Below are 55,901 nucleotides of genomic sequence, written 5' to 3'. Positions count from 1 at the left end.
TGAAGGCCGCCGGCACCATCAACACATCCACTCCCGCTGCGGCGAGATGGCGGTAGAGCTCCGGAAAGCGCACGTCGTAACAGATCGAGAGGCCAACCCGCCCCAGCCCTGGCACATCCACCACCGGCGGAAGTTGGTTGCCATGCTGCACGGTGGCCGATTCTCGGTAGGTGTTGCCGTCCGGCAGGTCGACGTCGAACAGGTGGATCTTGTCGTATTGGGCCAGCAGCTGGCCTTCGGTGCTGACGAGCTCAGCCCGATTGAAGGTTTGGCCGGGACCAGCCGGCACCGGAAAGCCGCCCCCGAGCAAGGTCACCTGATAGCGGCGCGCCATGGTGACCAGAAAGCGACTGCAGCGTTCGGCCAGGGAAGTCGCCAGCTCGAGGCGACGCTCGTCATCCCCCATGAAGGCGAAATTCTCCGGCAGACCCACCAGTTCGGCACCGCGGCGGGCCGCCAATTCGATCTGCTCTTCGGCAGCGGCGAAATTCGCATCCGGATCCGGGGTGCTGGTGAGCTGCACAGCTGCCGCCAGAAAACTGCTCACCGACTGCCCAAAACGCACGGGCGAACTGTAAGGGAACTGCCAAGGTGCGTCAGGGACCCTCAGCTGGCCTTGAGCACCCCGTGCTCCGCCTGGAAGGGCACCATCTTCAGGGTGTCAATGGCGGCGCAGCAGGCGAAATCGGCGTCATGGTTGCCCAGGCCGATCAGGCGTTGGCCGTGGCTGGCGGAGCGCAGAGCGGTTTCTGGATCGTGGCGCCACTGCTGCCACAGGGCCAGGGCCGCCAACATTTCATCGTTACCGCAGCTCACGCCGATGTGGGGAGCCACGGCCATCTCCATGGCTGCCGAAGCCACGGCACCAGCCGCCAGGCTGTCTTCCAGGGAGTAATCACCCTCCCAGCCACTGCCGACAATCCACACCCGTTTGCAGTCATGCTCCAGCAGACGCCGGGCGACCGCCGTGCGATTCGGCAGGCAGGCCGTGAGCAGCAATGGCACCGGCTTGACCACTGCCAGGGAGCGGGTGCCGTTGGTGGTGCTCATGAAGATCCGCTTGCCCCCCACCAGCTCGGGCGTCACCGCGAGGGGCGAGTTACCCAGGTCGTAGCCCTGCACCCGTTGGCCGCCCCGCTCGCCGGCCCGCAGCCGCTTTTCGGCCGGCCAGGCAGCAGCGGCCGCCTCCAGCTCATCCAGGCTGGCAAAGGCCTCAACCGCCTCGGCGCCGTTCTGCAGCGACCAGGCGATGGTGGTGGTGGCCCGCAGCACATCGATCACCACGGCTGCATCAGGCAAACCGGCTGCATCGGGCCCGCCTGCAGCCGCAACATTCAGGGCCGGAACGCACTCGGAGGTGTGGAAGTAGGAAACCAGCACGGGCGCTGCGACAGCTCAGGAGCGCCACAGTAATCAGGGGCATCCGTCACAGTGGTTTGACTGGAATGACCTGATGTCTGCCCCCATGGCCGCGCCCTTGTTCAGCCAGCGCAGCCGCCGGGACCTGCGCGGTTTCTTGGAGCTGCTGGAGAGCCGTGGCGCCCTGCGCCGCATTACTGCCCCGGTGGATCCCGACCTGGAATTGGCGGCGATCGCCGATCGGGTACTGGCGGCCGGCGGGCCGGGATTGCTGTTCGAAAACGTCATCGGCTCGTCGATGCCGGTGGCAGTGAACCTGCTCGGCACCCAGGAACGGGTGCTGTGGAGCCTGGGCATGGAGCGACCCGAGGAGCTCGAGGCCCTGGGCGAGCGCCTGGCCCTGCTGCAACAGCCTCGCCCTCCCAAGGGCGCCCGCGAGGCGGTGCGGTTTGGCTCGGTGCTGCTGGATGTGCTCAAGGCCCGACCCGATCTCGATCTCACCCCCCCCTGCCGCCAGCAGGTGTTCAAGGGGGAAGCGGTGAACCTCGATGCCCTGCCGCTGCTGCGCCCCTGGCCGGGCGATGGCGGCCGGATCATCACCCTGGGGCTGGTGATCACCAAGGACCCCGAAACCGGCACGCCCAACGTGGGCGTGTACCGGCAGCAGCAGCAGAGCATCAACTCACTCACAGTGCACTGGCTGAGCGTGCGCGGCGGCGCCCGCCACCTGCGCAAGGCGGCGGCCATGGGCAAGAAGCTGGAGATCGCCATCGCCATTGGCGTGCACCCGCTGCTGGTGATGGCGGCGGCTACGCCGATTCCGGTGCAGCTGAGCGAGTGGCTGTTTGCCGGCCTCTACGCGGGTGAAGGCGTGCGGCTGGCCAAGTGCAAAACGGTCAACCTGGAGGTGCCCAGCCACAGCGAGGTGGTGCTCGAAGGCACGATCACGCCGGGCGAGGAGCTGGCCGATGGGCCCTTTGGCGACCACATGGGCTTCTACGGCGGCGTTGAGGATTCACCCCTGGTGCGCATCCAGTGCGTCACCCAACGGCGCGACCCGATTTACTTCACCACCTTCAGCGGCCGGCCCCCCAAGGAAGACGCGATGCTCGCCATTGCGCTGAATCGCATCTACACGCCGATCCTGCGCCAGCAGATCCCGGAGATCGTCGATTTCTTCCTGCCGATGGAGGGCCTGAGCTACAAGCTGGCCGTGATCGCCATCGACAAGGCCTACCCCGGCCAGGCCAAGCGAGCGGCGATGGCCTTCTGGAGCGCCCTGCCCCAGTTCACCTACACCAAATTTGTGGTGGTGGTCGACAAGAGCATCAACATCCGCGACCCACGCCAAGTGATCTGGGCGATCAGCGCCCAGGTGGATCCCCAGCGGGATCTGTTCGTGCTCGAGGACACCCCCTTCGACACGCTCGACTTCGCCAGCGAGCGGCTGGGCCTGGGCGGCCGGCTGGCGATCGATGCCACCACCAAGATCGGCCCGGAGAAGCGCCACCCCTGGGGTGAGCCTCTGGGCCGACCAGCCGAGCTGGAGGCGCGCATCGATGCCCGCTGGGCCGAGCTGGGCCTGGCGGATGTGGGCACCACGGAGCCCGATCCGGCGCTGTTTGGCTACACCCTGGAGCACGTGCTGGAGCGGCTCGCGGCGCGGGTCTGATGCTGTCGCGTCAGGCCAGCCATGCCCTCAAGGCCCTGCTGGAGCTGGCAGCCCACCCCTTGCAGTGGCAGTCGACCCACGCCTTGGCCCAGACCCAGCAGCTGCCGGAGCCGATGCTGGAGCAACTGCTGCTGCGCTTGCGGCGCCATGGACTCCTTGTGGCGCGCCGGGGCCGTCAGGGTGGCTACCAACTGGCACGGCCAGCGCGGGAGATCAGCTTGGCTGCGGTGCTGGCCGGGCTGGGAGAAGGGGCTGCGCTGCAATGGGGCGACATTGGCACGGGCCCGATTGTTGGCCAGGAGGTCTCGCCAGCCGATCAGGTCACCGAGGCCCTGCAGCGGCGACTGGAGCGGGCCCGGCTCAAGGCGCTGGAAGACCTGAGCCTCGAAGACCTGCTCTTCGATCTGCGCAGCGCCGAAGCCAGCGCCAACAGCGAAGCGGGGCTACTGCTGGGGTAGACCATCGAGCCCGAACGCTGAACTGCTGAAGGACGTTCCCCAGTGGACCCATGGGCAACGACTGCAGCAACGAACGCGAAGACCCCCCTTAAGCGTCCTCAACGCAGTCATCCGCCACCAACTGATCCAGGCCCACAAACTTGTAGCCCCGGCGCTGCAGCTCCGGCACCACAGCCGCCAGCGTGCCGAGGGTGGCAGCGATGGTGTCAGGCCGGTCGTGCAACACCAGAACGGCGCCGGGATGGGCATTGCGGCCTACAAACCAACGCTGAAAGGCCAGCGGCGGATGGAACGTGTCCCAGGGGAACACCGACCCGAGCACGGTGCGATAGCCATAGGCCTCCACACGGCGCAGCATCGGAGGATGCACGCAGCCGCCACCAGGGCGAAGCCAGTGCAGCGGCAACGGCTGGGGCGCAGCGGCCCGCTGCAGGGATTGCTCCGTGCTGAGCAGCTCTTCGATGAACGCTGGCCCGTCCAGGCAGGCGGAGATCCGATCGCGCTGCAGGTGGTTGCCGATGCTGTGGCCCTCCGCCAGGGCCCGCGCCACAAACTGCGGCGCCCCACGCTCCAGGTGCTCGCCGATCACAAAGAAGGTGGCCTGCACCTGCAGGCGCCTGAGCAGGTCCAGCAGCTGCAGGCTGGTGGGATCGCCCGGCTGCTCCGCCCAGCTCGGGCCGTCGTCGATGGTGATCGCCAGCTGCCGGCGCCGACCGCCGGCGCAGAACAGCACCTGGGGCAGCAGCGGCTGCAGCACCAGGCGGATCAGCCAGGAGGGCCACAGCACCAGTAGGAGCAGGCAGGCCACCAGGGCCAGCGGCGCCAAGATCAACACAACGGAGCAGCTCATCGACGCTAGTCAGACCAGGGCCCTGCCTCCCCCCGCTCGCACCCGTAACGCTCAACCCCGCCCCGGCGCTGCCTGAACTCGGGGTGCTCCGGGTCCACCGCGCTCCACCACCAGCGGCCATCGGTGTAACTGGGCGCGCCGGCATTGTTGGTGCGCGGCAGCTGCAGGCTCACACCGCGCCAGCGGAGCACGACAAAGGCACCCGGTGGCGTGCCCACGCTGATGTTGGCGATCCCAGGCGCATCCACGGCCCCCGCAAACACCTCTGCCTGCAGCGGATCCCCCTCACAGAGGTAGGCATCGCGCTGCAGAGGCTGCTGCTGGGAGTCAGGAGCCGCGGCCCAGGCGGGCACAGCCAGCAACAGGGTGAGCAGCAGAGACAGGAGCCAGGCCATCGGCGGGGGAAAGCACACTCCATAGGATCGCCGCACCAGCGCCCTGCTTGCCCGTGGCTGAGACCACTACCGCCTCCAGCCCCCTGCAGCTCCGCGGCGGCGGCAGCCTGCGCGGCTCGGTGCAGGTGCCGGGCGATAAATCCATCTCCCATCGGGCGCTCCTCTTCGGCGCCATCGCCGAGGGCACAACCCGCATCGAGGGCTTACTGCCCGCCGAAGACCCACTCAGCACCGCCGCCTGCCTGCGGGCCATGGGGGTAACGGTGTCGGAGATCCGTGCCGGCGAGCCGGTGACTGTGCAAGGCGTAGGCCTCGATGGGCTCCAGGAACCCGCGAACGTGCTCGACTGCGGCAACTCCGGCACCACGATGCGGCTGATGCTCGGCCTGCTGGCGGGCCGGGCGGGGCGCCACTTCGTGCTCACCGGCGACGGATCCCTGCGGGGCCGGCCGATGCGGCGGGTGGGGGCGCCCCTGGCCGCGATGGGCGCCGTGATTCACGGCCGCAAGGACGGCAACTTCGCCCCGCTGGCGGTGCTGGGCCAGCCGCTGCAGGGCACCACGATCGAGACGCCGGTGGCCTCGGCCCAGGTGAAGAGCGCCATCCTGCTGGCCGCCCTCACCGCAGAGGGGCCCACCACCGTGATTGAGCCGGCCCAGAGCCGCGACCACAGCGAGCGGATGCTGCGGGCCTTCGGGGCCGACCTGACGGTGGGCGGCGCGGGGAACACCGTGGTGACCCTGACGCCAGGCCAGACCCTGCGCGGCCAGAGCGTGGTGGTGCCCGGTGACATCAGCTCCGCCGCCTTCTGGCTGGTAGCCGGTGCGATTACCCCCGGCGCCGCGCTCACGGTGGAGAACGTGGGCCTCAATCCCAGCCGTACCGGCATCCTCGAGGTGCTTGAGCAGATGGGCGCCAACATCACGGTGATCAATGCCCGCGATGTGGCCGGCGAGCCGGTGGGGGATCTGCAGGTGAGCCATGGCCCCCTGCGGGCCTTTGAGATCGGCGGCGACCTGATTCCGCGATTGGTGGATGAAATCCCCGTGCTGGCCGTAGCGGCCTGCTGCGCTGAAGGCACCAGCCGCATCCGCGATGCCGAGGAGCTGCGGGTGAAGGAAACCGACCGGCTGGCGGTGATGGCCCGCCAACTGGGGGCGATGGGGGCCCGGATTGAGGAATTCGAAGACGGTATGACGATCACGGGCATCACCGAGCTCCGCGGCGCCACGGTCGACAGCGAAACCGACCACCGGGTGGCGATGAGCCTGGCGGTGGCCGCGGGCATTGCCGCCGGCGCTAGCCAGCTGCACCGCCCTGAGGCGGCGGCCGTGTCCTACCCAGGCTTCTGGGACGATCTGGCCCGCCTGCGCCAGCCTGCCCCCTGAAGCAGCCCGCGTAGATTCCGGCCCAGCCGTTTGCACCTGTCCATGCTTGCCGTTGCCGTGTTGGCTGCCGGGAAGGGCACGCGCATGAAGAGCGCCCTGCCCAAGGTGCTGCAGCCCCTGGCCGGCGCCACCTTGGTGGAGCGGGTGCTGGCCAGCTGTGAGCACCTCCAGCCCGACCGCCGCCTGCTGATCGTGGGCCACCAGGCTGAACGGGTGAAACAGGAACTGGAGGGGCACAGCGGCCTGGAATTTGTGCTGCAACAGCCCCAGAACGGCACGGGCCACGCCGTGCAGCAGCTGCTGGAGCCATTGCGGGATTTCCGCGGCGATCTGCTGGTGCTCAATGGCGACGTGCCCCTGCTGCGCCCCGAAACTCTCGCCGCCCTGCTGGAGCAGCACCGCAGCAGCGGCGCCGCCGTCACCCTGCTCACCGCCCGGCTGGCCGATCCCAGCGGCTATGGCCGCGTGTTTGCCAGCCCCGATGGACAGGTGAGCGCCATCGTGGAGCACCGCGACTGCAACGACGAGCAACGCCGCAACGCCCTCACCAATGCGGGCATCTACTGCTTCAACTGGCAGCAGCTGTCGGCGGTGCTGCCGCAGCTCACCACCGACAACGACCAGGGCGAGCTCTATCTCACCGACACAGTGGCCATGCTCAACCCGGCCATGCACCGGGAGGTGGACGACGCCGATGAGATCACCGGCATCAACGACCGGCTCCAGCTCAGCCAGTGTGAGGCCCTGCTGCAGGATCGCCTGCGGCGCCACTGGATGGCTGAAGGTGTGTCCTTCGTCGACCCCGCCAGCTGCACCCTCAGTGAGGGCACCCGGTTCGGCCGCGATGTGGTGGTCGAACCCCAGTGCCATTTCCGCGGCACCAGCTCGATCGGCGATGGCTGCCGCATCGGCCCCGGTTGCCTGATTGAAGACAGCCAACTGGGCGCCAACGTCTCCGTGCTCCACTCCGTCCTGCGGCAGGCCGAGGTAGCCGATGGCTGCGCCATCGGGCCCTTTGCCCAACTCCGCCCGGGCACCCAACTCGGCCAGCAGTGCCACATCGGCAACTTCGTGGAGGTGAAAAACAGCAGCCTGGCCAGCGGCGTGAAAGTGAACCACCTCAGCTACATCGGCGACGCCGACCTGGGCGCGGGGGTGAACGTGGGAGCCGGCACGATTACGGCCAACTACGACGGAATGCGCAAGCACCGCACGGTGGTTGGGGCCGGCAGCAAGACCGGTGCCAACTCGGTGCTGGTGGCGCCCCTGCGGCTAGGCAGCAACGTGACGGTGGGGGCCGGATCCACCATCACCAAGGATGTCCCCGATGGGGCGCTGGCCCTGGGCCGGGCCCGCCAGCTGGTCAAGGAAAACTGGACAGGTCCCCGCCCATGAGCCTGAACAACGCAGATCGCCCGGAGAACTCCGACCTACCGGAAAACTCCGACCAATCAAAGTTTCTGTACGAGCCGGTGGAGCGCTTTGGCGCCAGCATGACCAGCCCCAAACCTTGGAACACCAAGGCTCTGGCCGGAGTGGAGCTGCTCAACGGACGCGTGGCGATGCTGGGCTTTGCCGCCGCCATCGCCGGCGAACTGCTCACGGGCAAGGGCATGGTGGGCCAGCTGACGGCGCTGCTGCGCTGGTATCTCAGCTGAGCCAGGTCCGATCGCTCAACAAAGGAAAGGCCCCGAGTGAACCACCACCCAGGGCCTCTGCCCGAAGGCACAACATCGTGAAATGCTGCTCCACCGCCATCATGACGGATCAGCCAGGTGCTGGCGCTGCTGCTGGAGCAGGGCGATCAACCGCTCCAGTGCCACGCCGCGACTCGCCTTGAGCAGCAGCACGTCTCCGGGAGCCAGCCAGCCCTTGAGCTGAGCCGCCGCAGCTTCTGGCGTGGCGACCCGCTCCAGCCGGGTCAGACCACTTGCAGCTTCCAGCATCACAGCCCCTTCCTCACCCCCATCCACGATCACCAGGCCATCCAGGCCCAGCTGGCGGGCCCGTTCGGCCACCTGCCGGTGTAGGTGCAGGCTCTGCTCGCCCAGCTCGAGCATCGTGCCGAGCACCGCAAAACGGCGACCGGGTTGCCGGGCCAGAAGATCCAACGAGGCCAGCACCGCCTCCGGTGAGGCGTTGTAGGTCTCATCGAGCACCAGCACCCCACCCAGCTCCAGACGCCGGCTGCGACCTCCGGGCAGATCCACCTGCAAGGGCTGCCAGCGGTCGGGTTCGAGCCCCAGCTCCCGCGCCACCGCGAGAGCCAACATGAGGTTTCGGGCGTGGTGGATCCCCTCCAGAGGCACCTCCACCACAACCCCTGCCACCACGAGCGTCTCCCCGCTGGCATCCAGACGGCCCAGCCAATCGGCCTGGGCCTCATGACCTTCGCCCTCAAGGGCGATCCGCACCACCCGGCCCTGCCACACCCGCGCCAGGGCCGAATCCAGCAGGGGATCCCCTGCCGGGATCACCACCACTCCATCGGGCCGCAGCCCGGCGGTGATCTCACACTTGGCGGTAGCGATCGCCTCGCGGCTGCCGAGCCGGCCGATGTGGGCCGTGCCGATGTTGGTGATCACCGCCACGTCGGGGCGCGCACTGCAGCTGAGGCGCTCGATCTCGCCCAGACCCCGCATGCCCATCTCCACCACCACAGCCGCGTCGTTGGAGCTGGCCTGGAGCAGCGTCAGGGGGACACCGATGTCGTTGTTGTTGTTGCCCCTAGAGGCGCTCACCGCCCCCAGGGGAGCCAGGGCGGCCCGGATCAACTCCCGCGTGGTGGTTTTGCCGGCCGAACCGGTTACCGCCACCACCGGCGCCTGCAGCTGCTGGCGCCACAGGCCCGCGAGCTGCTGGTAGGCCAGCAGGGTGTCTGGCACCAGCCAGAGGGGAACGCCCGCCTTGGTGGCCTCCCCAATCAGCGCCTCCTGGCTAGCGAGATCGAGATGGCCGTTCTGGGCCAGCAGAGCAGCGGCACCCAGCTCCTGGGCAGCGGGAACAAACGTGTGGCCGTCAAAGCGCTCGCCCACCAGTGGCACAAACAGTTGGCCGGGGGCGAGGTGACGGCTGTCGGTGCAGATCGCCTGGGGAGCCAGGGTGATTGCGGCTTGCGCGGCCGATAAGGAGCCAGTCGTGGGGATCCCCCAGAGCTCCTGCAGCTGGGCCAGGCGCAAGGTCATCGGTGCGGGGCGAGACGACGCCCAGGATCATGCCTGAGGCTCTGGGGACAGCTCCAGCAGCACCATGCCGCTACCCACCCGGGCCGCCTGGCCCAGCACCGTGCCGCTGCCATCCAGCAACCGCAACCGTTCATAGCCCAGCTCCCGGCTGCGCTGCAGCCAGTGGTCGGCCAGCTGTTGACGGCGCTCCGGAAGCAGAGCCTGATAGGCGGCGGCCATCTCCAGATCGAGGCGGCTCGCCTGCGGGTGCGGACGGGCCGAGGCGATGCAGGCCTGCGGGTCGTCTTCGGCGAGCAGGGCCAACAGGGGATCGAGCTCCAGCAGCGGTTCGGGCGGCGACTGGGGCGGGGATGGGGACTGCGATGGGGGCTGGAGCACATTCGCCGCACGCTGCTGGCCAGGCTGTTGAACAGCTTGTGAAGCAGACTTGGAAACAGGTTGTGACAGGGCTGATGGGACCTGTTGTTGACCTTGTTCTTGAACAGGTTGTTGAACAGGTTGTTGAACGCCTGACGCAGCGTGGTGCTGACCGGGCGCAAAACGCAGGATCAGCGCCAACACAAGGGCCAGGCCCAGGGCCACTAGCAGCGGCCAGAACAGGGGGGCCAAGGAGACGGGCCAGAACCCCGGCACCGAGAGATCCCCCTCCCGATTGCGACGCCAGAGCTCGCGCAGCTTCAAGCCCGAACTAGCCACCACGGCACCCAGATCGCCCGCCAGGCGCCCCCATGGCTCCTCGTAAGGAGCTGGATAGGGCGCAGAGTCCGTCGCAGGGCTTGCGGCGTCTAGGGGCGCGTCACGGGGGGCGTCACGGGGGGGCGTCACCGGAGAGGATTCAACGGCGCTTCAGCAGCGACGCCAGGCCGCGGCGGCTGGGGTCGGCATCCTGACCCTGGGAGAAGCGCTCCACATCGGACGCCTCGGGCGTTGGTTCCTTGACCCCAGAGACATCGCGGTACATGGCGTCATAGGCCAGGGCCGAGCGGGCCCAACTGAAATCCACGGCCATGGCCCTGCGCTGCAGGTCCTGCCAGCTGGCCTGGTTGCGGTAGGCCTCCCAGGAGCGCACGATCGCGGTGTAGAAGTCGATCGGCTCGTAACGGTCGAAGCCGTAGCCGGTGCCGCTACCAGCCAGCGGATCGTTGGGGGGCACGGTGTCGACCAGACCGCCCACCATGCGCACCACCGGGATCGAGCCATAACGCATGGCCAACATCTGGCTGATGCCGCAGGGCTCAAAGCGGCTCGGCATCAGGAAGGCGTCGCTGCCGGCGTAAATCAGCCGGGAGAGGGCATCGTCGTAGGTAAGGAACACGGCGAAGCGACCGGGATGGCGCGACGCCATCTGCCACAGCCCACTTTCATAGGTGCGATCGCCCGTGCCCAGCACCACGATCTGGCTGTCGGTGTAGGCCAGCACCCGATCGGCCACCTGCAGCAGCAAATCAACGCCCTTCTGATCCACCAGTCGGCTCACCATCCCCAGCAGGTAGGAACGGGGATTCACCGCCAGCCCGAAACGCTCCTGCAGGGCCTGTTTGTTGACAGGCCGGGGGGCCAGATCGGTGGCCGAGAACCGAGCCGGCAGGGTGGCATCAACGGCCGGATTCCAGTCTTCAGTGTCGATGCCGTTGACGATGCCGCGCAGCTTGCCGCTGATGAAATTCAGCAGACCATCGAGATGCTCGCCGTACTGGGGCGTTCGAATCTCCATGGCATAGGTGGGCGACACCGCATTGACGCGATCGGCGTAGAGCAGCGCCGCCGCCATCGTGTGGTCCCCCTGCATGTACCAGGGACACCAGGTGATGCGATCGAGTTTCCAGCGCCACGGCCCCTGGTATTTCAGGTTGTGGATGGTGAACACGGTGCTGATCTCCGGATCCTGATGCATCCAGACCGGCAACATGCCGGTGTGCCAGTCATGGCAATGCAGCACCTGGGGCTTCCAGTGATGCCAGCAAAATTCGGCAGTAGCACTGGCAAAGAATGTGAAGCGCCAGTCCTCGTCTTCTCCGCCGTAGATGCGCTCCGGATCAAACACCGGATGGCCCACCAGATACAGGGTGAGGCCATTGGTGGGGTGGCGCGCCTCAAAAACAGCGAAGTCGTTGCCCATCGTGTGGCCGCGCCAGATCGGCTCGGGCGACACCTGCAGCTTCGACCACAGCTTTCCGTATCCCGGCAGGATGATGCGCACGTCGTGGCCCAGGGCAGCAAGGGCCGGCGGCAACGATCCAACGACGTCTCCCATGCCGCCAACCTTGATCATCGGCGCGCATTCGGCCGCCGCAAACAAGATCCGCATACCTGGTGCACCGAGGTGGGCGCAACTCTACGGGCGCCGCTAAGGCAGCACCATCACGGGGGTGCCGAGTTGCACCAGCTCGAACAACTCGCGCACATGTTCATCCAGCAGGCGCACGCAGCCGTGGGACACGGCCCGGCCGACGCTGTCGCGCTGGGGGGTGCCATGGAAGCCTGCACTGACGCAGCCCTTCACCACCAGGTGCTCCGTGCCGTTGAAACCAACGCGGCCGTTGCAATCGCGATGGAAGCCGATCCAGCGGCTGCCCAAAGGATTGGCAGGGCCCGGCGGGATGCGGCGACCGGTGGCGGGGTGCTCCCAGGTGGGATCCACCGCCAGTTCAATCACCGAAAACTGGCCAACGGGAGTCTCCCAGCCGGGGCGGCCAACCCCCACCGGAAAGCGGCGCCGTTCCTGCCCCCCCTCAAAAACCGTCAAGCGGCGCTGACGTCGATCCAGCACGAGATAGCGATCAGCAGCGGCAGGCGGGGAGCTGATCACGGCAGCCGGGGAGCTGATCGCGGCAGCCGGAGGGTCGGGGGCAGCCCGGCCAGGCATGCCAGCCGTCACCATCAGGAGCCCAAACCCAAGGGCCTTGCCTAGCAACCGCATCGCCACCACCCCATCGCCACCACCCCATCGCCGCCACCCCATCGCCAACGTCTATCCCTCGCCCTGACGAGCCCCTGGTCCTCAAGGTAACCAGGGAGCGTCAGAAAAATCGGGAGAGCGCCTCTCCATGAAGGCATTGCGGCCCTCCTGGCCCTCTGCCGTTCGGTAGAAGAGGTGGGTGGCCTGGCCGGCCAGCTCCTGAATACCGGCCAAGCCATCGGTTTCGGCATTGAAGGCGGCCTTGAGACAGCGAATCGCCGTGGGGCTGTGCTGGAGCACTTCCAACGCCCAGCGCACCCCCTCCGCCTCCAGCTCCGCCAGGGGCACAACCGCATTCACCAGGCCCATCTCCAGGGCCTGCTGGGCGCCGTACTGGCGGCAGAGGAACCAGATCTCACGGGCCTTGCGCTGGCCCACCACCCGGGCCAGATACCCCGCGCCAAAGCCCCCGTCGAAGCTGCCCACGCGGGGCCCGGTCTGGCCAAACACGGCGTTCTCGGCAGCCAGGCTCAGGTCGCAGAGCAGATGCAGCACCTGCCCGCCGCCGATGGCGTAACCAGCCACCAGGGCGATCACCACCTTGGGCAGGCTGCGGATCAGCCGCTGCAGATCGAGCACGTTGAGCCGGGGCAGACCCGACTCATCGACGTAACCCCCCTCGCCGCGCACGCTCTGGTCGCCGCCGGCACAGAACGCCCAACCGCCGTCGGGGGCGGGGCCAGCCCCGGTGAACAGCACCACACCGACGCGGGGATTGTCGCGAACCCGCGAAAAGGCATCGCATAGCTCCTGCACGGTGCGCGGCCGGAAGGCGTTGCGCTTGTGGGGCCGGTTGATCGTGATGCGGGCGATGCCCTCCTCACAGAGGTCAAACAGGATGTCCTCGTAGGAGCCTGCGGGTTGCCAGGCCACCGGTGCCGAGGGGATGGAGGAGGCCGTCACGGCTGCAGCTCGGGAACGGCGGCCATTCTGCGCAGCTCCTGCCGCCGGCCCGCATCGACGCGCCGATCACTAACCCACTCCAACAGCGCCAACGGCTGCTGCAGGGCCCAGGCCAGCTGGAGCTCCCAGTCAGAAGCGGCCTGGACCCTGCGCCCCGGCACCCCATGGACCGCCGCCAACTCCAAGGGATCCAACGGCTGGGGCATGGCGAACAGCCGCTCAAAATCGAGGGCCTGGGCTGGCGTGGTGCGGATCGGCAGCTGCTCGAAGATGCCGCCGCCATCGTTGTTGATCAGGATCACGGTGAGGCGGCCGTGAAGCTGCTGGCGCCACAGCCAGCCATGGCTGTCGTGCAGCAGGGCCAGATCCCCAGTGAGCAGCACCGCCTGGCCCAAGGCTTCCGCCACCCCGCAGGCGATCGACAAGGTGCCGTCGATGCCAGAGGCGCCCCGGAAGCCGTAAACCGGCCTGGCTGGGGCCGCCGGGTCGCCAAAACTTTCCCAGTCGCGCACCGGACTGCTGTTGGCGATCACGAGCGGCAGACCCGCCGGCAGCAGAGTCCCCAGTGCACGCGCCAGCGCCGGCTCCCCCGGGCTGCCGGGGGGCAGGACCGTGCTCAACATCACCTGCAGGGCGTCCTCCCGCTGCCGCCAGGCCGCCGCCAGCTGCAGGGCCACGGAGCTGGGCTGCCCCCGCCAGGTGGCGTGGGGCCAGCCGGCGACCCAGGCCGCTAAGCCCGCTGCGCTCTGATGGCAGCCCGTGCCCAGGGGATCGAGTCCGCGCGGATCGCTCTCACTCACCAGCCAGTGCTGCGCGTCCAGGCCGGCGAGCCAGCGCTGCAAGCGGCGGCTCGCTGGCAGAGGCCCCAGGCGCAACACCTGAGGAGCCTGGAGGCTGACATCCGAGCCATCCAGCAGCAGGTCGTAACCGGCCACCAGATCGAGCTCCGCCAGGCCGCGCAGACCGCTCAGACCATCGGCCAGCACCGGCCAACCCGTGCGCCGTTGCCAGCGGCGCAGCGCCTCCACATGGGCATCCCAATGCTGGGGCAGGCCGCGCCAGGGCCCAGCCACCACCACACCGGGACGATCCGGATCGGGGCGCGGCATCCCCCCAGCTGGGCGTGGGGGAGCTGGCGCCGGCGCTCGCGACTCGGGCCCAATGCACTCGGGCCATTCCAAGCCATCAGCTGCCTCCAGCAAGGCGAGTCCATCGGCGTGGAGGGGCTCCTCGAAGGGAAGATTGAGGTGCACGGGCCCAGGCGGCTGGCCCGTCGCCGCCGTCGCCAGCAGGGCAGCTTCCGCCAACTGGATGATCGCGCCATCGGCCATGGCGGCAAGGCCAGAGCCATCCCCCTGCCCTAGCCAGCGCACACTCGCCGCCAGGAAGCACTCCTGATTGACGGTCTGGTTAGCGCCGCAGCCCTTGAGGCGATCGGGCCGATCCGCCGTGATCAGCAGCAGCGGAATGGTGCCGTAGTCGGCTTCCACCGCCGCCGGCAGCAGGTTGGCGACGGCCGTGCCCGAGGTGGTGATCACCGCAGCCGCCCGGCCCGAGGCCCGGCCAAGGCCCAGAGCAAAAAAGGCTGCGGAGCGCTCATCCACAGCGGTGTGGAGGATCAGCCCGCGGCCCTCCAGCACCCCTGCCGCCATGGCCAGGGCGCCGGAGCGGCTGCCGGGGCAAAGCACGGCATGGCTGAGCCCCCGCGCCATCAGGGTCCTGAGCAGCAGTAGCGCCACCTCCAGATTGCGACGGGCCAACTCCAAGCCGGGGCCATACAGGATGGGGCAACCATCCTCCCTTGCGCCCTTGGCCCCAACGCCCCCCAGCAATTCCAGCAGCACCAACGGCCTGTTGCAGGCCCTGCGCCGTCAGGTTTTGCCTGTGCTGGCCTGGGTGGTGCTGGCTCTGGTGCTGCGCTGGGCGGTGCTGGAACCCCGCTGGATCCCCTCCGGCTCGATGCTGCCGACGCTGCAACTGCAGGACCGGGTGTTGGTGGAGAAGCTGCGGGCCCGCCTGCATCGCCCCGTGCCCATTGGCTCCGTGGTGGTCTTCCACCCGCCGCCGGCCCTGCTCGAGGCGGGCTACGACCCCAATGCCGCCCTGATCAAGCGGGTGGTGGCCGAAGCCGGCGACCGGGTGGAGGTGCGCGAGGGGGTGCTCTGGCGCAACGGTGCTCCAGCCCCGATGGATTGGTCGGCCGAACCGATGAACTACCACCTGGAGCCCTTGACGGTGCCGCCGGATCACCTGCTGGTGCTGGGCGACAACCGCAACGCCAGCCTGGATTCCCACCTGTGGGGCCCCCTGCCCCGAGCGGCGGTGATCGGCACGGCGGTGCTGCGCTACTGGCCGCTCAACCGATTCGGCTGGTTACGGTTCTCCCTCCTGGGCCACCCCCCTGGTGCAGCGGGAGAGCTGGGGTAGGGTGCAATTCGGACGCAGCGCACACCGGCGATGTTCAACCCGGAGTTCCTGACCACCGACAACGAAGCGATCAGCGGCAACTCGCTGATCCAGTACCTCCAGGAGCAATCTCCGGATGTGCTGCAACGGGTGGCGCGCTCGGCCAGCGGCGACATTCAGGACATCATTCGCCACAACGTGCAAGGCCTGCTGGGCATGCTTCCCGGCGAGCAGTTTGAAGTGAAGATCCAAACCAACCGCGACAACCTGGCTGGCCTGCTGGCCTCCGCCATGATGACCGGTTACTTCCTGCGCCAGATGGAGCAGCGCATGGAGCTTGACACCAGCTTGCTGGGCTGTGGCGATCTGGATTCGGAGCTGGACGCCGATCCTGGTGAACTCAGGCTCTGAGCCGCTCCTCGTCTGATTGCGAACGATCTGATTCCGAACGATCCGACTCCGTCGGGCTTGGCTCCATCACTTCGGGTTGCAGCGGTTGGTTGGGCACCAGCCCAAGCTGCAACAACGCGCGATCGATACCAGCGAGATAGGCCCAGCTGCCGTTGTCCGGGGCCCAGGGACGCCCCTCGAGCGCATCGGCCAGGGCCATGAGCCGTTCAGGACTGCAGGGGACAGGCGCGTCGTAGTGAGCCGGCACCAGCCAGCGCAGCTCCGGATGAGCCGCCAACGCCCGGATCCAGCCCAGTAGAGCCGCCTGGCAGCGCGGGAACACCAACCGCTCCAGCACCGGCGCCACCAGTAGGGCCGAGCCCTCGCCCGGCACCAACCGCCGGAATTCCTGCTGCCAGTGTTGCTGCCAGCGGAAGGGGTAAAGCCCGAAATAGGCGCGGCTCTCCCGCACGCCCGGGGCCAGCAGCCCGGAGAGCAGCTCCCGCCAGCCGGGCACCTGCAACGGCTCTGGGCGCAGGTAGGAGGCAAACAGCACCAGGCGCTGCCAACCGCGACGGCGTTGCTCAGGGGTATCGAGCAGGGGGTCGTCACCCCGCTCCCGGGCGTGGAAGAGCAGGGGGCTGGGATCGGCGGCAAACAGCTCGGGCGGCTCGGCGCTGATCGCCACCAGGGCATCGGTAACCAGCAGGCTGCCGCTGGCGCAATGCAGGCAAGCCGCTTCCATGAAGGTGCCCAGGCCCAGATCCAGCGGACCCAGGGGGATCCAGCGCAGTTCATCGGTGTGGGGCAGCCCCTGCTCAAACAGCACCCGAGTGCGCTGGGCTGGAAAGCCCAGCCAGCTCAGGGGCAGCTGCACGGGAAAGCTCCATTGCCGCGGGGTCACCCACACCTGCGCCGCCGGGAAGGCCCGCGCCAGGGCTGGCAGGGGCAACTTGTGCTCCAGGCCCGAGCTGGTGGGCAGCACGATCGTGAGCACCGGCCCATAGCGAGCTTCCAGCTCGGCCAGGGCCCCGCGCACCTCACCGGTGGGCGGCAGCGGGGCGTAGAGCATCAGCCCGGCGCGCAACCGCACCACCGTCATGCGGATCGGCACCGCCACGTAGAACACCCCCTGCAGCTGCTCCAGACTCCAGACCTGTTCGGGAATCAGCTCACGCACCACGGTGCGGCGGAGGCCGTAGGGGTAGAGCGGCAGCAGGGGCCACCAGGGCCAGCGCTGCTGGGCGGTGCGATCGGCAGGAAGGGCGTTCACCTCAGGCCAGCAACACCAGAGAGATGCTCATCACCACCATCCCCGCCGTCACTCCCGCAATCATCAGGTGATGGTGGGCACCAGTGCGCTGGGCGGCCGGCAGCAGCTCATCGAGGCAGATGTAGACCATCAGCCCGGCCACACTGGCGAACACCAGACCCATCACGGTGTTGCCGAGGTAGGGGCGCAAAAACAGGTACCCCACCACGGCGCCAATCGGCTCCGCCAGGCCCGACGCAAACGACACCCAGAAGGCCTTGCGACGGCTGCCGGTGGCGAAATACACGGGCGCGGAGATCGCCAGCCCCTCCGGAATGTTGTGGATGGCGATGGCAATGGCGATGCCAATCCCCAGGCGTGGGCTGGAGAGGGCCCCCACAAAGGTGGCCAGACCCTCTGGAAAGTTGTGAATGGCAATCGCCAGCGCCGAAAACAAACCCGTGCGCAAAAGGGTTTGCGACTTCACGCCGGACTGATCCCCATCCGTGAGAGCCAGATTGTGGGAGGGCAGGGCGTTGTCGATCAGGGCAATCAGCAACATGCCGGCGAAAAAAGCCAGCACGGTGGCGGCGTAACCCGCGGCCGGCCCCAGTCCCAGCGCCAACGACTCCCGGGCCTTGGGAAAGATCTCCACGAAGGAGACGTAGATCATCACACCGGCAGAGAAGCTCAGCGACAGGGTGAGCACCCTGGGGCTGAACCGCCGCGACACCAGCCCCAGCAGGCTGCCGAGCCCCGTGCACAATCCTGCCGCCAGGGTGAGCGAGAAGGCAAACACCACCCGCTGATCCATCTCGAGCAAGGGCGTCATACCCCAGGGGCGGGCAGACCCGCGGCCGACTGGCTGCGCAACCACTGGCGTGCCTGCTCAAGGAACGCTGCCCAATCGAGCTTTTCCGCCTCCGCAGCTCGGGACACCAGCAGGGGCGCCTGGCGTTGGATGGCGGCCAGATCCGGTTCCGGCACGCCAACGGAAAGGGCGAGCATGTCGGCCATGGCACGGGCCACCACCCGGGTGAGGTAGGCGGCACTGAGGGCCTGCATCGCCCCACCCACCAACCAGGTGGCGCCGTGCCACTTGACCACCCCGGCCAGGGCCTGGCTGCTCCACTCGACCACCCCGAGGGCTAGAGAGGCCTTGGCCAGTTCGGTGGCAGCCGCCTGCAACTGCTCCAGGGTCCAGGGGCAGTTCCAGATGCGGGCCATGTCCCGCAGCATCAACCCGTTGGCCACCGCCAGCACCAACAGATCGAGGCTCGGCAGGGGGGCCGCCACCACACCGGCAGCCACCAGCCACTGGGTGCGGCGCTGCAGCGGCAGAAAATGCTGGCGGCGCAGCCGCTCCAGATCGCTCTGCCAGCGGCCATGGAGCTGCTGCAACCTGCGCAGCTGGCGGTCCCGACGCAGGGCCGGGGCGGTGCTGGCCAGCTGCCGCGCCAAGGGAGCGAGGCTCGCCGCCAGGCTCTGGGGTTGTCCATCCCAGAACAACAGGCGCTGGGCCAATTCAGGCCCCAGCTGAGATTCCAGCTCGGCGGCCAGCGGCTCCTGGGTCTGGTTGCTGCGATCCACCAACAACCAGGCCGGCTGGCCGCTAGGCAGGGCTTCCAGCCAGCGCAGATCGGCGGCGGAGAGGGGCGTGCGCAGGTGATGGATCAAGCCATCACAGGCCTCAAACAGCGGCGGCCACGACCAGGCCGCACTCCAGGCGGGCAGCGGATGGGCCCAATGCAGCAGCAAGGTTTCGGGCCCGCGCAGGGCCTCCACCAGCGCAGGCTGAAGCTCCGCCCCCGGGGGCTGGGTGCCCACCAGGGCCAACATCAGGCCCGGCCGTGCCAACTCTTCCCGCAACGCGGCCAGCTGGGTTGCCCGCAGCTGGTGCGCCTCAGCCCCCTCTTCCTCCAGCTGGGCAAACTGAAGCTGCAGCTGCTCCAGCCGTTCCAGCCAGCCTGGAACATCGGTGGCAGGGGGTCCAATCGGGCGGGGGCGTCGCAGCCACCAAGCCCCCAGAGCCAGCCCCGCCAGGGTGAATCCAGGCGAAAGGGGCAGATGGCTGAGCCGCAGCAGGACATCGGTAGCCACCCAGCCACCCAGCCCCAGGCCAATCGCCGGGAGCCAGGGCCTCAAGGGAGCGGGAACGGCCTGGCGGGCCGCAGTCAGGCCAGCAAGCTCGGGGAGGATCACCGGCGGGGGCAACGGCGCTGGACGAATTGGAATTGGTGCATCTCTAGCTCAGCTTGGAACGCGGCGCCTCCGCCAAAAGTCACTAAGTTGAGTGCGTGTCTTGGCGGCTCCAGGGTTGAGCGACAACCGCGACAGGATGCAACGGCAGCCGGCGGCCCAGCAGGACCACCGCCAGCAGGTACAACGCGTGCTGCTGGTGGCCTTGGTGGTCAACGTCAGCATGACGCTGTTGAAAGTTGTGCTCGGCCTGTTCACAGGATCGCTGGCGATTCTTGCTGATGCGATGCACAGCGCCACCGACGGTTTCTCCAGCCTGCTTGGTCTGCTGACCAACAGCCTGTCGGATCCCGAACCCGACCGCGACCATCCTTACGGCCACCACAAGTACGAGGCCATCGGAGCGCTGGCGATTGCGGCCTTCATCCTGTTCACCGCTTTTGAAATTCTCCAAACCGCCGTCGAGCGCCTGCGGGGTGGGTTTCAGCCCCTGCGGCTGGAGGGCCAGGAGCTGGTGGTGTTGCTGCTGGTGCTGGGTTTCAACATCCTGTTGGCCAGCTATGAGCGCGAGGAAGGCCGGCGGCTTGGCAGCGCCCTGCTGACAGCCGATGCGACCCACACCAGCAGTGACATCTGGACCACTGTTGTGGTGCTGGTGGGTCTGAGTGGGGCGGTCTGGCTGAAGCTCAACTGGCTGGATGTCGCCCTGGCCATCCCCCTCTGCCTGCTGCTGGTGCGGGTGTGCTGGAGGGTGCTGCGCGCCAACCTGCCCCAGTTGGTGGACCAGATCGCCATCGCCCCTGAAGCCATCCACCAGGTGGCCATGAACGTGCCCGGGGTGCTCAACTGCCATGACATCGCCAGCCGGGGTGTCTTGGGCCAGCAGGTGTTCATCGACATGCACATGGTGGTGGATGCGACGGACCTGGCCACGGCCCACCGGATCACAGAGCTGGTGGAGGAGCACCTGCAGGACCAGTTCGGCAGGGTGCGCTGCACCATTCACCTTGAACCGCGTGAATACGCCAGTGCGGCGATCACCTTCAAGGGGACCCATGGCTGAGCTGCTCGAGGCGCTGACCTTGCGGCAGCGGGTGCTGGTGGAAACCTGGAGCGCTGAGCTCCAGGCTGCCCAGGGCTGGTGCGGATCCTTGCCGGTTGCCCTGCTCGAGCGCTGCTGGCTGCGGCTGCAACGGGTGCCTGTGGAACAGCTGGCCACGGTGCTGCCACCGGATGCCAGCGGCGAAGCCCCCGAGCTGGTGCGCTACCGCGCCTGGATCGCCGCCGGCCAACCGGCCTGGTCTGCCCAGGTGCGCTGCTGGCAGGAATTCGGCCAGCCGGCCTGCCAGGACGCCCTGCGCCGCTTTTGGAACCACCAGGACCGGGGCAACCACGGTTGGACTCTGCAGAGCTATCTGCAATTCCTGGAGACCTACCGGCGTCAGTGCGAGCCCGGTGTGACGCGGGCCCTGCCGTTGATCGTGCTCGCCCGCGGCGGTCAACGGGAGGCCCACAGCTTGCACTGGCTAGCCCCCCTGGGCCAGCCGATGCGGCACACTTGCGCCTGACTGCAAAGGCTGCGGCCATGGCCGACGACACCACCTCTTCCCAACCCCGCGACGACCGGGGGGGACGTCCCAGTGGGGGCCGCCCGCCCGGAAACCGGGAACCCGGCGGATTCCGCATCCGGCTGAGCGACAACGAAATGCGCGCTGCCAGGGCGATCCAAGACAGCTTTGGCCTGCGCTCCACGGTGGCGGCCCTTGGCCTGGCGATCCGCACCGTGGCCCAACTGCTTGAAGACGGCCAACTCGATGAGCTCGTGGCCCAACAACGGGCCCAGGCAGGCAACCGTGGCGATGGGCCTCGTGGCGAAGGCGCCCGTGGTGATCGTCCCCGCGGCGACCGCCGACCCGGATCGGGTGAAGTGCGTGGCGACCGTCAGGATCGCGCCCCCCGGATCGATCCCTTTGCCCGGCCCAGCAAACCGCCGGCCCCGGCGCCCGAGGTGGTTGAAGCTGTCGCCGAAACCGACGCCGAAGCCGTGGTTGATGCGGCCGTCGAAGCTGCCGAGGACGCACCCGTCAGCGCATCTGGCGACACCAGCACCGAGAGCTGAGACCCATGCCACGGCCGAGGGTTCTGTCCGGGGTCCAGCCCACCGGGGCCTTGCACCTCGGCAACTGGCTGGGGGCCATCCGCAACTGGGTGGACCTGCAGGACAGCCACGACACCTACTTCTGCGTGGTCGACCTGCACGCGATCACGGTGCCCCACGACCCGGCACGGCTGGCGGAGGACACCCTCACGACCGCAGCCCTGTATTTGGCCTGTGGCATTGACCCCCAGCGCGCCACGGTGTTCGTGCAGAGCCACGTCGCCGCCCATTGCGAGCTGGCCTGGCTGCTGAACTGCGTCACCCCGCTCAACTGGCTGGAGCGGATGATCCAGTTCAAGGAGAAGGCAATCAAACAGGGCGATCAGGTGTCGGTGGGGCTGCTGGATTACCCGGTGCTCATGGCCGCCGACATCCTGCTGTACGACGCCGATCTGGTGCCGGTGGGCGAAGACCAGAAGCAGCACCTGGAGCTGGCCCGCGACATCGCCCAACAGCGCATCAACGCCCGTTTTGCTCCGCGGGACCCCAGTGGCGAGCCGATCCCGGTGCTCAAAGTGCCCGAACCCCTGATCCTGCGCGAGGGGGCCAGGGTGATGAGCCTCACCGATGGCAGCGCCAAGATGAGCAAGAGCGATCCCAACGAGGGATCACGGATCAGCCTGCTCGATCCTCCCGAGCTGATCACCAAGAAGATCAAACGGGCCAAAACCGACCCCACCATGGGTTTGGAGTTTGGCAATCCCGAGCGACCAGAAGCGGACAACCTGCTGGGCCTCTACGCCCTGATGGCTGGCAAGACCCGCGATCAGGCCACCCAGGAGTGCGCCGCCATGGGCTGGGGCAGCTTCAAGCCGCTGCTGGCGGAAGCCACCGTTGAAGCGCTGCGCCCGTTGCAGGAGCGCTACACGCAGTGGCGCCAGGACAGCGGTGCCGTGGCAGCCGTGTTGCGGGAGGGGGAGGCCAAGGCAGCTGCGGTGGCCAACGAAACCCTGGAGCGGGTCCGCCAGGCCCTGGGTTTTCTGCCGCGCAGCTGAGCTGCACCTGAACCATGGCTTGCTGGCATCCCCGCCCCCATTCATTCAACTGAGACTCAGTGGGACGCAAGCGCTCGTCGCACGCTGCGTCCCACTTATCTACCCCTCGCTGCTGGTTTGAGCCGAAAACCGACAGCCATGTCAAGGCGGCAAAGGCTGGCCATGGCTCCAGCCCCAGAGCCGCAGCAACCAGTAGCCAACCGCCAGCGCCGCCAACACGACGGCTCCCTGGAGCAGTGGGCGCCGAGACAAACGGCCGCCGAAAGCCACCCAGACGCCCAGACCCACCGTCAGCGCCACAAGCAGCGGCCCGAAGGCATGCCAATGCAGCGCCTGAGCCAGGTCGCCCTGCAGGGTGGCGAGCACCGACCGCGTCAGATAGCAGGTGGGGCAGGGAATTCCAGTGAGCTGACGCACCGGGCAACGCCACAGCCCCAGAGGCAGGGCGCGGCCGTCGCCGGCCCTGGTCGCCAGTGCGAGCACCGTGGTGGCAGCCGCGATCCCGGCGGCGCGCACCAGCGTGGGGCGGCGCATGCTCACGGCTCCCGGTAAATCACCCGCCCCCGCGGGTCGTTGGCGACATCGAGCAGCTGGGCGTGCAGCAAGCGTTCGATTTCCTCACGCACCTCGCGACTCTCCACGCCCAGAGGCAGGTCCATCTCCAGGAGGGCATCGTTGAGGGTGAAACCGGCTTCACCGCTGCGGCGGGCCAATTGCACCAGCTGGCGCTCCACCGATGGCGGACCGCCCCGCAGCAGCAGGGACGCATTGGCCTGCTGCACCAACTCCGGCATCAGCCAGAGATCCACCAGCTGACCCACAAAGCAGAAGCCGAAGGTGAGCAGCCAGAGGACACCGCTGAGGGGCTTGCGGTTGTAAAAGCGGTGCACGCCGCACACACCCAGGCAACCGATGGCCCAGAGGCCATAGGCCAGGGCCAGGTTGCGTTGCTCCGCGCTGAGCAGCCGTCGCGAGCTCCGCATCTCTACTGCGACGGCTCCTCAGAGAATCTGGATCCAGGCGCCCCTGGCAGGGGCAATCCGGCGGGCCACTCCATCTCCGGCAGGGGCACGCCCTGCATCCGCAGGCTGGCCGACAGGTTCCACACCGTAAGCACCAGCTTGTGCCAAGGCGCCAGGGTCTCCATCTCCAGGGCCATCGGGATCGGGGCAGCCTGGCGCAGGCTGCTGGCAGCTGAGAGCTCTTTACGGGCCAGCTCCAGCCGGGCCCGCAGCTCATGTTGCTGCTCCTCAGGCATCACCGTTTCGGGGCAGTGGTCGAGCAGCACCAGCCCGCGCTCAAACCAGGTGCTGAAGTCGCCCAGCAGGGAACCCAGCAGCTGATCAAGCAGTGCCCCAGATGATTCCGGGGCTGGAGGGGGAGAGGAGGAACCCATCGATTCAGCCTAGGAGCGCTGCGTAGGATCGTCCCTCGCCCTTGATCGACGCGCGATCTGTGCCCGTGCCCGTGACCACCAGCAGCGCCGAGCCCGCACCGATCGCCCTGCCCAAAACCAGCGAGAGCGAGCGGTTGCTTCGCATCCGCCACTCGATGAGCCACGTGATGGCCATGGCGGTGCAGAAGCTCTTCCCGAAGGCCCAGGTGACCATCGGCCCCTGGACCGAGAGCGGCTTCTACTACGACTTCGACAGCCCTGATCCCTTCACCGAGGCCGACCTCAAGGCGATCAAGAAGGAGATGATCCGGATCATCAACAAGAAGCTGCCGCTCGAGCGGATCGAGGTGAGTCGGGCCGAGGCCGAGAGCCGGATCCAGGCCCAGAACGAGCCCTACAAACTCGAAATCCTCGCGGGCATCCAGGAGCCCATCAGCCTCTACACCCTCGGCGAGGAGTGGTGGGACCTCTGCGCCGGCCCCCACGTGGCCAACACCAGCGAACTGAACGCCAAGGCCTTTGAGCTCGAAAGTGTGGCGGGCGCCTACTGGCGCGGCGATGAAACCAAGGCCCAGCTGCAACGCATCTACGGCACCGCCTGGGAAACCCCTGAGCAGCTGGCCGAACACAAGCGCCGCAAGGAGGAAGCCCTACGCCGCGACCATCGGCGCCTGGGCACCGATCTGGACCTGTTTTCGATCGAGGATGAGGCCGGCGCTGGCCTGGTGTTCTGGCATCCGCGCGGTGCCCGCATGCGCCTGCTGATCGAAGACCTCTGGCGGGATCTGCACTTCAAAGCGGGCTACGAGCTTCTGTACACGCCCCACGTGGCCGACATCAGCCTCTGGAAGACCTCCGGCCACCTCGACTTCTACGCCGAGAGCATGTTTGGCCCGATGCAGGTGGATGAGCGCCAATACCAGCTCAAGCCGATGAACTGCCCGTTCCACGTGCTCACCTACGCCAGCACCCTGCGCAGCTACCGGGAGCTGCCGATCCGCTGGGCCGAGCTGGGCACCGTGTATCGCTACGAACGCCCCGGCGTGATGCACGGGCTGATGCGGGTGCGCGGTTTCACCCAGGACGACGCCCACGTGTTCTGCCTGCCGGAGCAGATCAGCGATGAGATCCTGCGCATCCTCGATCTCACCGAGCAGATCCTCAGCACCTTCGATTTCCGCAATTACGAGATCAACCTCTCCACCCGGCCGGAGAAATCGATCGGCGAGGACGCCGTGTGGGAACTGGCCACCCAGGGCCTGATCGAAGCGCTGAACCGCAAGGGCTGGGCCTACAAGATCGACGAGGGCGGCGGCGCCTTCTACGGCCCCAAGATCGACCTCAAAATCGAAGACGCCATCGGCCGGATGTGGCAGTGCTCCACGATCCAGCTCGACTTCAACCTGCCGGAGCGCTTCGCATTGGAGTACGTGGCCGCCGATGGCACGCGCCAGCGCCCGATCATGATCCACCGCGCCATCTTCGGCTCGCTGGAGCGGTTCTTCGGGATCATGACCGAGAACTACGCCGGCGATTTCCCCTTCTGGCTGGCCCCCGAGCAGATCAGGCTGCTGCCGGTCACCGATGAGGTGATGCCCTACGCCGAGGAGCTCCTCGGCCAGCTCAACGCCGCGGGCGTGCGCGCCAGGATCGACCACTCCGGCGATCGCCTTGGCAAGCTGATCCGCAACGGCGAGCAGATGAAGATCCCTGTGCTGGCTGTGATCGGCGCCAAAGAGGCCGAAAGCGGCCAGGTGAGCCTGCGCAGCCGCCGCGATGGGGATCTAGGCAGCGCGTCCGTGGCCGATCTGCTCGCGGCCGCGACGGGTGCCAATGCCCACCGCGCCGCAGGGCTGGGGCTCAGCGCACAGCCATGACCACCCTGCTGGCCGGCGACATCGGTGGCACCAAAACCCTCTTGGCGCTCTACGCGCTGGGGGAGAAAGGCAACCTGAGCCTGCTGGGCAGCGAGCGCTATTCATCGGCCGACTGGGACGATCTAGCGCCCATGGTGCGTGCCTTCCTGGCTGCCGGATCCCACCAGCCCCCGGCAGCGGCCTGCCTGGCGGTGGCCGGGCCGGTGGAGGGGGGGCAAGCCCAGCTCACCAACCTCAGCTGGCAGCTGGACGAGGCACGGCTGGCGAGCGCAACCGGGATCGGCCAGGTCGCGTTGGTCAATGATTTCGCTGTTCTGATTTACGGGCTGCCCCACCTCGCCGAGCACCAGCAGGCCCCGATCCGTCCGGGGCGACCTCGGCCCGAAGCGCCACTGCTGGTGTTGGGGGCGGGAACGGGCCTGGGGGTGGCCTACGGGGTGCCCACGCCCTCAGGCCTGGTTGCCATGGCCAGCGAAGCCGCCCATGGCGAATTTGCCCCCCGCAGCCAGGCGGAGTGGGAGCTCAAGCAATGGCTGGCCGCTGCACGCGGTCTGGAGCGGGTGTCGATTGAGCGGGTGGTGAGTGGCACGGGGCTCGGCGAGGTGGCGCGCTGGTTGCTGGCCAGTCGCCACCCGGACGCCGGCCATCCCCTCAGCGCCTTGGTGGATGGAGACGCCTTACCAGCGGCAGTGGCCGCAGCCGCCGCCCGGGGCGATGCCCTGGCGGGCGAAGCCCTGGCGCTCTGGATCAGCTGTTACGGCAGCGTCTGCGGCGATCTCGCCCTGGCCGGCCTGAGCCGCGGCGGGGTGTGGCTGGCCGGCGGTACCGCCGCAAAACTGCTGGCGGCCCTCCAGTCGCCCGGTTTCACGGAGGCCTTTCTGCGCAAGGGACGCCTCGCCGCCGTGCTGGCCGACATGCCGATCACCGCCGTACTCGATGCCGCGATCGGCCAGTTCAGCGCCGCCTGCCGAGCGCGCATGCTGGTGGCCTGAGATTGGGCGGCCTGAGACACTGGGTCGAGCAGACGTTGTTGCATGGTGCGCCCCCGGGTCGGCCAAGGGGTTGTGGTTCACGTTCCCGCCACCACAGCCAATGTGGGCCCTGGCTTTGACTGCCTCGGAGCGGCTCTTGATCTAGACAACGTTTTCCAGATGCGCTGCATCGAGGGTGGCAGTGAGCGCTTCGATCTGATCATCGAAGGCAGCGAGGGCGCCCACCTGCGCGGGGGCCCCGACAACCTGGTGTATCGCTCCGCCCAACGGGTGTGGAAGGAAGCCGGTGAGGAGCCGGTAGCCCTCGAGGCCCGGGTGCGCTTGGCCGTGCCACCGGCCCGTGGCCTGGGCAGCAGCGCCACGGCGATTGTGGCTGGCCTGATCGGCGCCAACGCCCTGGTGGGCGAGCCCCTCAGCCGCGAGAAGCTGCTGGAACTGGCCATCGACATCGAAGGCCATCCCGACAACGTGGTGCCCTCCCTGGTGGGCGGGCTGTGCATGACCGCCAAAGCCGCTTCCCACCGTTGGCGGGTGGTGCGTTGCGAGTGGTCGCCGGAGGTGCAGGCCGTGGTGGCGATCCCCGCCATCCGGCTCACCACCAGCGAAGCCCGCCGTGCCATGCCCAAGTCGATTCCGGTGGGTGATGCGGTGATCAACCTGGGATCGCTGACGCTGCTGCTGCAGGGGCTGCGCACCGGCAACGGCGACCTGATCACCGATGGCATGCACGACCGCTTGCATGAGCCTTACCGCTGGGGTCTGATCCATGGCGGCAAGGCCGTGCGAGAAGCGGCTCTGGCCGCTGGCGCCTGGGGCTGCGTGATCAGCGGCGCCGGCCCCAGCCTGCTGGCCCTCTGCCCCAAGCCCGTGGCCGAAGCGGTGAGCACGGCAATGGTGCGGGCCTGGCACCAGGCCGGCGTGGAATCGCGCTCCGAGGTGTTGCCACTCCAGCAGGAGGGAAGCCGCTGGGAAGCGCTGCCCGATCAACCGGCCGGAGCCCCCAGCTGAATCCAGCGATCTAAGTATTTTTACTCAACTCCCCTGGGGCGACTGATAGATTCATCGCCGATTCCAACAGGGTCCGATCTCGGTCCTGCCCTGGGAATTACCAGATCTGCAACCGGGCCGTGATGGACGCCAACCTGCCCCTGCTCGCCGCGTCCAGCCTTGCCCTGCCCACCGAGGACAGCGCGTTTCCTTGGTTAAGCCTGATCGTGCTGCTCCCGGCGGCGGTCGCCCTGTTGATGCCCCTGCTGCCAGGAGATGGCAGCGATCCGAAATGGCCGCGCACCCTGGCCCTGGGGGCCCTGGGGGTCGACTTGGCTCTTATGCTGGTTTGCTTCAGCCAGCATTACGACGGCTCCGACAGTGGCCTGCAACTGGTGGAGCGGGTCAGCTGGGTGCCAGCCCTTGGCTTGGAGTGGTCCCTGGCAGCCGATGGCCTCTCCGCTCCTCTGGTGCTCCTCTCTGGCGTGGTCACGCTGCTCTCGGTTGCGGCCAGCTGGAACATCCAGCGCAAAACCCGGCTCTACTTCGGTTTGATGCTGGTGCAGGCCTCGGCCCAGGGCCTGGTGTTTCTCTCCCAAGACTTCCTGCTCTTCTTCCTCGCCTGGGAACTGGAGCTGGTACCCGTTTACCTGCTGATCGCCATCTGGGGCGGCAAGCAACGCCAATACGCGGCCACCAAGTTCATCCTCTACACCGCCACAGCTTCCCTGCTGATCTTGCTCAGCGGCCTGGCCCTCGCCCTCTCTGGCGACACCTTCACCTTCAACCTCTCGGAGCTCTCCACCCGGTCCCCTGGAGGCACCTTCGGCCTGCTCTGCTATCTGGGCTTCCTGGTGGGCTTCGGCGTGAAATTGCCGATGTTCCCGCTGCACACCTGGCTGCCCGATGCCCACGGCGAAGCCAACGCGCCGGTGTCGATGCTGCTGGCGGGGGTGCTGCTCAAGATGGGCGGTTATGCCCTGCTGCGCTTCAACGTGCAGATGCTGCCGGAGATCCACCTGCAGCTAGCGCCAGCCCTGATCGTGCTGGGCATCGTCAACATCATTTACGGGGCGCTGAACGCCTTCGCTCAAGACAACGTCAAGCGCCGTATCGCCTGCAGCTCGGTGAGCCACATGGGCTTCGTGCTGGTGGGAATCGGCGCGATCGATGCCCTCGGCCTCAGTGGCGCCATGCTGCAGATGATCAGCCATGGCCTGATCGCCGCCGCCATGTTCTTTGTCACCGGTGTGTTCTACGAGCGCACCGAAACCCTGTCGATCCCCAACATGGGGGGCCTGGCCAAAGCTCTACCGATCACCTTCGCCTTCTTCCTGGCCAGCTCCCTCGCCTCACTGGCCCTGCCTGGCATGAGCGGCTTTGTCAGTGAGATCACGGTGTTTCTCGGCGTGACGGCGAACGACGGTTTCACCATCGGCTTCCGCGTGATCACGATCGTGCTGGCGGCCATCGGCCTTGTGCTGACGCCCATCTACCTGCTCAGCCTCTGCCGCCGCGTGTTTTTTGGCCCCAGGATTCCGGCACTGGCCATGGTGGGCGACATGCGCCCGCGCGAACTGCTGATCGGTCTGACCTTGCTGGTGCCGACCCTGGCCATTGGCTTCTGGCCCCGGCTGGCGATCGATGTCTATGAGGCGTCCACCAATGCCCTGGCCGAGCAGCTCAGCTCCACCGCCCTGCTCGCCGTGGGCCGGTTGACCGCCCTGGGCTGAACCACGCCACCCCGCTCCAATCGGGTGAAATGGAGGCACTTCCGATCGCACCCATGACCGTGAGCGCTTCGCTGCCACTGCTGGCTGGCCAGGGTCTGCCCCAGTTTGAGGCGATCACACCGGAGCAGGTGGAGCAGGGCATCCCCGCCCTGCTTGATGCCCTCAACAGTGAACTCACGGCCCTGGAAACCAAGCTGGAGCAGAGGCTGGCCGAGGCCACTCCGCTCGCCTGGGACGAGCTGATGGATCCCCTGCACCATCTCGGCGAGCGCCTGCGCTGGAGCTGGGGGGTGGTGAGCCATCTCAATGGCGTCTGCAACACCCCCGAATTGCGGACGGCCCACCAGCAGCAGCAGGGCGCCGTGGTGCAATTCGGCAACCGCGCCGGCCAGTCGCGGCCGATCTACCGCGCCCTCGAAGCCCTGCAGCAAAACGCCGCCAACCTCGATGGCACCCAGCGCCGCATCCTGGAGGCCGAGCTGCGCGACATGCGCCTGCGCGGGGTCGGGCTGGAGGGAGCGGAGCAGGAGGCCTTCAATGCCGCCAGCGCCCGGCAGGCCGAGCTGGCCACCACCTTCAGCAACCACGTGCTCGATGCCACCAATGGCTGGAGTCTCACCCTCACCAGTGAGGCCGACCTGGCCGGCTTGCCGGCGAGTTTGCGGGAGCTGCTGGCCCAGGCCGCCCGGGATGCTGGCGAGAGCGGCTGGCGGCTTGGACTCGACATGCCCCGGGTGGTGCCATTCCTCAAATACAGCCAGCGCCGCGACCTGCGCGAGCAGGTGTACCGCGCCCAGGTGAGCCGGGCCTCCACGGGCGAGCTCGACAACCATCCCCTGATCGAGCAGATCCTGCAGCTGAAGCTGGAGCAGGCCCAGCGCCTGGGCTATGCCAACTGGGCCGAGGTGAGCCTCGCCTCGAAGATGGCCGGCTCAGTGGCGGAGGTGGAAGTGTTGCTCGACGACCTGCGAGCCGCCGCCTATCCCGCCACCCAGCAGGAGCTGGAGGCCCTTGCCGCCTGCGCCGCCCGCCATGGCGCCGACGAGGCCGCGGCACTCAAACCCTGGGATGTGAGCTACTGGGCTGAAGTGTTGCGGCAAGAGAGCTTCGACCTCGATTGCGAAGCCCTGCGGCCCTGGTTCTCCCTGGAGCAGGTGCTGCAGGGGCTGTTCGGCCTCTGCCAGCGCCTGTTCGACATCCGCATCGTTGCCGCCGATGGCGAGGCGCCCGTCTGGCACAGCGATGTGCGCTATTTCCGCGTGCTCGATGGGGCCAGCGGCCAAGCCCTGGCAGGCTTTTACCTCGATCCCTACAGCCGCCCCGGCAGCAAGCGCGGTGGTGCCTGGATGGATGAGTGCCTCGGTCGCGCCCGCACCCATGCCGGCGAAGCGGTGCTGCCCGTGGCCTACCTGATCTGCAACCAGAGCCCGCCGGTGGGCGACACCCCCAGCCTGATGACCTTCGACGAGGTGGAAACCCTCTTCCACGAGTTTGGCCATGGGCTCCAGCACATGCTCACCACCGTGGAGCGCCCGCAGGCCGCCGGAATCAACAACGTGGAATGGGATGCGGTGGAGCTGCCGAGCCAGTTCATGGAGAACTGGTGCTACGACCGAGCCACCCTGATGGGCATGGCCCGCCATTGGCAAACCGGTGAACCCCTGCCGGAATCGGACTATCAGAAGCTGCTGGCGGCGCGCACCTTCATGGGTGGCAGCGCCACCCTGCGGCAGGTGCACTTCGCCCTCACCGACCTGCGCCTGCATAGCCAGTGGACGCCGGCTTGCGGCCAGAGCCCGGAGCAGCTGCGCCTCGACCTCGCCCGCACCACCACAGTGCTCGAACCCATCCCCGAAGACGCCTTTCTCTGCGCCTTCAGCCACATCTTTGCTGGCGGCTATTCGGCCGGGTACTACTCCTACAAGTGGGCCGAGGTGCTCAGCGCCGACGCCTTCAGCGCCTTTGAAGAGGTGGGGCTCGAGCAGGAAGAAGAGATCGTGGCCACCGGCCGCCGCTTCCGCGACACCGTGCTCAGCCTGGGCGGCAGCCTCCCTCCAGCGGAGGTGTTCGAGGCTTTCCGCGGCCGCCAACCCAGCAGTGAGGCCCTGATCCGCCACTCCGGGCTGGTGGCCGCCTGATGGCTGCTGCCGCCCCGGAGCTGGTGGCCATCGCCGAGGCCTTTGCCCTGCCCGGGCCCGTCACCGCGATTGCGCCCCTGGGCAACGGCAACGTCAACGACACCTACCGGGTGGACACCGCCGGAGGCGATCGCTTTGTGCTGCAGCGGATCAACAGGGCCGTGTTTCCCCAGCCCCAGCTGGTGATGGGCAACCTCCAGGTGCTCAGCAACCACGTCCAACAGCGGCCGATGGCGGGCCAACGCTGGGAGGTGCCCCAGGTGATCCCCAACCGCCACACGGGAGAGCCCTGGATGGAGAGGGGGGACCAGTTCTGGCGGCTGCTCACCTTCGTCAACGACGCGGTGACAGTGGATGCCATCACCACCGCGGAGCAGGCTCGGCAGGTTGGGCGGGGTCTGGGGTTGTTCCACAGCCTGATCAGCGATCTGCCCGCCGAGCAGCTGGCCGACACCCTGCCCGGGTTCCACATCACACCCGGCTATCTAGCCGCCTACGACACCACCCTGCAGTCCACGTTGCACCAGCTCTGCGATCGGAGCCAGTGGTGTTGCACCTTTGTGGAGCAGCGCCGCAAGCTTGCCCCGCTGCTGGAGGACGCAGCAACGGCCGGGCGGCTGCAGCTACGGCCCATTCATGGCGATCCCAAGGTGAACAACGTGATGCTCTGCGCCAGCACGGGGATCGCTGTGAGCCTGGTGGATCTCGACACGGTGAAGCCCGGGCTCGTGCACTACGACATCGGTGACTGCCTGCGCTCCGCCTGCAATCGTCTCGGAGAGGAAGCCGGCGATGGCGAGGGGGTGTGCTTCGACCTGGAGCTCTGCCGGGCCGTGCTTCAGGGCTACCTGGGGGCGGCCCGCGCCTGCCTCAGCGCTGCCGACCTCGACCACATTTTCGATGCAGCCCGCCTGATCAGCTTCGAGCTCGGCCTGCGTTTCTTCAGCGACCACCTGGCGGGCGATGCATACTTCCGCACCAGCAGGCCCGGCCACAACCTCGATCGCGCCCGGGTGCAGTTTCGGCTCACCGAAAGCATCGAAGCCCAGGAAGCTGAGATCCGCGCCATCGTCGACGCGCTGCGATGACCAGCACTCCCTTCCGGCTGATCCCCTTTAGCGGCGGCAGTCCAGACAAGGAGCCTGGTGGCTCCAGCCTTCCTGAGAGCTTCACGATCAGCGGCCACCTCAGCTTCATCGCAGGCACCCTCGAGGCCGACACCCTCGAGATTGCCTACCAACTCCAGGGCGATCTGGCCCGGCTGAGCCTCCCCGCTCCCGCCAGCCAGCCGGAGCGGCGCGATCTGCTCTGGCAGACCACCTGCCTGGAGCTGTTCCTGGCCCGCCAGGGAGCCAACGGCTACTGGGAATTCAACCTGTCCCCGGCCGGCCACTGGAACGTCTACCGCCTGGAGGGCTACCGGCAGGGATTGACGCCCGAACCGGCCTATCAGCAACTGCTCTTCCAGGTGGAACAGCATGGGGCAGGCTTCACGACGCAGCAGCTGACCTTGACGCTGCGCTGCCCACTGCCCCCCGATGTGCAAAGACAAGGCGTTGAAAGAGCTTGTGAAACAGGTTGTGAAACAACTGGTGAATCAGCTTTTGAAACAGCTGGTGCAACTGGGGCCACCTCAGTTGAACGCCCAGGGCTGGAGGTTGGCATCACGGCCGTCATCCAAGGCAGCGATGGAACCCTGAGCTACTGGGCCCTGCACCATCCAGCCGCCGAGGCCGATTTCCACCATCGCGGTGGATTCACAATTCAGGTGCCATGAGCCAGCGTCGGCGACGCTCCACCGCCACAACGCCGCCAAAGCCCGGCACCGGAGCGTGGCATTTGCGCAGCTCCAGGCGGATTGGCACCGGCCCATAGAGCTCCTCAGCCAGATCCAGAATCCGCTCGCTGTAATTCTCGAGGGTTTGGCAGCAGATCGCTCGGGCCTGGCACTGCAGGGCCGTGATCAGCTGGCTGTAGTCGAGGGTGTCGCCGAGGGCATCGCTGCCGCCGGCCCTGGCCAGATCGACCGCCAGCTCGAGATCCAGCTCGAACCACTGGCCCTCGGCGCGCTCCACATCCAGCACCCCCACGTGGGCCCAGAGGCGCAAGCCGCGCACCCAGATGCGATCGCCGCCCACCGCGTCGTTCACAACGGCAGGCTGCGATGGCTGAACTGGCGCGCGCCACTGGCGTAGTCGGCGGCGATGTGGCCCTCGCCGCGCAGGCGGTAGCGGTAGGTGACCAGACCCTCCAGACCCACCGGCCCCCGGGGCGGCAGGGTCTGGGTGGAGATGCCCACCTCGGCGCCGAAGCCGTAGCGGAAACCATCGGCAAAGCGAGTGGAGCAATTGAGGTACACCCCGGCGCTGTTGACCGCGGCCAGGAAGCGATCGGCCGTGGCGGCATCCCGGGTGCAGATGGCATCGGTGTGGCGCGAGCCGTGCCGGGCGATGTGATCCAGGGCAGCATCCAGATCGGACACCACCTTCACGCTCAGGATCAGATCGGAATACTCCGTGCTCCAGTCGTCGTCGCTGGCGGCATGGCTCACCCCCAGTGCCATGGCGGCGGCATCGCCGCGCAAGTCCACGCCGGCGGCGGCAAAGGCCGCCACTGCCCGGGGCAGAAACGCCGGGGCGGTCGCCGCATCCACCAGCAGGGTTTCGATCGCGTTACAGGCGGCGGGGTATTGGGTTTTGGAATCCAGCGCCACCTTCAGGGCCAGATCCAGGTCGGCGGCCCGATCCACAAACAGGTGGCAGATGCCGTCGGCGTGGCCGAGCACCGGAATGCGGGTGTTGTCCTGAATGAAGCGCACCAGGGCGTTGGACCCCCGCGGAATGATCAGGTCAACCAGTCCATCGAGCTTCAGCAGACCCAGGCTCTCCTCCCGGCTGGTGAGCAGCTCCAGGGCATCGGGGGCCACCTGGCTCTCGGCCAAACCCTGGCGCAGCGCCGTGAGGATGGCCGCGCAGCTGTGGCTGGCTTCCCGCCCCCCCTTGAGCAGAGCCCCATTGCCAGAGCGGATCGCCAGGGAGGCGATCTGCATCACCGCATCGGGCCGGGCTTCAAAGATCACCCCCAGCACCCCCAGGGGCACCGTTACCCGCTCCAGCACCAGACCTTCATCCAGCTCGGTGTGCAGCTGGCGCTGCCCGAGCGGATCGGCCAGCTCGGCCACCTGGCGCACACCGGTGATGGCCCCATCCAGCTTGGCGCCATCGAGCTTGAGCCGGGCCACCAGGGCCGGGGCCAGATCCTCAGCAGCAGCGGCGCTGAGATCGGCCTGGTTAGCAGCCAGGATGGCGTCGCGGTTGCGTTCAAGGGCAGCGGCCATCACCAGCACGGCTTGCCGCCGCTGGTCGTCGCTGAGCTGGCCCAGGGCCATGGCGCAGCGGCGCACCTGGGCCGCCCGGGCGAGCAGGTCTGGGGAGGGGTCAGGGATCATCGCGCCATCATCCCAAGCCAGGCCCCAAGCGCTCGAGGGCCAGCCGTGCGGCACCGAGCCGGCCAGCGCCATTGCCCAGGCTGCAACGCCGAATCGTCAGCCCCTCCCGGCTCACCGCCTGGACCCGCTGCTCCACCTCGCTCCACACCGCGGGCAAAACGTGGGCACTGGCGCCACTCAGGCCGCCACCAATCAGCACCAGCTCCGGCGTGAACACATACAGCAGAGAGCTCACGCCGATGCCCAACAGGCGGCCATAGGACTGCCACACAGCAAGCGCATCGGCATCGCCGGCATCGGCCCGGCGACAGAGCTCGGCTGGATCCACGCTGGAGAGTCGATCGAAGCCACGACGGCTGCAGAAGGCTTCCAGGGAGCCGCGGTTGCCGCTGTTGCAGGCGGGGCCGTCGGGATCGATGCCGATCAGACCGGGCTCCGCCGCCGCTCCCCGATGGCCGGTGAACAGTTGGCCATCCAGCAGCACCGCGCCGCCAACCCCGGTGCCCAAGGTGAGCAACAGCACATCGCGCGCCTCGCGAGCCGCCCCCAGCCAGTGTTCACCGATCAGGGCACAGTTGGCGTCGTTGGCCAGGGTGACGCGGCGCTCGAGCAGGGGTTCGAGCCAATCGGCCAAGGGCACATCCCGCCAGCCCGGCAGGTTGATGGCGATGCGCGCCACCCGGCCGTCCGCATCACTAGGTCCGGGATGGCCCACGCCCACCCGGTCGGCCAGACGCTCGGGGTCCAGCTGCTGCACCGCTTCCACAATCGCCGTGGTCACGGCCCCGGGCATGGCCGGCTGGGGGGTCGGCACCGGCAACTCGGCCAGCAACGCCCCGGCTTCGCTGAAGCGGCCGAGCTTGATGGCGCTGCCGCCGAGATCCACGCCGATCAGCTGGTTCATCAGAAGCGGAAGAACACCTGCAACTGGGTCTGCCAGGCACCCTGGGCGTCAATCGAACCCTGCAGGTTGAGCAACTCGGAGGCCTTGAGATTGAGGTTCAGCTGGGGGGGCACATCGGAGCGGTTGGGGGCGGCCAGCACAGAAGCATTGAAGCGTTCCGAGATGTCAAGGCCGATCTCAGCCCCAAGCACCAGCTGGGGGGGAACCCGGCCTGAGCGGAGCTCGGTGGAGCTGTTCACCACCTGATTCACATAGGTGGGATAGAGGGCAAAACTGAGCCTTTGACCAAAGGCATCACTGAGGGTGCCGAGCAGGGGCGAGAGCAGGGTCTGGCCCAGGGCCGTAGCCAAAACGCTGGCACCGCCAGCACCAGCCAGTCCGGCCAAGGTGTTGCCACCGATCAGGGCCAGCAACCGGTCTTGAGAAAGGGGCGGCGAACTGCGCAGCACCAGATCATCGGCGAGGCGATCCGCCGGACCGCTCACACTGAGGAAGACCCGCACCAGGTTGAGCTGGTCGAGGGAATTGGTGGCACCGGAAGCCTGAAGATCCTGGGGCGACTGGCTGCCAGCCGGGCCCAGCCCGCTGGTGATCGGCAGGCTGTCGGACACCCGCGTGCGCAGGGAGATGTCGAGGTATGGGATGAGGCCCATCGACGGCGTGAACACCGCCACGTTGGGGGAATCGGAATCGAGGCTGAAGGTGGTTGTGAATAGGTTGAGGCGACCCCGCAAGAGCCGCACCACCCCCTGGAGCTGCAGGCTCGGATCGAGGCGTCCGTTGAGCCTCAACAGGCCACTGGTGCCGAAGCTGGCGAGGTTGGGGACCCCCAAGTTGAGATCGGGGCCCAGGCTGAGACGCAGATCGTCGAAGCCCACGGCCCGGATATTGGGCACGGCGGCCCGCAGCGCCTCACTGGCGTTGCTCTCCACCTCCGGACCGAGCAACACGAGGGATTGCTGATAATCCCAGCGAGCATCCAGCATTTCCGACGGTGTGGCCGCGGTCACCACCGGCCCTTCCTCGCTGGCCAAGCGACCCGGTTGGACATTCACCGTGCCCCTGGCTATGGCCAAGGCACCGCCGATATTGAGGGCGGGAATACTGCCCCCGATGAGCAGCTGACCATCGGCGACGGCCTTGATTCGGGGCAAGGCAAAGGGCACCGCCTTGATCTCCACCGCCAGTTGGGCGACCTGGCCATCGGCGCTGCGGGCGGGCTGCAGCAGGCCGAGAGATCCCTTCCCCGTAACAGATCCCTTCTCGCCCACCTTGGCGTTGAACTCCTGGAGCAACAGCTGTTCAAAGTCGAACAGCACGGTCGCTTCGACATCGCGCACCCGCTGGCCAATGAACTCCAGCTCGCCACCACGGAAACGCAAAAAGCCGTTGGCGATCGGATTGGCGATGCTGCCGCGCACCAGGAGCTGCAGGTCGCCGCTGCCCTTGTTCCACTCCAGGGCTGGTTGGGCCAGGTTGCTAAGGAAGCGCAGACCATCGTCCCGGCTGGCCAGGCGCAGCTCCAGCCCCTCCTGCTGGGAGTCCAGCGGCACGACCCCCGCCAGATCGACACTGCTGGAGGCACCGTCGGCCCGCAAGGAGAGGTCGAGCAGGAGATTTCCGCCCTGTAACTGGATCAGTCCCCGCTCGAGGGCCAGGGAGGTCTGCTGCAACTTGGCTTCATTCAAGGCGAGGTTGAGGGTGAGTTCCGGCTCGCCAGCCCCGAGGCGGTAGCGCCCACGCGCCGACAACGTGCCCCGCAGTCCAGCTGGCACGGGGGTCAACAGCGCCAGTAGCTCCAGGGGCAGGTCGGCCAGGTTGAAGTCGCCAGAGCCGTTGCGCAGGGGCCCCTGGAAGCGCAACAGCACCGGCACCTGGGTGAGGGCCCTGTCCTGATCCTGCTCCGGCAACCAGAGCTGGGCCCGGGCCTCCAGGTCGGCATTGGCCTGCAGCAGGGTGGGGCCCGCCAGGCGAAGGTCGGCATTAACGCTGCCACCGAGCTGCGCCAGGCGCTCGCGCAGCGATAGGCGGCTGGTCTGCTCAGTCCGGTCTGCCAGCAACCGGGCCCGGGCCGCGTCCAGGGCCATCAGCTGGTCCTGAACACTGCCGCCAAAGGTGTCGATCAGCAACGTACCGATGTCGCTGGCCCGCCCCACGATCGGTTCTGCCGCGCCGCGCCACTGGGGCCAGGCACCCATCAGTTGCTGCAGAAACCGCACCGGCAGCTGACGGGCCTCAAGGCGCGAGCGGAAAGCCCCGTTCCACACACCACTCCAATCGACTGCCAGGGCACCGCCCCCCAAGGGGGACAGGCTGCCCTTGGCCTGGTAGCGGCGATCGGCATAGCGAAAATCGGCCTGGGCCGACTGGCCCCAGATGCCGAGGAACACCGGACGATCCAACTCGGCCGTGCCGCTGAAGGCCAACGGTTGGAGCTCGAGCAGCCCCTGGCCACTGAGTCGACCCTGCAGCGGTTGGCGGCGCGCCTGCGGGCCAAGGGCCAATTGCAAGCCATCAAGGGGGAGCCGGGTCGCCTGCCAGCGATAGCCCCGGGGCCGACCGGTCAAGGCCAGAGCACCGGAGTCGCGCTCTAGGCGCACTTGATCAGGCACCCAGCTGGGATCGAAGCGGGCCTCCAACAGCCCCACCGGAGCCGGTGCCAGGGCCTCCATCCGCAGGCGCCCACCACCTGCGGAATCACCAAACCACTGGCCCTGCCAGCTTTCCCGCAAACTGATCGGCCCGGCCCCGGGTTGGTCGATGCGGAGGTCGAGATCGGGGGTAAGGGCCGACAGCGGACCCCGCACTCGGCCGGAGGCCTGCAGCACCCCCTGCAGCGGGGCCCCGACCAACAGATCAAGCCGCGAAAGGGGATAACGATCGAGCTCGAGACGGAGATCCAGTGGCCCCGGAACCAGGCCCTGGCCGACTCGCACGGCCAGGGGAAGCACCCCACGGGCACTGAGGTGGGGACTACGTAAATAGTCGAGCTCCAATTGCTGGTCACGCCAGATCAGACGCGCATCCCAGCGGCCCAGCAGGGGATTGGTGGATTGACCGAAGCGGGCCTGCAGGTTGGGCAGCATCCAGGGGCCACGGACCTCGAGGCTGCCCGTCACCGCCTGGTCCAGCAGCCAGGGCGGGCTGCCGGGCTGGAGGGGGAGGTCCCTGGGCCGTAGGCGCCAATCACCGGCAAGGTCGAGCCGCTGGCCCAGCAGGCCCCGAACCCGTAGCCAGGAGGCACCGAGGCCCAGATTGAGCCGCTTCAACTGCAGCTGTTGGCGCTCCCAGAGGCCCAGCAATTGAACCGTGCCCTGCAGGCCCCGGGTCCCAGGCTGCTTCCAGCTCCAACCGGTGGTGGCCAGCTCCAGGGTCTGGTCCCGACAACTCAAGTCAGCAAAGGGGAGCTCCAACCGGGCAGGGGGCTTGCCTGGGCGCCAGCTGAGCTGGCGCACTTGAAGACTCCCCTGGCAAGAGGGCCTGCTGTTGGTCCATGCCAACCGAACCGTGCCATCGGCGCGGCCGGCGAGCTGTCCCGGTAGGGCCAAAAGCCGCTGCAACGGCAGCAGTGGGAAGGCCTCGCTGCGCAGGCGCCCTTCCCACTGTTGCTTCGCCCAGTTGCCACCTAGCTGCACCGCCAGCACCCCACCCCCTTGGCGGGGGCGGAGACGCCCATCCAACTGGAGCTGGCTGCGATGGGTAAGCAGGCCGAGGCGAGCGGATATTCGGAAGGTCTGGCCCGAAGGCGCCAGGGTCACCAGCGCCGGATCGGCCAGGCGCAACCGCAGATCCAGCCGGGGCTGACTGGTGACAGCTGGCGGGCGTCCCAGCACCCAGTACTGACCCTCGGAGTTAGGGCGCAGAGCGACCCGCACCCCCGCCAAGCTCACGTGCAGCACGGGCAGTCTCTGCCGCAGGCTGGCGAGGGGATCGAAGCTCACCGCCACAGACCGGATCAAAACGCTGGATCCGTCGCCTGGTCCCGGGCCGACCCGACCGGGCCCAATACGACTAGGACCCAGCTGCAAACCACCCCAGCCGAGGCCCTGATAGGAACCCAGCTCGACAGGATGACCCAAAAGCTGCCCGAGGGGTTGCTCCAGCTGGGGTTTCCAGTGCCCGTAGGCGCGGCGCAGGGCCTGGTCGCCCGCCCAGATCAACAACAGCAAGCCACCGGTAGCGATGGCAAGGCCACCTCCCAGCCTGAGCAGAACGGGGGCAGGGGGAGGAGGCGAAGGGGGAAGGCCTGGTTGCTGCTCTGGGAACACCGCCATTCCCGTGGGATGCCACCGCCTGCGTCGGGCGCAATATAAAGGCCTTGTCGAGACGACTTAGCCCCTATGGCCGCTGATCCGATTCTGCTGACAGCGGGCCAATGGCTGGGGGCCGCCAGCGGAGCACTGGCCATCACCACCGTGGTCGGCTACCTACGCCGCTGGGGAATCCGCTTCCGCCTGGTGGGCGTGACGAGCTTCACCGCCTTGCTGGCCGTCTCCTGCATCACCTTCGCCGTGAGCTACGCGCCCAGGGTGCGGCTGGAGGGAGCCGTCAGCGTGCCAGTCGTGTACGACAACGGCAGTGATTTGGTCGTAGCGGCCGCACCTGTAGAGCTGCCGCCCGGTGCCGCCGGCCCAACGGTTCTAGAGGTGGCCGAAAACCTTCGGGGCAGCGGGCGCAGCAGCGCCGATGGCCTGGTGCATGTGCGCCTGCGCCGGGTCGAAAACCTAGGCCCAGGCCTCAGCAAACCGGTGGTGCTGGCGGAGGCAACTCGCAACCTGACCAGCGGCGTGGTGCAACTCCAACCCTGACCATGTGGCAGCTGCCGATCCACTTTCAGAGGGAGCAACGCCAGCTCGAGCAAGCTGGCATCAAAAATTGGCAAGCCCTTGCCGCCGTTGCCGACGGGGAGCTGCGACGGCTTGGCCGCGCTGGCGGCGCCAGTGAAGCCCGGCTGATCAAGCTCAGGGGTCAGGCCCGGCTTGTCGTGGAGGTGGGCCTTGAACCAGCAGAAGCAGCTTTGCTCCTCTACGCCGGGATTGCCAGCCGAGCGGGACTGGCGGCAGCTGATCCCCACCAACTGCTGGTTCAGATGGGCCGGCTGCAACGCAGCCTCACCGGCATGGCGGCACCAATGCTCGACCTCACCACCTTGCGGAGCTGGATCCTGCGGGCGCAACGCCGGCCTACAAACTGATCCAGTAGCGACGCCAAAGCTACGTCAGGTGACTGGAATAGTTGTAATCGGGGTATACCCATGGTGACCCTTCGCTCGACACCCCAAGTCATGATCGCCCTGCTGTTGGCCTCTGGCCTATGGGCTGGCCTGGGCGCCCTTTCCACGCCAGCCCTGGCCCAGTCCCAGTTGCTGGAATCTGTCAAACAGAACCCTGCCCGGGCCAAGGCGCTCTGCGACCAGATGCGTGGCTTTAACGCCCAAGGCCTATCGGCCACCTCAAAGCAGGCCGTAGCTCAGATTGCCCGCCAGGAAAACCTCAGCCCCATGGATGCCGAGGTGCTCACCACCTATGTGATCGGCCTCCACTGTCCTGATGTGCGCTGAGTGACCTCCCACCCCGCTGGCCCGAATGGGGTGCGTTGCTGGGATACCGAGATGCGCTGCCGCGATGGCATCCGCCTCGCTTGTCGGATCTGGCGGCCAGAAGGACTAGGCCCCTGGCCTGTGCTGCTGATGCGCCAGCCCTACGGCAGGGCTATCGCCTCCACCGTCACCTACGCCCACCCCAGCTGGTATGCCCGCCACGGCTTTCAGGTGGTGGTGCAGGACGTGCGCGGGCGCGGCGCCTCAGAGGGGGAGTTTCAGGGGTTTAGGCAGGAGGCCGCCGACGGCGCCGACAGCTTTCGCTGGGCCCGCGGGCTCGAGGGCAGTAATGGGCAACTGGGCTGCTACGGCTTCTCCTACCAGGGCCTTACCCAACTGCTCAGCGACGACGAGGACGCCCTGCCCGACTGCCTGGCCCCAGCCATGGCTGGCCTCGATGAGAAATCAGACTGGGCCAGCGAGGGCGGGGCCCACTGGTGGGGCCTGGGTCTGGCCTGGGGCCTGCAACTGGCGGCCCAGAGCTGTCAGCGGCTCGGAGACGACCACGGCTGGCAGGCAATCCGCCGCAGCCTGGAGACGGGTCAATTTCTCCACGAAGGCCTGACCCTGCTGGAGCGGCACGACCCCCAGGGAATGGCCCTTGGCTGGCTGCAACGCTCCACAGAGCCCGCAGCGGCCTGGGTGCGCCACCAACCGTCCCCAGTTTTGCTGCGGCGCCCGATGCTGCTGATCGGCGGCTGGTACGACCCCCACCTCCGCGGCATCCTGGATCTCTGGGATCGGGCCAAAGCCGCCGGCGGAGCACCTCTGCTACGGATCGGCGCCTGGACACACTTGGATTGGCAGGGGGGGCTCGATCGGCTGCAACTGGCCTTTTTCCAACAGCATCTGCAGCAGCGCAGCGCCCCGGTCGAACTCCACCAACCGGTGTTGCTGGAAGATGCCACCACCCACCTCTGGCAGGCCCCAACAGAAGCCCCTGTGCCCCTGAGCTGGGGGCTGGTGAGCGGTGGGTTGGCGGCAATCGATGCAGACGAGGGTGAACTCCTTGCAGAGCAGGCTGGCGGCGGCAGCGTGACCCTGGTGCACGATCCCTGGCGGCCCGTTCCTGGTCGGGGAGGTCACCTAGGGCTCGACCCCGGACCCTGTAAACGCCGCGACCTCGATCGCCGCAGTGATGTGGCCTGTTTCACCTCCCCGCCCCTAGGCCGCGGCCTCAGCTTGGAAGGACGCCCCCTGTTGAGGATCCGTGTGATTGCCGACCAGCCCAGCTTCGACCTCTGTGCCTGCCTTTCCCGGGTGAACCGGGAAGGCACGGAGGTAGACCAGTTCGCTACTGGTGTGGCTCGGATCCAGGGCTCACCAGGCCAGGCCATGCTGCTGGAGCTTGAATTCCAGCCCCTCCTTGCCAGCCTCGAGATAGGTGACCGAGTGAGGCTGGCGCTGGCGGGATCGGCCTGGCCGCAGATCGCCGTGAACCCCGGGGATGGCAGCCTCCCCAACGGACCAGCTGGTCCCCAGCATCGGGTGATCAGCCTTGATCTGGATCTAGCCGAATCGCAATTGCAGATACTGCCTCTCCTCAGGGGAAAAGTTGGGGCAAACTGAGCCGAATTAGTCAGTCCATCTGATGCTGTTGCGCCCCCTGCGCCTCCCCTTGCTCGCCCTGGCCACTGGCCTCAGCCTCGGCTTGGGCACTGGCCCCTGGGCATGGGGCCCATCGGCCCTGGCGCAGGCCCAGGAAGGGGCCGAGATCAGTCCTGCCCTGAGCGTGGAACAGGCACGGGCCGCTGCCAATCGGATCCTGAAGGCGGTGAAGAGCCGCGATGCCAACCTGCGCTACAGCCAGTTTTCCGACGAACTGAAGGCCGTCAGTAGCCCGGCCATGGTGGCCAGCACCATGCGCACCCAACCGAGACTGCTGAATTGGACCCTGTTGAGCGTGCAGGGGGGCCTGCGAGACACCACGGTGGAAGCGAGTCTCACCACCAGCCGCGGTCAGCAAGACCTGTTCATCGTGCTCAATGGCGAGGGCAAGCTCAGCGGCTATCACCTCGACCTCAGCGACGAGGCCCCCAGCCTGGTTGCACGCAAGTTTGTGACCGCCCTCAGCAACGGACATTTCATCTCCGCGCGCAGCTTCCTGAGCCTGTCGTTACAGAGGGAAATCGGAGCCGACCGTCTTCAAATGCGCTGGCAACAGCTTCAGCGGCAAACCGGTTCATTGGTGCGCATCCGCAAAACCGTGGTGGCCGAGGGCACCGGTGACGAGCGTCTCGTGCTGGTGAACACCGAGTTCAATCGGCTCAGCGACTCCCTCTACGTGATCCTCAACGCCAGCAACGAAATCACCGGCATCGATTTTCCGAGTGAGCCAATTGGCCCCCAGCCGGTGCGCTGAGGGCAAAGCCTCCTAAGCTCCTGGCTCGCTCATTGATGGTTCATGTCCTTGCTCAGCCTCGATTGGATGGTGCAGGACGCCCAGAGGCTGGCGGAATGCAGCCACGACCATCCATTCGCCGTGCTTGGGCCCCAGCCCCTGGAAGGTGGCTCCTGGGTGGCTCGAGTCTGGATGCCCGAGGGCGAGAGGGTCGAATTGCTGCTCGACGGCCAGACCCTGGCGATGGCCAGCCCCAACCATCCCTGGATCTTCGAGGCCCAACTCGAACGCGATCCCGGCACGGGCTATCAGCTGCGGGTGTTGCGCGGTGGCATCGAGCACGTGCAGCACGACCCCTGGTCGTTCCGCCATGAATGGATGGGCGAGCTCGATCGGCTGCTGTTTGCCGAGGGCAACCACCACCACATCTGGCGCCGGATGGGCGCCCATCTCACCGAGCACAACGGCGTCAGCGGCGTGCAGTTCTGCCTGTGGGCACCCAATGCCCGCAGCGTTGCGGTACTGGGGAATTTCAACAGCTGGGATGGCCGCCATCACCCGATGCAGGCGCGGGTTGGGGGCTCCTGGGAGTTGTTCATCCCAGGGCTCCATCCCGGCGAGCTCTACAAATACGAAGTGCGGGCCCAGAACGGCCATTGCTACCAGAAGGCCGATCCCTACGGCTTCCGCCACGAAGTGCGGCCCAACAACGGCTCGATCATCGAAGCCCCCTCAGGTCACCAGTGGAGCGACAGCGCCTGGATGGCGGAGCGGGACAGCCGCAACCCCCTGGATCAACCGGTGTCGGTGTACGAGATGCACCTCGGCAGCTGGATGCATGCCGCCGCTGATGCGCCCTACATCGAAGCCGACGGCACTCCGCGCGCACCCGTGCCCGCCGCGGACCTCAAGCCCGGCGCTCGCCTGCTCACTTACCCGGAGCTGGCCGATCGGGTGATCCCCTATGTGAAGGCCCGCGGCTTCACCCACATCGAACTGATGCCCATTTCGGAGCATCCCTTCGATGGCTCCTGGGGCTACCAGGTGACGGGCTGGTACGCCCCCACCAGCCGTTTCGGCACCCCGGATGAGTTCCGCACCTTCGTGGACCGCTGCCATGCCGAGGGCCTCGGCGTGATCCTCGACTGGGTGCCGGGCCACTTCCCGAAAGATGCCCACGGCCTGGCCTTCTTCGATGGCGCCCACCTCTATGAGCACGCCGATCCCCGCATCGGCGAGCACAAGGAATGGGGCACGCTGATCTTCAACTACAGCCGCAACGAAGTTCGCAACTTCCTGGTGGCGAACCTTGTTTACTGGTTTGAGGAATTCCACATCGATGGCATCCGCGTTGATGCGGTGGCCTCGATGCTCTACCGCGACTACCTCCGTCCCGACGGCGAATGGCTGCCCAACGAACACGGCGGCCGCGAGAACACCGAGGCGGTGCAGTTTCTGCAGCAGGCCAACCACGTGCTGTTCGAGCACTTCCCAGGAGCCCTCTCGATCGCCGAGGAATCCACCACCTGGCCGATGGTCACCCAGCCCACCAACATCGGCGGCCTCGGGTTCAACCTCAAGTGGAACATGGGCTGGATGCACGACATGCTCGATTACTTCGAGCTGGATCCCTGGTTCCGCCAGTACCACCAGAACAATGTGACGTTCTCGATCTGGTACGCCTTCACCGAGAACTTCATGCTCGCCCTCAGCCACGATGAGGTGGTGCATGGCAAGAGCAACCTGCTGCACAAAATGCCTGGTGATGACTGGCAGAAGTTCGCCAACGTGCGTGCCCTGCTGGCTTACATGTGGACTCACCCCGGCAAGAAGACGATCTTCATGGGGATGGAGTTCGGCCAACGGGCCGAATGGAACGTGTGGGGTGATCTGCAGTGGGACCTGCTGCAACACGATGCCCACCAGGGCCTGCAGCGCCTCGTCGACGACCTCAACGTTTTCTACAAATCAGAACGTGCACTCTGGGGCGATGACTTCAGCGAGTTTGGATTCCAGTGGATCGATTGCAACGACAACCGGCACTCGATCATCAGTTTTATGCGCCGCGAAAGCGCCACCGGCCGCTGGGTCGTGGTGGTGGCCAACTTCACCCCCCAGAGCCATTCCCATTACCGGGTGGGGGTGCCGCTGGAGGGCTTCTACGAGGAGGCGTTCAACACCGATGCCGAGCGTTATGGCGGCAGCAACCTGGGCAATCTGGGCGGCAAGTTCACCGACGAGTGGGGCATCCACGGCTACGAGCAATCGCTCGATCTCTGCCTGCCGCCCCTGTCGGTGCTGGTGCTCCGCCGTGACGAAAAGCGCAGCCAGGAACGGGTTGAGGACACCTGTGACGAAGCCGCCGAAACCGGGGCCCTGCTCGGGTAGGTTCTCGCTTCGCCTTGCTTGCACCCATGACCGAAACCGCCCCCCTGCTGCTGCGCGCCGCCCGAGGTGAGCAGGTGGAGCGGCCGCCGGTGTGGATGATGCGCCAGGCAGGCCGTTACATGAAGGTGTACCGCGACCTGCGCGACCGCCATCCCGGCTTCCGGGAGCGCTCGGAGAACCCCGATCTCTCCTACGAGATCTCGATGCAGCCCTTCGAGGCGTTCAAGCCCGATGGGGTGATTCTGTTCTCTGACATCCTCACGCCCCTGCCGGGCATGGGGATCGACTTCGACATCTTGGAGAGCAAAGGTCCCCTGATTCAGGACCCGATCCGCACCATGGCCCAGGTCGAAGCGCTTCGCCCCCTGCAGCCGGGCGAGAGCATGCCATTTGTGGGCGAGGTGCTCACCCGCCTGCGCCAGTCGGTGGGAAATGAGGCCGCCGTGCTCGGGTTTGTTGGTGCTCCCTGGACCCTGGCCGCCTACGTGGTGGAGGGCAAGAGCTCCAAGAACTACGCGGTGATCAAGGCCATGGCCTTCCAGGAGCCGGCCCTGCTGCACAAGCTGCTCAACCACTTCGCTGAATCGATTGCGGCCTATCTGCGCTACCAGATCGACTCCGGCGCCCAGGTGGTGCAGATGTTCGATTCCTGGGCCGGCCAGCTCAGCCCCATGGACTACGACACCTTCGCCGCGCCCTACCAGAAGAAGGTGGTGGATCTGGTCAAGCAGACCCACCCCGACACCCCCTTCATCCTCTACATCTCCGGCAGTGCCGGCGTGATTGAGCGGATGGCCCGCACGGGTGTGGACATCGTGTCTCTCGACTGGACCGTGGACATGGCCGAGGGCCTAGCCCGCCTGCCTGAGCACGTGGGCGTGCAAGGCAACGTGGACCCCGGCCTGCTGTTCGGCACCCCCGAGGCCATCCAGGCCCGCATCGACGACACCGTGCGCAAGGCCCGCGGCCGCAAGCACATCCTCAACCTGGGACACGGGATCCTGCCCGGCACCCCGGAGGAGAACGGCCAGTTCTTCTTTGAGGCCGGCAAGAGCGTGATGGATCGCCTCGGCGAGCAGCGGGGAGCGCTGACTTGAGCGACCCGTCGGCGGCGCCCTCCCAACCCTGTCGCAGGCCCCAGCGGATCCTGATCACCGGTGCCTCGGGCTGCGTGGGTCAGCACATCGCAGCCCAGCTTTACCGCGAGAGCGACGCCGACCTGCTGCTGCTGCTTCGAGATCCCGCCAAGCTCACGGCGGTGCCGGCGCACGATCCCCGCATCACCCTGCTGGTGGGCGACCTGCGGGAGCTCACCCCCCATGCCGGCGCCATTGCGACGGCCACCCGGGTGATTCACACCGCGACCGCCTGGGGCGATCCCGTGCGGGCCCAGCAGGTCAACGTGGAGGCGGTCAAGCAACTGCTGTCCTTCACCAGCCCCGAATGGCTGGAGCAGGTGATCTATTTCTCCACGGCCTCGATCCTCGATCGCCAGCTGCAACTGCTGCCCGAGGCCGAGGCCTACGGCACCGAATACATCCAGACCAAAGCCCTTTGCCTCCAGCAATTGGAGGTCCACCCGCTGGCCGCCAAGGTGGTGGCCGTCTTCCCCACCCTGGTGTTCGGCGGCCGTGTGGATGGGCAGGGCCCCTTCCCCACCAGCTACCTCACGGCCGGGCTCAGCGAAGCCTGCCGCTGGCTTTGGCTGGCGAAGTGGCTGCGGGCCGATGCCAGCTTCCACTTCATCCACGCCGCTGACATCGCCCAGGTGTGCGTCCACCTGGCCACCCAGCCTCACCAGAGCAACCCGGAGCCGGGCCAGGGGGCCGTGCGCCGCTTGGTGCTGGGGCAGGCCGCGATCACGGTCAACGACACCGTGGCCCAGCTGTGCCGCTGGCGCCGCAGCTGGCGGCCACCGCTGGGCCTCGACCTGCAGGGCTGGCTGATCGAGGCCCTGATCAAGCTGCTGCGCATCGAGGTGAACGCCTGGGATCGCTTTTCGATCCGCCAGCGTCACTTCGTGCACGAACCGGTGAGCCCGCCGGAGCGGTTTGGCCTAGTGAGCCATGCCCCCACCCTGCAGGCCGTCTTCGACGTATCGGGCCTGCCCCACCGCGGCCTGCCCAAGCCATGAACCCGTCCGGCCTGCGCCGGCTGCTCGCCGCCCTGCTGCTTGGGCTCGTGGTGTTGGGGCTCGTGCTGCTGTGGTCAGGCCAGCAGGCTCAGGCGACCACAGACCAAGCGATCATAGACCAGGCAGCCACGGCCGTGATGCGGCTGGGCAGCGAGGAGGGATTTCTGGTGTTCCAACCCGAGCGCCTGACGATTGCAGCGGGTGAGCGGGTGCGGTTTGAAGTTGGCGGGCTTGGCCCCCACAACCTGATTGTGGACAGCCACCCCGAATGGAGCCATGAGCCGCTGAGCTTTGTTGTTGGCGAAGGCTGGGACCAGCAATTCGACACCCCGGGCCGCTACGCCATCTGGTGCGAGCCGCACCGGGCTGCGGGCATGACCGGCGAAATCAACGTGGTGGCCGCTGAAAACGCAACCGAATGACCCCGAGAGTGTGTGGCAAATGTTGCGAACCTGGCTGGCAAGGGTCACAGCAGCGCCGCTCCCAGTTTAATTTTGGCGGGTAGCCCGTGCTTTCAAAGCGCCTTCCATGCGCCGTCTCTTCTCCCTGATCGCTCTCTGCCTGGCGCTCGTGCTGGGCGCTGCTCCGAGCTTCGCCGCCGATGTGGCCCACGGTGGTCAAATCTTCTCCGCCAACTGCGCGGCCTGCCACATGGGTGGCGGCAACGTGGTGAATGCCGAGCGCACCCTCAAGCAGGATGCCCTTGAGGCCTATCTGGCCAACTACAGCAGCGGCCATGAAGCTGCCATCGCCTACCAGGTGACCAACGGCAAAAACGCCATGCCCGCCTTCGGCGGCAAGCTGAGCGACGGCGACATCGCTGATGTCGCCGCCTACGTCGAGGACATGTCCTCCAAAGGCTGGGCCTGATCACAGCTGAGCTCACGCTTGGATGCCCAGGTCAAACCGTTTCAGCAAACCCCGGCTTCGGCCGGGGTTTTTTGTTGGGCCTCATCAGCCCTGCTCTCGACGGGCAGCCAGCACGGCCAGGTAGAGCTCCTCGGGCACCTCGCGGATGTCGTACTCACTAGGGAGCACGCCGTGCACGTGCCGATGCACCGCCAGCCAGCAGTTGCGCTCCGGATCCCGGCCCGTGGCATCAAACTCCCGCGATTGAGCAGCAAGGCGCGCAATCAATGCGTCGTTGAACGCGTCGTGCGAAGGGCTGTTCAACGGCTCGTTCAACACAGGATCGGATCCGGGCTCATCCATGACGGCAGACAACGGCAGCGTGGGAGCCCCCATTGGGAGTCCAGAGTGGGCTCAGTCTGAACCAGTGGATCGGCATGGCTGCCCGTCGCCCCTCGCCCACAACCCAGCTAATGCTTGGGTTGGATCCCGTCCTGCTGCTCGTTGTCGCCCTCGCCGGAACTGGGCTGCTGGGGGCCTCCCAGGGCTCGGCGCAAGCCCAGGCCTTGCCAAAGCCCTCCTGTCCACTGGTGGTGCAGGCAAGCCAGACGTTGCTTCAGCCCCGGCGCATCCAGCCCGATCAGGTGAAGGCCAAGAACGCGATGGGCTGCCTCTCGCCCGCGGATGCGGTGTACGGAGCGGACGGCTGTCCGCTCCGGCTGTGCGGCCCCGATGCCGGCGTGATTCAGCTGCCGGAGCCGTAAGCCACCTGGCACACGGCATTGAGCAGCTGGGCCTGGTCGGCGTCAGCTGGAATCTGGTCGTTCAGCAGACCCTGCTGACAATTGGCGGCTCCTAGCAATTGGGTGCCGTTAACCCCGTAAAAGAAACTCACTCCGGAGCTACCCACGGCTTCCACCGAGCCGTAGTTGAGCTGGTAGCTGGTGTTGGGCACCAGAAACACCGGTGACTGCTGCGCCGAAGCCGCATTAACAAGCCCACCAATCACCGCGCCTGTTGCCAGGCTTGCCACGCCCCAGGCAGCAGCATTGGCGCCCCACCAACCCCAGCCTCCCCAGCCGCCATACCAGCCGGTGTTCCAGGGGCGACTGCCCCAGTAGCCACCATTGCGCCACCCGTCATTCCAACCGTTGTAATCGCGGTTGTAGAAATTGTTGTTGACGGTGAGATTCCGGTTGAAGTCGTTGTTGCCGATCGAGGTACGGCTTCCGGCCCCATACATCGGGTGGTAGCCCTGGTAGCCAGAGCGCCAGTCGCCGCCACCGGACACATTGCGATCGACGTTCCGGTCGACGTTGACGTTGCGATCACCGCCACCCGACCAGTGATAGCCGCCGTCGCCAAACCCGCCACTGCCACGAAAACCACCCCCGCCACCGCGGGCCTCAGCAGCAATCGGACTCACGGCAGAGCTGAGCAGGATGGCGGCACTGAGGGCCGCGGTCACAGTGCGTTGAACAGTCTTGGCAATACAAACAAGGGGTCAAGAGCTGGGCAGGTGGCAATCAACTCAATGTCCCCTTTGAAGGCCCCTTACTGGTAGCAAACGTGCTGCACAGCAAACCCTAAGCACAAAATTCCGTCACAGAGTGGGGGTTCGGATGGCCCCATAGAAGTGGCTGCACGGCCATGGCCGGTTCTCACCACAGGCTGCTTCGGCCTCCTGGGATGCCAGCTGCGGAAGCTGCTCATAGCGTTGATCCAACGGCTCCATCACTGAGGTTCCAAATGCATCCCACCGCCGAACTCTTCACCGAAAAAGCCTGGGCCTCCGTGGTGGCTGCCCAACAGCTGGCCCAACAAAAGCGCCAGCAACAGATGGAAAGCGAACATCTGCTGGCGGCACTGCTGGCCCAGCAAGGCCTGGCCGGCCGCATCCTGGAGAAGGCCGGCGTGGATGTGGGCAGCCTCAGCCAGAAGGTGGACGCCTGGATCGCCGGTCAACCCAGCCTGAGCGCCCCCCCCGACAACGTCTACCTGGGCAAGGGTCTCAACACCGTGCTCGATCAGGCAGGCAGCCTCAAGGAGACCTACGGCGACAGCTACATCGCCATTGAGCACCTGCTGCTGGCCCTGGCGATCGACAACCGTTGCGGCAAGCAACTGCTGTCGCAGGCCGGCACGAGCGCCGACAAACTCAAAGAGGCGGTGCAGTCCATCCGCGGATCCCAAAGCGTGACCGATCAGAACCCCGAAGGCACCTACGAATCCCTGGAGAAGTACGGCCGCGACCTCACCAAGGCCGCCCGCGAGGGCAAGCTCGATCCGGTAATCGGCCGCGATGAGGAGATCCGCCGCACGATCCAGATCCTCAGCCGCCGCACCAAAAACAACCCGGTGCTGATTGGCGAGCCCGGCGTGGGCAAAACGGCGATCGTGGAGGGCCTGGCCCAGCGGATCGTCAATGGCGATGTGCCCCAGGCATTGCAGAACCGACAGCTCGTGTCGCTCGACATGGGTGCCCTGATCGCCGGTGCCAAGTACCGCGGTGAATTCGAGGAGCGGCTCAAGGCCGTGCTCAAGGAGGTGACCGCCTCCGAAGGCCAGATTGTGCTGTTCATCGACGAGATCCACACCGTGGTGGGGGCCGGCGCCACCGGCGGGGCGATGGATGCCAGCAACCTGCTCAAGCCGATGCTGGCCCGCGGAGAACTGCGCTGCATCGGCGCCACCACCCTCGATGAGCACCGCCAGCACATCGAAAAGGATCCTGCCCTGGAGCGCCGATTCCAGCAGGTGTTCGTGGACCAGCCCACAGTGGAAGACACCATCTCGATCCTGCGTGGTTTAAAGGAGCGCTACGAGGTGCATCACGGCGTGCGCATCGCCGACAACGCCCTGGTGGCGGCAGCGGTGCTCAGCAGCCGCTACATCGCCGATCGCTTTCTGCCCGACAAGGCCATCGATCTGGTGGATGAATCGGCAGCCCGGCTGAAGATGGGGATCACCTCGAAGCCGGAGCAGATCGATGAGCTCGATCGCCGCATCCTGCAGCTGGAGATGGAAAAACTGTCGCTGGGGCGTGAATCCGATGCGGCCAGCAAGGATCGGCTTGAGCGGCTCGAGAAGGAGCTGGCCGATCTGAGCGAACAGCAGAGCGCCCTCAATGCCCAGTGGCAGCAGGAGAAGGGCTCGATCGATGAACTCGGCGCGATCAAGGAGGAGATCGAGCAGGTGCAGTTGCAGGTGGAGCAGGCCAAGCGCAACTACGATCTCAACAAGGCTGCCGAACTGGAATACGGCACCCTGGCGGAGTTGCACAAGAAGCTCGCCGCCAAAGAAGAGGAGCTCAACGCCAGCGGTAGCGACAAGACCCTGCTGCGCGAGGAGGTCACCGAAGACGACATCGCCGAGGTGATCGCCAAATGGACCGGAATCCCGGTGGCCAAGCTGGTGCAGAGCGAGATGGACAAACTGCTCCACCTTGAAGATGAGCTGCACACGCGTGTGATCGGTCAGGCCCAGGCGGTGACGGCCGTGGCCGATGCCATCCAGCGCTCCCGCGCCGGGCTCAGCGATCCGAACCGGCCCATCGCCAGCTTCCTCTTCCTTGGCCCCACCGGCGTGGGCAAAACCGAGCTCTCGAAAGCCCTGGCGGCGCAGCTGTTCGATTCCGAAGAATCGATGGTGCGCATCGACATGAGCGAATACATGGAGAAGCACGCCGTAAGCCGGCTGATCGGAGCGCCTCCGGGCTACGTGGGCTACGAGGAGGGGGGCCAGCTCACTGAAGCGGTGCGGCGCCGGCCCTATGCGGTGATCCTGTTCGACGAGGTGGAGAAAGCCCACCCCGATGTGTTCAACGTGATGCTGCAGATCCTCGATGACGGACGCGTCACCGATGGCCAGGGCCGCACGGTGGACTTCACCAATACCGTGCTGATCCTCACCAGCAACATCGGCAGCGCGTCAATCCTTGATCTGGCCGGTGATCCGGCACGCCACAGTGAGATGGAAGCGCGGGTCAACGAGGCCCTACGCGGCCACTTCCGGCCTGAGTTCCTGAACCGGCTGGATGAAACGATCATCTTCCACAGCCTCAAACAGGAGGAGCTACGCGAGATCGTGGAGCTGCAGGTGCGGCGCCTAGCCCAGCGCCTGGAGGACAAAAAACTGGCGCTCCAGCTCAACGCCGATGCCCTCGACTGGCTCGCCGGCGTGGGTTACGACCCGGTGTATGGCGCCCGGCCGCTCAAGCGCGCCATCCAGCGCGAGCTGGAAACCCCGATCGCCAAGGGGATCCTGGGAGGCCAGTTCACCGCAGGCCACACGATCGCGGTGGATGTGGAGCTACAGCCCACGGGCGAGGGGGAAGCCCACAAGCTGCGCTTCCATCAAACCGAACCAGCAAAACTGCCGGTGCTGGCCTGAGGCTCTCATGGGCATTGCACGCCACCAGCACAAAAAAGATCGGCATCCTCAAACATAGGCTTGCAGCCCACCGGAGCGAGTTGAGGCAAGTGGGAGCGATAATCCAGCATTCGTGTTGAAAACGAAGAGATATCGGGGAAATTTCATAGGGTTGCCGAGCACCACAAAACTGAATCAATGCGTCACCTCGTGACTGGTGGAGCCGGATTTATCGGCTCTCACCTAATCGATCGGTTAATGGCAGATCCGGATAACAACGTGATCTGAGTTGATAACTTCCAGACAGGGTCACGCAGCAATGTGGCGCATTGGATGGGTGATCCACGTATCGAACTCAGGCCGCGTCCTTTTGCGTGGTGTAAAACCCGAGGCCCGAATACCCTGATCAGAGGGTGAACAGGGTGGAATAACGAGCTGTCATTCCGGAGGCGCAGATGCACCTCGCTCTTCCACGTTGAATCAGGGCGATTGACTTGTCAAGTCTTTCGCCCGATCGCGGATGTGTTGTAATCTGGAGTAGCTGGCACCAGCCACAAGTTGTTGCCCCGGCCCCCGGGCGGCGATCAAGGCCGCTGCGTCCTGTGGGGCGCTGCAGCCTCGATCCCCTGGGGCCTGCGTCCTGCCTCTTTCAGGCGCTGAGGGTCTGCAGGATGGGGATGTCGCCGAGCTCCGGGATGGTCGCCATGCTCTCGGCGGAGAACATGCGGCGGCCCTCCAGCTGCCAGTGCTCGTGCTGCTCCAGCGGTGGAGGAAGCCAGCTAGTTCGGTAGCTGACCTGTTGCTGGCGATCACCTCACAGCGGACAAAGCAAGGGTCCCGGCAGGCGGCAGGTGCGCCAGTCGCCATTGGTGCTGCTTACCTCCACCCCAATCCAGCTGCTGGGATGGTCGGGCTCACTAAAGAGACCAATCCATTCGATGGCATCAGCGATGGCGTCATCAAGGGAGCTGTACTGACCGTCGAGCTGTAGGTGCGGCTCGCAGCTGCCGTCGATTAGGCGGTAGCTGCGCTCAAGCGACTGACTTGCTGTGCTGCGCCGAGCAGTGGATCCAGATGCCTGCATATCTCTCCTGCTTGGCTAATCACCATGGCCAGCGCAGGGTGCCGCCATCTGTATCGCCAGGAACACTTTGGTGAGACGTTACAAGGGGCTCGCTGCTGGCAAGTAGCGCGGCTGGCGCAGTTGAAAGAGGTGGTGGGTCATGGGGCTGGCGAGCACTCCCCTTGGTCTGCCCCGGCAGCAGCAGCGCGCAAGGGCTAACGCAAGTCGCTGCGCGACCCTTGCGCGCTGCTGGCTTCTGCGGGGCAATCGGCAATACCTATGTGGCCGAGTGCGTCAACTTCGGCAGCAACAGCCTGCGCATCTCCGATGACGATGTGCATGCCTTTGAGCGGCTGCTCACCGGCGGGGTGTGGGCCCAGGTGGAGGTGGAGTGGGATGAAAGTGATAGCCGAGCACCCTTCTCAATCAGCCAGCTCACACCGATTCAGCTGGCCAGCTTCAACCTCGATGAATACCGCAAGCTGCGCACCCAATTCAGCACCGAGGAGTGGATTGATCTGCTGATCCGCTCGATGGGCTACGAGCCGTCTCAGTTCAGCCAGCGGCTCAAATACCTCTTCCTGCTGCGCCTGATCCCGCTCTGCGAGCGCAATTACAACCTGGTGGAGCTCGGTCCTCGCGGCACCGGCAAGAGCTTTGCGGTGCAGGAGCTCTCCCCCTACGCGGCCCTGCTCACTGGGCCCGCCACGGTGGCCAAACTGTTTGGCCACATGAACGGCAAGGTCAAAGGGATGGTCTCGATCTGGGACGTGGTCGGCTTCGACGAAGTGGCCGACCTCCAGAAGATGCCCAAGGAGGTCATCACCACCATGAAGACCTACTGCGAGTCGGGGCAATTCCAGCGTGGTGCTGAGAGCTTTGCCGGCGACGCCAGTATCGCCATGTTCGGCAACACCCAGCAGCCGATCGACGTGATGGTGCAGACGGGGCTGTCCCGCGTCAAGCCCCTTGGCCGATTGGCGTCAATCAAGTTGGCCGGTTAGGGGAACTGATCGCCCCCCGGTTGTCGCCGGCGACAACCGGGGGGCGATGACGCTGGAGGCGACACGAAAACTGAGCTACCCATCAGTCCGAGCCATTGCCAGCACTAA

The 55,901-nt window shown here is 66.7% G+C and carries 54 protein-coding genes and 1 pseudogene (1 of these 55 running past the window's edge); 32 read left to right on the top strand and 23 right to left on the bottom strand.

Annotated features, from left to right (window positions below; all coding sequences use genetic code 11):
- Both KBY65_RS08910 and KBY65_RS08905 read right to left on the bottom strand, forming a co-directional pair.
- Positions 1-547, bottom strand: the 5' portion of a protein-coding gene (locus tag KBY65_RS08910; protein WP_255001392.1) for a carbon-nitrogen hydrolase family protein. Its footprint begins 272 nt before the window's first position; 547 of the gene's 819 nt are visible here — the first part of the coding sequence; its start codon is at positions 545-547; the stop codon falls past the left edge of the window.
- A gap of 59 nt (positions 548-606) precedes the next feature.
- Complete coding sequence (locus tag KBY65_RS08905; protein WP_094559525.1) at positions 607-1,380, bottom strand: 2-phosphosulfolactate phosphatase family protein; 774 nt, start codon at positions 1,378-1,380, stop codon at positions 607-609.
- Between the two features lie 85 nt (positions 1,381-1,465).
- Here KBY65_RS08905 and KBY65_RS08900 point away from each other — a divergent pair, with 85 nt between their 5' ends.
- Together KBY65_RS08900 and KBY65_RS08895 are read left to right on the top strand one after the other, a co-directional pair.
- Entirely contained in the window at positions 1,466-3,031 is a 1,566-nt protein-coding gene (locus tag KBY65_RS08900; protein ID WP_255001355.1) for a UbiD family decarboxylase, read from the top strand.
- A complete protein-coding gene (locus KBY65_RS08895) occupies positions 3,031-3,489 on the top strand; it encodes an Rrf2 family transcriptional regulator (RefSeq protein ID WP_254987270.1) in 459 nt (152 codons plus the stop codon). The genes KBY65_RS08900 and KBY65_RS08895 overlap by 1 nt, the downstream gene beginning before the upstream one ends.
- Before the next feature lie 88 nt (positions 3,490-3,577).
- On the opposite strand, the gene KBY65_RS08890 is transcribed toward KBY65_RS08895, so the two are convergent.
- Positions 3,578-4,339 carry a polysaccharide deacetylase family protein gene (locus tag KBY65_RS08890; RefSeq protein ID WP_255001353.1) on the bottom strand — a complete coding sequence of 254 codons (762 nt, stop codon included), beginning with the start codon at positions 4,337-4,339 and terminating at the stop codon, positions 3,578-3,580.
- A 5-nt stretch (positions 4,340-4,344) separates the two neighbouring features.
- Positions 4,345-4,734 (bottom strand): hypothetical protein, encoded by a 390-nt coding sequence (locus tag KBY65_RS08885; RefSeq protein ID WP_094559522.1) that lies wholly within the window; start codon positions 4,732-4,734, stop codon positions 4,345-4,347.
- A gap of 53 nt (positions 4,735-4,787) precedes the next feature.
- On the opposite strand from KBY65_RS08885, the gene aroA reads away from it, so the two are divergent.
- From aroA to KBY65_RS08870, 3 genes are read left to right on the top strand one after another with little or no spacing between them, the layout of a single operon-like run.
- Positions 4,788-6,122 carry a 3-phosphoshikimate 1-carboxyvinyltransferase gene (gene aroA, locus KBY65_RS08880; RefSeq protein ID WP_255001352.1) on the top strand — a complete coding sequence of 445 codons (1,335 nt, stop codon included), beginning with the start codon at positions 4,788-4,790 and terminating at the stop codon, positions 6,120-6,122.
- Positions 6,123-6,164: 42 nt separating this feature from the next.
- The gene (gene glmU / locus KBY65_RS08875; RefSeq protein ID WP_255001350.1) at positions 6,165-7,517 is read left to right on the top strand and encodes a bifunctional UDP-N-acetylglucosamine diphosphorylase/glucosamine-1-phosphate N-acetyltransferase GlmU; all 1,353 of its coding nucleotides are present in this window, start codon (positions 6,165-6,167) and stop codon (positions 7,515-7,517) included.
- A complete protein-coding gene (locus tag KBY65_RS08870; protein WP_254987266.1) occupies positions 7,514-7,780 on the top strand; it encodes a chlorophyll a/b-binding protein in 267 nt (88 codons plus the stop codon). Before glmU ends, KBY65_RS08870 begins: the two co-directional genes overlap by 4 nt.
- 99 nt (positions 7,781-7,879) lie before the next feature.
- Here KBY65_RS08870 and murF read toward each other — a convergent pair whose 3' ends face one another.
- The 6 genes from murF to menD all read right to left on the bottom strand — a co-directional run bounded on the left by murF (position 7,880) and on the right by menD (position 14,929).
- The gene (gene murF, locus KBY65_RS08865) at positions 7,880-9,307 is read right to left on the bottom strand and encodes a UDP-N-acetylmuramoyl-tripeptide--D-alanyl-D-alanine ligase (protein ID WP_255001348.1); all 1,428 of its coding nucleotides are present in this window, start codon (positions 9,305-9,307) and stop codon (positions 7,880-7,882) included.
- 27 nt (positions 9,308-9,334) lie between these two features.
- A complete protein-coding gene (locus KBY65_RS08860; RefSeq protein ID WP_094559518.1) occupies positions 9,335-9,685 on the bottom strand; it encodes a hypothetical protein in 351 nt (116 codons plus the stop codon).
- A 457-nt stretch (positions 9,686-10,142) separates the two neighbouring features.
- Positions 10,143-11,615: a glycogen synthase GlgA gene (gene glgA / locus KBY65_RS08855; RefSeq protein ID WP_094559517.1), complete on the bottom strand. Its 1,473-nt coding sequence runs from the start codon at positions 11,613-11,615 to the stop codon at positions 10,143-10,145.
- Between the two features lie 39 nt (positions 11,616-11,654).
- Complete coding sequence (locus KBY65_RS08850; protein ID WP_255001345.1) at positions 11,655-12,269, bottom strand: L,D-transpeptidase; 615 nt, start codon at positions 12,267-12,269, stop codon at positions 11,655-11,657.
- 39 nt (positions 12,270-12,308) lie between these two features.
- On the bottom strand, positions 12,309-13,169 hold the full coding sequence (gene menB / locus KBY65_RS08845; protein ID WP_255001344.1) for a 1,4-dihydroxy-2-naphthoyl-CoA synthase: 861 nt from the start codon (positions 13,167-13,169) through the stop codon (positions 12,309-12,311).
- Positions 13,166-14,929, bottom strand: a complete 1,764-nt coding sequence (menD, locus tag KBY65_RS08840) for a 2-succinyl-5-enolpyruvyl-6-hydroxy-3-cyclohexene-1-carboxylic-acid synthase (protein WP_255001343.1) — start codon at positions 14,927-14,929, stop codon at positions 13,166-13,168. The genes menB and menD overlap by 4 nt, the downstream gene beginning before the upstream one ends.
- Positions 14,930-14,978: 49 nt before the next feature.
- Here menD and lepB point away from each other — a divergent pair, with 49 nt between their 5' ends.
- Both lepB and KBY65_RS08830 read left to right on the top strand, forming a co-directional pair.
- Positions 14,979-15,596, top strand: a complete 618-nt coding sequence (gene lepB, locus KBY65_RS08835) for a signal peptidase I (protein WP_233128454.1) — start codon at positions 14,979-14,981, stop codon at positions 15,594-15,596.
- A 30-nt stretch (positions 15,597-15,626) separates the two neighbouring features.
- Positions 15,627-15,986, top strand: a complete 360-nt coding sequence (locus tag KBY65_RS08830) for a DUF760 domain-containing protein (protein WP_094559513.1) — start codon at positions 15,627-15,629, stop codon at positions 15,984-15,986.
- On the opposite strand, the gene KBY65_RS08825 is transcribed toward KBY65_RS08830, so the two are convergent.
- From KBY65_RS08825 to KBY65_RS08815, 3 genes are read right to left on the bottom strand one after another with little or no spacing between them, the layout of a single operon-like run.
- The gene (locus KBY65_RS08825; RefSeq protein WP_255001342.1) at positions 15,976-17,238 is read right to left on the bottom strand and encodes a DUF4336 domain-containing protein; all 1,263 of its coding nucleotides are present in this window, start codon (positions 17,236-17,238) and stop codon (positions 15,976-15,978) included. The two genes, KBY65_RS08830 and KBY65_RS08825, sit on opposite strands and share 11 nt — an antisense overlap.
- Position 17,239: 1 nt before the next feature.
- The gene (gene zupT / locus KBY65_RS08820; RefSeq protein ID WP_198953834.1) at positions 17,240-18,049 is read right to left on the bottom strand and encodes a zinc transporter ZupT; all 810 of its coding nucleotides are present in this window, start codon (positions 18,047-18,049) and stop codon (positions 17,240-17,242) included.
- Entirely contained in the window at positions 18,046-19,362 is a 1,317-nt protein-coding gene (locus tag KBY65_RS08815) for a YcjF family protein (protein WP_094559636.1), read from the bottom strand. The genes zupT and KBY65_RS08815 overlap by 4 nt, the downstream gene beginning before the upstream one ends.
- A gap of 193 nt (positions 19,363-19,555) precedes the next feature.
- On the opposite strand from KBY65_RS08815, the gene KBY65_RS08810 reads away from it, so the two are divergent.
- The 4 genes from KBY65_RS08810 to trpS are packed head-to-tail and all read left to right on the top strand — an operon-like array spanning position 19,556 to position 22,569.
- Entirely contained in the window at positions 19,556-20,479 is a 924-nt protein-coding gene (locus KBY65_RS08810; RefSeq protein ID WP_255001391.1) for a cation diffusion facilitator family transporter, read from the top strand.
- Positions 20,472-20,984, top strand: coding sequence for a hypothetical protein (locus KBY65_RS08805; protein WP_198953833.1), 513 nt, complete (start codon positions 20,472-20,474; stop codon positions 20,982-20,984). The genes KBY65_RS08810 and KBY65_RS08805 overlap by 8 nt, the downstream gene beginning before the upstream one ends.
- A 17-nt stretch (positions 20,985-21,001) precedes the next feature.
- Entirely contained in the window at positions 21,002-21,535 is a 534-nt protein-coding gene (locus KBY65_RS08800; protein ID WP_094559635.1) for a hypothetical protein, read from the top strand.
- A gap of 5 nt (positions 21,536-21,540) precedes the next feature.
- Positions 21,541-22,569: a tryptophan--tRNA ligase gene (gene trpS / locus KBY65_RS08795; RefSeq protein WP_094559510.1), complete on the top strand. Its 1,029-nt coding sequence runs from the start codon at positions 21,541-21,543 to the stop codon at positions 22,567-22,569.
- A 141-nt stretch (positions 22,570-22,710) separates the two neighbouring features.
- Here trpS and KBY65_RS08790 read toward each other — a convergent pair whose 3' ends face one another.
- The 3 genes from KBY65_RS08790 to KBY65_RS08780 are packed head-to-tail and all read right to left on the bottom strand — an operon-like array spanning position 22,711 to position 23,965.
- Complete coding sequence (locus KBY65_RS08790) at positions 22,711-23,103, bottom strand: DUF2752 domain-containing protein (protein WP_094559509.1); 393 nt, start codon at positions 23,101-23,103, stop codon at positions 22,711-22,713.
- Positions 23,104-23,105: 2 nt separating this feature from the next.
- Positions 23,106-23,552: a TM2 domain-containing protein gene (locus KBY65_RS08785; RefSeq protein WP_254987257.1), complete on the bottom strand. Its 447-nt coding sequence runs from the start codon at positions 23,550-23,552 to the stop codon at positions 23,106-23,108.
- A gap of 2 nt (positions 23,553-23,554) precedes the next feature.
- Positions 23,555-23,965: a DUF2605 family protein gene (locus tag KBY65_RS08780; RefSeq protein WP_094559507.1), complete on the bottom strand. Its 411-nt coding sequence runs from the start codon at positions 23,963-23,965 to the stop codon at positions 23,555-23,557.
- A 155-nt stretch (positions 23,966-24,120) separates the two neighbouring features.
- Here KBY65_RS08780 and thrS point away from each other — a divergent pair, with 155 nt between their 5' ends.
- The 7 genes from thrS to KBY65_RS08745 all read left to right on the top strand — a co-directional run bounded on the left by thrS (position 24,121) and on the right by KBY65_RS08745 (position 33,469).
- Positions 24,121-25,842, top strand: coding sequence for a threonine--tRNA ligase (thrS, locus tag KBY65_RS08775; RefSeq protein ID WP_255001390.1), 1,722 nt, complete (start codon positions 24,121-24,123; stop codon positions 25,840-25,842).
- Positions 25,839-26,834 carry a glucokinase gene (gene glk, locus KBY65_RS08770; RefSeq protein ID WP_255001340.1) on the top strand — a complete coding sequence of 332 codons (996 nt, stop codon included), beginning with the start codon at positions 25,839-25,841 and terminating at the stop codon, positions 26,832-26,834. The genes thrS and glk overlap by 4 nt, the downstream gene beginning before the upstream one ends.
- Before the next feature lie 42 nt (positions 26,835-26,876).
- Positions 26,877-27,842, top strand: a complete 966-nt coding sequence (thrB, locus tag KBY65_RS08765) for a homoserine kinase (protein WP_094559504.1) — start codon at positions 26,877-26,879, stop codon at positions 27,840-27,842.
- A 122-nt stretch (positions 27,843-27,964) separates the two neighbouring features.
- The gene (locus KBY65_RS08760; protein ID WP_254987253.1) at positions 27,965-29,554 is read left to right on the top strand and encodes an NAD(P)H-quinone oxidoreductase subunit 4; all 1,590 of its coding nucleotides are present in this window, start codon (positions 27,965-27,967) and stop codon (positions 29,552-29,554) included.
- Between the two features lie 53 nt (positions 29,555-29,607).
- A complete protein-coding gene (locus KBY65_RS08755; protein WP_255001339.1) occupies positions 29,608-31,692 on the top strand; it encodes a M3 family metallopeptidase in 2,085 nt (694 codons plus the stop codon).
- Positions 31,692-32,780: a phosphotransferase enzyme family protein gene (locus tag KBY65_RS08750; RefSeq protein WP_255001338.1), complete on the top strand. Its 1,089-nt coding sequence runs from the start codon at positions 31,692-31,694 to the stop codon at positions 32,778-32,780. The genes KBY65_RS08755 and KBY65_RS08750 overlap by 1 nt, the downstream gene beginning before the upstream one ends.
- Positions 32,777-33,469, top strand: a complete 693-nt coding sequence (locus tag KBY65_RS08745; RefSeq protein WP_254987250.1) for a DOMON-like domain-containing protein — start codon at positions 32,777-32,779, stop codon at positions 33,467-33,469. Before KBY65_RS08750 ends, KBY65_RS08745 begins: the two co-directional genes overlap by 4 nt.
- Here the strand turns inward: KBY65_RS08745 and KBY65_RS08740 are convergent.
- The 4 genes from KBY65_RS08740 to KBY65_RS08725 are packed head-to-tail and all read right to left on the bottom strand — an operon-like array spanning position 33,450 to position 40,003.
- The gene (locus KBY65_RS08740; RefSeq protein WP_233128452.1) at positions 33,450-33,842 is read right to left on the bottom strand and encodes a dihydroneopterin aldolase; all 393 of its coding nucleotides are present in this window, start codon (positions 33,840-33,842) and stop codon (positions 33,450-33,452) included. The two genes, KBY65_RS08745 and KBY65_RS08740, sit on opposite strands and share 20 nt — an antisense overlap.
- On the bottom strand, positions 33,839-35,140 hold the full coding sequence (locus tag KBY65_RS08735; protein ID WP_255001337.1) for a glutamate-5-semialdehyde dehydrogenase: 1,302 nt from the start codon (positions 35,138-35,140) through the stop codon (positions 33,839-33,841). The genes KBY65_RS08740 and KBY65_RS08735 overlap by 4 nt, the downstream gene beginning before the upstream one ends.
- 7 nt (positions 35,141-35,147) lie before the next feature.
- On the bottom strand, positions 35,148-36,044 hold the full coding sequence (locus tag KBY65_RS08730; RefSeq protein ID WP_255001336.1) for an ROK family protein: 897 nt from the start codon (positions 36,042-36,044) through the stop codon (positions 35,148-35,150).
- Positions 36,044-40,003: a translocation/assembly module TamB domain-containing protein gene (locus KBY65_RS08725; protein WP_255001335.1), complete on the bottom strand. Its 3,960-nt coding sequence runs from the start codon at positions 40,001-40,003 to the stop codon at positions 36,044-36,046. Before KBY65_RS08725 ends, KBY65_RS08730 begins: the two co-directional genes overlap by 1 nt.
- Positions 40,004-40,384: 381 nt before the next feature.
- On the opposite strand from KBY65_RS08725, the gene KBY65_RS08720 reads away from it, so the two are divergent.
- The 10 genes from KBY65_RS08720 to KBY65_RS08675 all read left to right on the top strand — a co-directional run bounded on the left by KBY65_RS08720 (position 40,385) and on the right by KBY65_RS08675 (position 49,376).
- Positions 40,385-40,852: a Ycf51 family protein gene (locus KBY65_RS08720; RefSeq protein ID WP_255001334.1), complete on the top strand. Its 468-nt coding sequence runs from the start codon at positions 40,385-40,387 to the stop codon at positions 40,850-40,852.
- 2 nt (positions 40,853-40,854) lie between these two features.
- The gene (locus KBY65_RS08715; protein WP_255001332.1) at positions 40,855-41,238 is read left to right on the top strand and encodes a DUF4332 domain-containing protein; all 384 of its coding nucleotides are present in this window, start codon (positions 40,855-40,857) and stop codon (positions 41,236-41,238) included.
- Positions 41,239-41,328: 90 nt separating this feature from the next.
- Positions 41,329-41,604, top strand: coding sequence for a hypothetical protein (locus tag KBY65_RS08710; protein WP_255001331.1), 276 nt, complete (start codon positions 41,329-41,331; stop codon positions 41,602-41,604).
- Positions 41,605-43,212 (top strand): CocE/NonD family hydrolase, encoded by a 1,608-nt coding sequence (locus KBY65_RS08705; RefSeq protein ID WP_315860065.1) that lies wholly within the window; start codon positions 41,605-41,607, stop codon positions 43,210-43,212.
- A 22-nt stretch (positions 43,213-43,234) separates the two neighbouring features.
- Positions 43,235-44,005: a DUF3887 domain-containing protein gene (locus KBY65_RS08700; protein ID WP_255001330.1), complete on the top strand. Its 771-nt coding sequence runs from the start codon at positions 43,235-43,237 to the stop codon at positions 44,003-44,005.
- Positions 44,006-44,047: 42 nt separating this feature from the next.
- Positions 44,048-46,372 carry a 1,4-alpha-glucan branching protein GlgB gene (gene glgB, locus KBY65_RS08695; RefSeq protein ID WP_255001328.1) on the top strand — a complete coding sequence of 775 codons (2,325 nt, stop codon included), beginning with the start codon at positions 44,048-44,050 and terminating at the stop codon, positions 46,370-46,372.
- A gap of 26 nt (positions 46,373-46,398) precedes the next feature.
- Complete coding sequence (gene hemE / locus KBY65_RS08690) at positions 46,399-47,469, top strand: uroporphyrinogen decarboxylase (protein WP_255001326.1); 1,071 nt, start codon at positions 46,399-46,401, stop codon at positions 47,467-47,469.
- Positions 47,466-48,506, top strand: coding sequence for an NAD-dependent epimerase/dehydratase family protein (locus KBY65_RS08685; protein WP_254987241.1), 1,041 nt, complete (start codon positions 47,466-47,468; stop codon positions 48,504-48,506). The genes hemE and KBY65_RS08685 overlap by 4 nt, the downstream gene beginning before the upstream one ends.
- Positions 48,503-48,928: a plastocyanin/azurin family copper-binding protein gene (locus KBY65_RS08680; protein WP_255001324.1), complete on the top strand. Its 426-nt coding sequence runs from the start codon at positions 48,503-48,505 to the stop codon at positions 48,926-48,928. Before KBY65_RS08685 ends, KBY65_RS08680 begins: the two co-directional genes overlap by 4 nt.
- 106 nt (positions 48,929-49,034) lie before the next feature.
- Entirely contained in the window at positions 49,035-49,376 is a 342-nt protein-coding gene (locus KBY65_RS08675) for a c-type cytochrome (protein WP_094559490.1), read from the top strand.
- Between the two features lie 84 nt (positions 49,377-49,460).
- Here KBY65_RS08675 and KBY65_RS08670 read toward each other — a convergent pair whose 3' ends face one another.
- A complete protein-coding gene (locus KBY65_RS08670) occupies positions 49,461-49,679 on the bottom strand; it encodes a hypothetical protein (RefSeq protein WP_094559630.1) in 219 nt (72 codons plus the stop codon).
- A gap of 113 nt (positions 49,680-49,792) precedes the next feature.
- On the opposite strand from KBY65_RS08670, the gene KBY65_RS08665 reads away from it, so the two are divergent.
- Positions 49,793-50,119, top strand: coding sequence for a hypothetical protein (locus tag KBY65_RS08665; protein ID WP_255001322.1), 327 nt, complete (start codon positions 49,793-49,795; stop codon positions 50,117-50,119).
- Here KBY65_RS08665 and KBY65_RS08660 read toward each other — a convergent pair.
- Positions 50,101-50,823 (bottom strand): hypothetical protein, encoded by a 723-nt coding sequence (locus tag KBY65_RS08660; RefSeq protein WP_255001321.1) that lies wholly within the window; start codon positions 50,821-50,823, stop codon positions 50,101-50,103. The two genes, KBY65_RS08665 and KBY65_RS08660, sit on opposite strands and share 19 nt — an antisense overlap.
- 281 nt (positions 50,824-51,104) lie before the next feature.
- On the opposite strand from KBY65_RS08660, the gene clpB reads away from it, so the two are divergent.
- Complete coding sequence (gene clpB, locus KBY65_RS08655) at positions 51,105-53,747, top strand: ATP-dependent chaperone ClpB (protein WP_094559487.1); 2,643 nt, start codon at positions 51,105-51,107, stop codon at positions 53,745-53,747.
- A 177-nt stretch (positions 53,748-53,924) separates the two neighbouring features.
- A pseudogene (locus KBY65_RS14070) lies at positions 53,925-54,083 on the top strand (NAD-dependent epimerase/dehydratase family protein); the annotation flags it as partial.
- Between the two features lie 457 nt (positions 54,084-54,540).
- Here the strand turns inward: KBY65_RS14070 and KBY65_RS08645 are convergent.
- Positions 54,541-54,810 carry a hypothetical protein gene (locus KBY65_RS08645; RefSeq protein ID WP_094559486.1) on the bottom strand — a complete coding sequence of 90 codons (270 nt, stop codon included), beginning with the start codon at positions 54,808-54,810 and terminating at the stop codon, positions 54,541-54,543.
- Positions 54,811-55,028: 218 nt separating this feature from the next.
- Here KBY65_RS08645 and KBY65_RS08640 point away from each other — a divergent pair, with 218 nt between their 5' ends.
- The gene (locus KBY65_RS08640) at positions 55,029-55,793 is read left to right on the top strand and encodes a BREX system Lon protease-like protein BrxL (RefSeq protein WP_233128449.1); all 765 of its coding nucleotides are present in this window, start codon (positions 55,029-55,031) and stop codon (positions 55,791-55,793) included.
- The last annotated feature ends 108 nt before the right edge of the window (positions 55,794-55,901 follow it).

The sequence above is a fragment of the Cyanobium sp. Alchichica 3B3-8F6 genome (assembly GCF_024346435.1).
Taxonomy (GTDB): domain Bacteria; phylum Cyanobacteriota; class Cyanobacteriia; order PCC-6307; family Cyanobiaceae; genus Cyanobium_A.
The sequence above is the reverse complement of the archived record's forward strand: the minus strand, read 5'-3'. Positions and strand labels throughout refer to the sequence as shown.

Excerpts from the sequence above, each read along its gene's own strand:
- KBY65_RS08760 (WP_254987253.1), top strand. The coding sequence starts at position 27,965 with ATGGACGCCAACCTGCCCCTGCTCGCCGCGTCCAGCCTTGCCCTGCCC.
- glk (WP_255001340.1), top strand. The coding sequence starts at position 25,839 with ATGACCACCCTGCTGGCCGGCGACATCGGTGGCACCAAAACCCTCTTG.
- KBY65_RS08645 (WP_094559486.1), bottom strand. The coding sequence starts at position 54,810 with ATGCAGGCATCTGGATCCACTGCTCGGCGCAGCACAGCAAGTCAGTCG.
- murF (WP_255001348.1), bottom strand. The coding sequence starts at position 9,307 with ATGACCTTGCGCCTGGCCCAGCTGCAGGAGCTCTGGGGGATCCCCACG.
- trpS (WP_094559510.1), top strand. The coding sequence starts at position 21,541 with ATGCCACGGCCGAGGGTTCTGTCCGGGGTCCAGCCCACCGGGGCCTTG.
- KBY65_RS08745 (WP_254987250.1), top strand. The coding sequence starts at position 32,777 with ATGACCAGCACTCCCTTCCGGCTGATCCCCTTTAGCGGCGGCAGTCCA.
- KBY65_RS08790 (WP_094559509.1), bottom strand. The coding sequence starts at position 23,103 with ATGCGCCGCCCCACGCTGGTGCGCGCCGCCGGGATCGCGGCTGCCACC.
- KBY65_RS08680 (WP_255001324.1), top strand. The coding sequence starts at position 48,503 with ATGAACCCGTCCGGCCTGCGCCGGCTGCTCGCCGCCCTGCTGCTTGGG.
- thrB (WP_094559504.1), top strand. The coding sequence starts at position 26,877 with ATGGTGCGCCCCCGGGTCGGCCAAGGGGTTGTGGTTCACGTTCCCGCC.
- KBY65_RS08710 (WP_255001331.1), top strand. The coding sequence starts at position 41,329 with ATGATCGCCCTGCTGTTGGCCTCTGGCCTATGGGCTGGCCTGGGCGCC.
- KBY65_RS08850 (WP_255001345.1), bottom strand. The coding sequence starts at position 12,269 with ATGGGGTGGCGGCGATGGGGTGGTGGCGATGGGGTGGTGGCGATGCGG.
- KBY65_RS08700 (WP_255001330.1), top strand. The coding sequence starts at position 43,235 with ATGCTGTTGCGCCCCCTGCGCCTCCCCTTGCTCGCCCTGGCCACTGGC.
- KBY65_RS08785 (WP_254987257.1), bottom strand. The coding sequence starts at position 23,552 with ATGCGGAGCTCGCGACGGCTGCTCAGCGCGGAGCAACGCAACCTGGCC.
- KBY65_RS08715 (WP_255001332.1), top strand. The coding sequence starts at position 40,855 with ATGTGGCAGCTGCCGATCCACTTTCAGAGGGAGCAACGCCAGCTCGAG.
- KBY65_RS08755 (WP_255001339.1), top strand. The coding sequence starts at position 29,608 with ATGACCGTGAGCGCTTCGCTGCCACTGCTGGCTGGCCAGGGTCTGCCC.
- hemE (WP_255001326.1), top strand. The coding sequence starts at position 46,399 with ATGACCGAAACCGCCCCCCTGCTGCTGCGCGCCGCCCGAGGTGAGCAG.
- KBY65_RS08780 (WP_094559507.1), bottom strand. The coding sequence starts at position 23,965 with ATGGGTTCCTCCTCTCCCCCTCCAGCCCCGGAATCATCTGGGGCACTG.
- KBY65_RS08830 (WP_094559513.1), top strand. The coding sequence starts at position 15,627 with ATGTTCAACCCGGAGTTCCTGACCACCGACAACGAAGCGATCAGCGGC.
- KBY65_RS08805 (WP_198953833.1), top strand. The coding sequence starts at position 20,472 with ATGGCTGAGCTGCTCGAGGCGCTGACCTTGCGGCAGCGGGTGCTGGTG.
- clpB (WP_094559487.1), top strand. The coding sequence starts at position 51,105 with ATGCATCCCACCGCCGAACTCTTCACCGAAAAAGCCTGGGCCTCCGTG.
- KBY65_RS08750 (WP_255001338.1), top strand. The coding sequence starts at position 31,692 with ATGGCTGCTGCCGCCCCGGAGCTGGTGGCCATCGCCGAGGCCTTTGCC.
- KBY65_RS08730 (WP_255001336.1), bottom strand. The coding sequence starts at position 36,044 with ATGAACCAGCTGATCGGCGTGGATCTCGGCGGCAGCGCCATCAAGCTC.
- glmU (WP_255001350.1), top strand. The coding sequence starts at position 6,165 with ATGCTTGCCGTTGCCGTGTTGGCTGCCGGGAAGGGCACGCGCATGAAG.
- KBY65_RS08665 (WP_255001322.1), top strand. The coding sequence starts at position 49,793 with ATGGCTGCCCGTCGCCCCTCGCCCACAACCCAGCTAATGCTTGGGTTG.
- zupT (WP_198953834.1), bottom strand. The coding sequence starts at position 18,049 with ATGACGCCCTTGCTCGAGATGGATCAGCGGGTGGTGTTTGCCTTCTCG.
- KBY65_RS08720 (WP_255001334.1), top strand. The coding sequence starts at position 40,385 with ATGGCCGCTGATCCGATTCTGCTGACAGCGGGCCAATGGCTGGGGGCC.
- KBY65_RS08890 (WP_255001353.1), bottom strand. The coding sequence starts at position 4,339 with ATGAGCTGCTCCGTTGTGTTGATCTTGGCGCCGCTGGCCCTGGTGGCC.
- glgA (WP_094559517.1), bottom strand. The coding sequence starts at position 11,615 with ATGCGGATCTTGTTTGCGGCGGCCGAATGCGCGCCGATGATCAAGGTT.
- KBY65_RS08895 (WP_254987270.1), top strand. The coding sequence starts at position 3,031 with ATGCTGTCGCGTCAGGCCAGCCATGCCCTCAAGGCCCTGCTGGAGCTG.
- KBY65_RS08885 (WP_094559522.1), bottom strand. The coding sequence starts at position 4,734 with ATGGCCTGGCTCCTGTCTCTGCTGCTCACCCTGTTGCTGGCTGTGCCC.
- KBY65_RS08735 (WP_255001337.1), bottom strand. The coding sequence starts at position 35,140 with ATGATCCCTGACCCCTCCCCAGACCTGCTCGCCCGGGCGGCCCAGGTG.
- glgB (WP_255001328.1), top strand. The coding sequence starts at position 44,048 with ATGTCCTTGCTCAGCCTCGATTGGATGGTGCAGGACGCCCAGAGGCTG.
- KBY65_RS08675 (WP_094559490.1), top strand. The coding sequence starts at position 49,035 with ATGCGCCGTCTCTTCTCCCTGATCGCTCTCTGCCTGGCGCTCGTGCTG.
- KBY65_RS08870 (WP_254987266.1), top strand. The coding sequence starts at position 7,514 with ATGAGCCTGAACAACGCAGATCGCCCGGAGAACTCCGACCTACCGGAA.
- KBY65_RS08800 (WP_094559635.1), top strand. The coding sequence starts at position 21,002 with ATGGCCGACGACACCACCTCTTCCCAACCCCGCGACGACCGGGGGGGA.
- KBY65_RS08810 (WP_255001391.1), top strand. The coding sequence starts at position 19,556 with ATGCAACGGCAGCCGGCGGCCCAGCAGGACCACCGCCAGCAGGTACAA.
- KBY65_RS08900 (WP_255001355.1), top strand. The coding sequence starts at position 1,466 with ATGGCCGCGCCCTTGTTCAGCCAGCGCAGCCGCCGGGACCTGCGCGGT.
- thrS (WP_255001390.1), top strand. The coding sequence starts at position 24,121 with ATGAGCCACGTGATGGCCATGGCGGTGCAGAAGCTCTTCCCGAAGGCC.